The organism is Catalinimonas locisalis, from assembly GCF_038039535.1.
GTDB lineage: Bacteria > Bacteroidota > Bacteroidia > Cytophagales > Cyclobacteriaceae > Catalinimonas.
Map to the genome: position 1 here is coordinate 1 of NZ_JBBPHP010000030.1, position 57,671 is coordinate 57,671.

At 38.7% G+C, this 57,671-nt stretch carries 52 protein-coding genes and 1 pseudogene (1 of these 53 running past the window's edge); 33 read left to right on the forward strand and 20 right to left on the reverse strand.

Annotation, left to right across the window (positions count from 1 at the left end):
* The first annotated feature begins 196 nt into the window (after positions 1-196).
* Positions 197-1,477: an ABC transporter permease gene (locus WJR50_RS24785; RefSeq protein ID WP_341295995.1), complete on the forward strand. Its 1,281-nt coding sequence runs from the start codon at positions 197-199 to the stop codon at positions 1,475-1,477.
* Positions 1,478-1,726: 249 nt separating this feature from the next.
* Entirely contained in the window at positions 1,727-2,347 is a 621-nt protein-coding gene (locus WJR50_RS24790; RefSeq protein ID WP_341295996.1) for a hypothetical protein, read from the forward strand.
* A 51-nt stretch (positions 2,348-2,398) separates the two neighbouring features.
* Here WJR50_RS24790 and WJR50_RS24795 read toward each other — a convergent pair whose 3' ends face one another.
* The 3 genes from WJR50_RS24795 to WJR50_RS24805 all read right to left on the reverse strand — a co-directional run bounded on the left by WJR50_RS24795 (position 2,399) and on the right by WJR50_RS24805 (position 4,797).
* Positions 2,399-3,178, reverse strand: coding sequence for a universal stress protein (locus WJR50_RS24795; RefSeq protein WP_341295997.1), 780 nt, complete (start codon positions 3,176-3,178; stop codon positions 2,399-2,401).
* A 124-nt stretch (positions 3,179-3,302) separates the two neighbouring features.
* Positions 3,303-4,265, reverse strand: a complete 963-nt coding sequence (locus WJR50_RS24800) for a DnaJ C-terminal domain-containing protein (protein WP_341295998.1) — start codon at positions 4,263-4,265, stop codon at positions 3,303-3,305.
* 88 nt (positions 4,266-4,353) lie between these two features.
* Positions 4,354-4,797, reverse strand: coding sequence for an Hsp20/alpha crystallin family protein (locus WJR50_RS24805; RefSeq protein ID WP_341295999.1), 444 nt, complete (start codon positions 4,795-4,797; stop codon positions 4,354-4,356).
* 238 nt (positions 4,798-5,035) lie between these two features.
* Between WJR50_RS24805 and WJR50_RS24810 the strand changes: the two genes are divergently transcribed.
* The gene (locus WJR50_RS24810; protein ID WP_341296000.1) at positions 5,036-7,246 is read left to right on the forward strand and encodes an APC family permease; all 2,211 of its coding nucleotides are present in this window, start codon (positions 5,036-5,038) and stop codon (positions 7,244-7,246) included.
* 191 nt (positions 7,247-7,437) lie between these two features.
* On the opposite strand, the gene WJR50_RS24815 is transcribed toward WJR50_RS24810, so the two are convergent.
* The 5 genes from WJR50_RS24815 to WJR50_RS24835 all read right to left on the reverse strand — a co-directional run bounded on the left by WJR50_RS24815 (position 7,438) and on the right by WJR50_RS24835 (position 12,077).
* A complete protein-coding gene (locus tag WJR50_RS24815; protein ID WP_341296001.1) occupies positions 7,438-7,686 on the reverse strand; it encodes a hypothetical protein in 249 nt (82 codons plus the stop codon).
* Positions 7,687-7,820: 134 nt separating this feature from the next.
* Positions 7,821-9,704 (reverse strand): NAD(+) synthase, encoded by a 1,884-nt coding sequence (gene nadE / locus WJR50_RS24820; protein ID WP_341296002.1) that lies wholly within the window; start codon positions 9,702-9,704, stop codon positions 7,821-7,823.
* 37 nt (positions 9,705-9,741) lie between these two features.
* Positions 9,742-10,518: a ribonuclease III gene (gene rnc / locus WJR50_RS24825; RefSeq protein ID WP_341296003.1), complete on the reverse strand. Its 777-nt coding sequence runs from the start codon at positions 10,516-10,518 to the stop codon at positions 9,742-9,744.
* 41 nt (positions 10,519-10,559) lie between these two features.
* On the reverse strand, positions 10,560-11,813 hold the full coding sequence (fabF, locus tag WJR50_RS24830) for a beta-ketoacyl-ACP synthase II (RefSeq protein ID WP_341296004.1): 1,254 nt from the start codon (positions 11,811-11,813) through the stop codon (positions 10,560-10,562).
* 24 nt (positions 11,814-11,837) lie between these two features.
* On the reverse strand, positions 11,838-12,077 hold the full coding sequence (locus WJR50_RS24835) for an acyl carrier protein (RefSeq protein WP_277479172.1): 240 nt from the start codon (positions 12,075-12,077) through the stop codon (positions 11,838-11,840).
* A gap of 154 nt (positions 12,078-12,231) precedes the next feature.
* On the opposite strand from WJR50_RS24835, the gene WJR50_RS24840 reads away from it, so the two are divergent.
* The 5 genes from WJR50_RS24840 (at position 12,232) to WJR50_RS24860 (ending at position 17,020) form a co-directional block, all read left to right on the forward strand.
* Positions 12,232-12,657 carry an IPExxxVDY family protein gene (locus WJR50_RS24840; RefSeq protein WP_341296005.1) on the forward strand — a complete coding sequence of 142 codons (426 nt, stop codon included), beginning with the start codon at positions 12,232-12,234 and terminating at the stop codon, positions 12,655-12,657.
* 1 nt (position 12,658) lies between these two features.
* The gene (pyk, locus tag WJR50_RS24845; protein ID WP_341296006.1) at positions 12,659-14,098 is read left to right on the forward strand and encodes a pyruvate kinase; all 1,440 of its coding nucleotides are present in this window, start codon (positions 12,659-12,661) and stop codon (positions 14,096-14,098) included.
* A gap of 68 nt (positions 14,099-14,166) precedes the next feature.
* The gene (locus WJR50_RS24850; RefSeq protein WP_341296007.1) at positions 14,167-15,684 is read left to right on the forward strand and encodes a nicotinate phosphoribosyltransferase; all 1,518 of its coding nucleotides are present in this window, start codon (positions 14,167-14,169) and stop codon (positions 15,682-15,684) included.
* 161 nt (positions 15,685-15,845) lie between these two features.
* The gene (locus WJR50_RS24855; protein WP_341296008.1) at positions 15,846-16,733 is read left to right on the forward strand and encodes a Cbp1 family collagen-binding glycoprotein adhesin; all 888 of its coding nucleotides are present in this window, start codon (positions 15,846-15,848) and stop codon (positions 16,731-16,733) included.
* Positions 16,734-16,828: 95 nt separating this feature from the next.
* The gene (locus WJR50_RS24860) at positions 16,829-17,020 is read left to right on the forward strand and encodes a hypothetical protein (protein WP_341296009.1); all 192 of its coding nucleotides are present in this window, start codon (positions 16,829-16,831) and stop codon (positions 17,018-17,020) included.
* 42 nt (positions 17,021-17,062) lie between these two features.
* Here the strand turns inward: WJR50_RS24860 and WJR50_RS24865 are convergent, their stop codons facing one another.
* Both WJR50_RS24865 and bcp read right to left on the reverse strand, forming a co-directional pair.
* On the reverse strand, positions 17,063-18,448 hold the full coding sequence (locus tag WJR50_RS24865) for a vWA domain-containing protein (protein ID WP_341296010.1): 1,386 nt from the start codon (positions 18,446-18,448) through the stop codon (positions 17,063-17,065).
* 113 nt (positions 18,449-18,561) lie between these two features.
* Positions 18,562-19,011: a thioredoxin-dependent thiol peroxidase gene (bcp, locus tag WJR50_RS24870; protein ID WP_341296011.1), complete on the reverse strand. Its 450-nt coding sequence runs from the start codon at positions 19,009-19,011 to the stop codon at positions 18,562-18,564.
* Between the two features lie 174 nt (positions 19,012-19,185).
* On the opposite strand from bcp, the gene WJR50_RS24875 reads away from it, so the two are divergent.
* The 7 genes and pseudogenes from WJR50_RS24875 (at position 19,186) to WJR50_RS24905 (ending at position 26,818) form a co-directional block, all read left to right on the forward strand.
* On the forward strand, positions 19,186-19,818 hold the full coding sequence (locus tag WJR50_RS24875) for a NeuD/PglB/VioB family sugar acetyltransferase (RefSeq protein ID WP_341296063.1): 633 nt from the start codon (positions 19,186-19,188) through the stop codon (positions 19,816-19,818).
* Between the two features lie 4 nt (positions 19,819-19,822).
* Positions 19,823-20,695: a nucleoside phosphorylase gene (locus tag WJR50_RS24880; RefSeq protein ID WP_341296012.1), complete on the forward strand. Its 873-nt coding sequence runs from the start codon at positions 19,823-19,825 to the stop codon at positions 20,693-20,695.
* A gap of 111 nt (positions 20,696-20,806) precedes the next feature.
* Positions 20,807-21,133: a thioredoxin gene (gene trxA, locus WJR50_RS24885; RefSeq protein ID WP_341296013.1), complete on the forward strand. Its 327-nt coding sequence runs from the start codon at positions 20,807-20,809 to the stop codon at positions 21,131-21,133.
* 343 nt (positions 21,134-21,476) lie between these two features.
* Positions 21,477-23,603: a ferredoxin-like domain-containing protein gene (locus WJR50_RS24890; protein ID WP_341296014.1), complete on the forward strand. Its 2,127-nt coding sequence runs from the start codon at positions 21,477-21,479 to the stop codon at positions 23,601-23,603.
* Positions 23,596-24,387: a uroporphyrinogen-III C-methyltransferase gene (gene cobA / locus WJR50_RS24895; protein ID WP_341296015.1), complete on the forward strand. Its 792-nt coding sequence runs from the start codon at positions 23,596-23,598 to the stop codon at positions 24,385-24,387. The genes WJR50_RS24890 and cobA overlap by 8 nt, the downstream gene beginning before the upstream one ends.
* Before the next feature lie 128 nt (positions 24,388-24,515).
* Positions 24,516-25,217, forward strand: a complete 702-nt coding sequence (locus WJR50_RS24900) for a phosphoadenylyl-sulfate reductase (protein WP_341296016.1) — start codon at positions 24,516-24,518, stop codon at positions 25,215-25,217.
* Positions 25,218-25,376: 159 nt separating this feature from the next.
* Positions 25,377-26,818: pseudogene (locus WJR50_RS24905) on the forward strand (IS1182 family transposase).
* Positions 26,819-27,046: 228 nt separating this feature from the next.
* Here the strand turns inward: WJR50_RS24905 and WJR50_RS24910 are convergent.
* Together WJR50_RS24910 and WJR50_RS24915 are read right to left on the reverse strand one after the other, a co-directional pair.
* The gene (locus WJR50_RS24910) at positions 27,047-28,234 is read right to left on the reverse strand and encodes an O-succinylhomoserine sulfhydrylase (RefSeq protein ID WP_341296017.1); all 1,188 of its coding nucleotides are present in this window, start codon (positions 28,232-28,234) and stop codon (positions 27,047-27,049) included.
* A gap of 15 nt (positions 28,235-28,249) precedes the next feature.
* Positions 28,250-28,666 carry an OsmC family protein gene (locus WJR50_RS24915; RefSeq protein ID WP_341296018.1) on the reverse strand — a complete coding sequence of 139 codons (417 nt, stop codon included), beginning with the start codon at positions 28,664-28,666 and terminating at the stop codon, positions 28,250-28,252.
* An 88-nt stretch (positions 28,667-28,754) separates the two neighbouring features.
* Here WJR50_RS24915 and WJR50_RS24920 point away from each other — a divergent pair, with 88 nt between their 5' ends.
* Positions 28,755-29,057, forward strand: a complete 303-nt coding sequence (locus tag WJR50_RS24920; RefSeq protein WP_341296019.1) for a rhodanese-like domain-containing protein — start codon at positions 28,755-28,757, stop codon at positions 29,055-29,057.
* A gap of 10 nt (positions 29,058-29,067) precedes the next feature.
* Here the strand turns inward: WJR50_RS24920 and WJR50_RS24925 are convergent, their stop codons facing one another.
* On the reverse strand, positions 29,068-33,642 hold the full coding sequence (locus WJR50_RS24925) for a translocation/assembly module TamB domain-containing protein (RefSeq protein WP_341296020.1): 4,575 nt from the start codon (positions 33,640-33,642) through the stop codon (positions 29,068-29,070).
* Between the two features lie 89 nt (positions 33,643-33,731).
* Between WJR50_RS24925 and tsaD the strand changes: the two genes are divergently transcribed.
* Positions 33,732-34,778, forward strand: coding sequence for a tRNA (adenosine(37)-N6)-threonylcarbamoyltransferase complex transferase subunit TsaD (gene tsaD / locus WJR50_RS24930; protein WP_341296021.1), 1,047 nt, complete (start codon positions 33,732-33,734; stop codon positions 34,776-34,778).
* On the opposite strand, the gene WJR50_RS24935 is transcribed toward tsaD, so the two are convergent.
* Positions 34,765-36,072 carry a DUF533 domain-containing protein gene (locus tag WJR50_RS24935; RefSeq protein WP_341296022.1) on the reverse strand — a complete coding sequence of 436 codons (1,308 nt, stop codon included), beginning with the start codon at positions 36,070-36,072 and terminating at the stop codon, positions 34,765-34,767. The genes tsaD and WJR50_RS24935 overlap by 14 nt on opposite strands.
* A gap of 215 nt (positions 36,073-36,287) precedes the next feature.
* Between WJR50_RS24935 and smpB the strand changes: the two genes are divergently transcribed.
* The 3 genes from smpB to WJR50_RS24950 all read left to right on the forward strand — a co-directional run bounded on the left by smpB (position 36,288) and on the right by WJR50_RS24950 (position 38,336).
* Entirely contained in the window at positions 36,288-36,758 is a 471-nt protein-coding gene (smpB, locus tag WJR50_RS24940) for an SsrA-binding protein SmpB (protein ID WP_341296023.1), read from the forward strand.
* 80 nt (positions 36,759-36,838) lie between these two features.
* Positions 36,839-37,342, forward strand: a complete 504-nt coding sequence (locus WJR50_RS24945; RefSeq protein ID WP_341296024.1) for an HNH endonuclease — start codon at positions 36,839-36,841, stop codon at positions 37,340-37,342.
* Positions 37,343-37,478: 136 nt separating this feature from the next.
* Positions 37,479-38,336 (forward strand): hypothetical protein, encoded by an 858-nt coding sequence (locus WJR50_RS24950; protein ID WP_341296025.1) that lies wholly within the window; start codon positions 37,479-37,481, stop codon positions 38,334-38,336.
* Between the two features lie 74 nt (positions 38,337-38,410).
* On the opposite strand, the gene sucC is transcribed toward WJR50_RS24950, so the two are convergent.
* Positions 38,411-39,625 (reverse strand): ADP-forming succinate--CoA ligase subunit beta, encoded by a 1,215-nt coding sequence (gene sucC, locus WJR50_RS24955; RefSeq protein ID WP_341296026.1) that lies wholly within the window; start codon positions 39,623-39,625, stop codon positions 38,411-38,413.
* A 163-nt stretch (positions 39,626-39,788) separates the two neighbouring features.
* Here sucC and WJR50_RS24960 point away from each other — a divergent pair, with 163 nt between their 5' ends.
* The 7 genes from WJR50_RS24960 to WJR50_RS24990 all read left to right on the forward strand — a co-directional run bounded on the left by WJR50_RS24960 (position 39,789) and on the right by WJR50_RS24990 (position 48,675).
* Positions 39,789-40,448, forward strand: coding sequence for an ABC transporter ATP-binding protein (locus tag WJR50_RS24960; RefSeq protein WP_341296027.1), 660 nt, complete (start codon positions 39,789-39,791; stop codon positions 40,446-40,448).
* A gap of 585 nt (positions 40,449-41,033) precedes the next feature.
* A complete protein-coding gene (locus WJR50_RS24965) occupies positions 41,034-42,443 on the forward strand; it encodes a sigma-54-dependent transcriptional regulator (RefSeq protein WP_341296028.1) in 1,410 nt (469 codons plus the stop codon).
* A gap of 158 nt (positions 42,444-42,601) precedes the next feature.
* Positions 42,602-44,515, forward strand: coding sequence for a sensor histidine kinase (locus WJR50_RS24970; RefSeq protein ID WP_341296029.1), 1,914 nt, complete (start codon positions 42,602-42,604; stop codon positions 44,513-44,515).
* A gap of 132 nt (positions 44,516-44,647) precedes the next feature.
* Positions 44,648-45,529: a DMT family transporter gene (locus WJR50_RS24975; protein WP_341296030.1), complete on the forward strand. Its 882-nt coding sequence runs from the start codon at positions 44,648-44,650 to the stop codon at positions 45,527-45,529.
* Between the two features lie 9 nt (positions 45,530-45,538).
* On the forward strand, positions 45,539-46,669 hold the full coding sequence (gene tgt / locus WJR50_RS24980; RefSeq protein ID WP_341296031.1) for a tRNA guanosine(34) transglycosylase Tgt: 1,131 nt from the start codon (positions 45,539-45,541) through the stop codon (positions 46,667-46,669).
* Positions 46,670-46,684: 15 nt separating this feature from the next.
* Positions 46,685-47,758: an LptF/LptG family permease gene (locus WJR50_RS24985; protein ID WP_341296032.1), complete on the forward strand. Its 1,074-nt coding sequence runs from the start codon at positions 46,685-46,687 to the stop codon at positions 47,756-47,758.
* Complete coding sequence (locus WJR50_RS24990; RefSeq protein ID WP_341296033.1) at positions 47,758-48,675, forward strand: DMT family transporter; 918 nt, start codon at positions 47,758-47,760, stop codon at positions 48,673-48,675. Before WJR50_RS24985 ends, WJR50_RS24990 begins: the two co-directional genes overlap by 1 nt.
* A 2-nt stretch (positions 48,676-48,677) precedes the next feature.
* Here WJR50_RS24990 and WJR50_RS24995 read toward each other — a convergent pair whose 3' ends face one another.
* Both WJR50_RS24995 and topA read right to left on the reverse strand, forming a co-directional pair.
* Positions 48,678-49,397, reverse strand: coding sequence for a GIN domain-containing protein (locus WJR50_RS24995; protein WP_341296034.1), 720 nt, complete (start codon positions 49,395-49,397; stop codon positions 48,678-48,680).
* A 93-nt stretch (positions 49,398-49,490) separates the two neighbouring features.
* Positions 49,491-51,839 (reverse strand): type I DNA topoisomerase, encoded by a 2,349-nt coding sequence (topA, locus tag WJR50_RS25000; RefSeq protein WP_341296035.1) that lies wholly within the window; start codon positions 51,837-51,839, stop codon positions 49,491-49,493.
* Between the two features lie 158 nt (positions 51,840-51,997).
* Here topA and WJR50_RS25005 point away from each other — a divergent pair, with 158 nt between their 5' ends.
* The 4 genes from WJR50_RS25005 (at position 51,998) to WJR50_RS25020 (ending at position 54,238) form a co-directional block, all read left to right on the forward strand.
* Entirely contained in the window at positions 51,998-52,498 is a 501-nt protein-coding gene (locus WJR50_RS25005) for a SixA phosphatase family protein (protein WP_341296036.1), read from the forward strand.
* An 11-nt stretch (positions 52,499-52,509) separates the two neighbouring features.
* Positions 52,510-52,839, forward strand: coding sequence for a phage holin family protein (locus WJR50_RS25010; protein WP_341296037.1), 330 nt, complete (start codon positions 52,510-52,512; stop codon positions 52,837-52,839).
* A gap of 6 nt (positions 52,840-52,845) precedes the next feature.
* Positions 52,846-53,415, forward strand: a complete 570-nt coding sequence (locus tag WJR50_RS25015; protein ID WP_341296038.1) for a YqaA family protein — start codon at positions 52,846-52,848, stop codon at positions 53,413-53,415.
* 253 nt (positions 53,416-53,668) lie between these two features.
* Positions 53,669-54,238 (forward strand): DUF4136 domain-containing protein, encoded by a 570-nt coding sequence (locus WJR50_RS25020; RefSeq protein ID WP_341296039.1) that lies wholly within the window; start codon positions 53,669-53,671, stop codon positions 54,236-54,238.
* A gap of 218 nt (positions 54,239-54,456) precedes the next feature.
* On the opposite strand, the gene WJR50_RS25025 is transcribed toward WJR50_RS25020, so the two are convergent.
* Positions 54,457-55,380: a DUF8428 domain-containing protein gene (locus WJR50_RS25025; protein ID WP_341296040.1), complete on the reverse strand. Its 924-nt coding sequence runs from the start codon at positions 55,378-55,380 to the stop codon at positions 54,457-54,459.
* Positions 55,381-55,441: 61 nt separating this feature from the next.
* Between WJR50_RS25025 and WJR50_RS25030 the strand changes: the two genes are divergently transcribed.
* Positions 55,442-56,035 (forward strand): methyltransferase domain-containing protein, encoded by a 594-nt coding sequence (locus WJR50_RS25030; RefSeq protein WP_341296041.1) that lies wholly within the window; start codon positions 55,442-55,444, stop codon positions 56,033-56,035.
* On the opposite strand, the gene WJR50_RS25035 is transcribed toward WJR50_RS25030, so the two are convergent.
* The gene (locus WJR50_RS25035) at positions 56,025-56,645 is read right to left on the reverse strand and encodes an O-methyltransferase (RefSeq protein ID WP_341296042.1); all 621 of its coding nucleotides are present in this window, start codon (positions 56,643-56,645) and stop codon (positions 56,025-56,027) included. The two genes, WJR50_RS25030 and WJR50_RS25035, sit on opposite strands and share 11 nt — an antisense overlap.
* A 165-nt stretch (positions 56,646-56,810) precedes the next feature.
* Positions 56,811-57,197 (reverse strand): Co2+/Mg2+ efflux facilitator ApaG/CorD, encoded by a 387-nt coding sequence (apaG, locus tag WJR50_RS25040; protein WP_341296043.1) that lies wholly within the window; start codon positions 57,195-57,197, stop codon positions 56,811-56,813.
* 82 nt (positions 57,198-57,279) lie between these two features.
* Between apaG and ung the strand changes: the two genes are divergently transcribed.
* Positions 57,280-57,671 carry the 5' portion of a uracil-DNA glycosylase gene (gene ung, locus WJR50_RS25045; RefSeq protein ID WP_341296044.1) on the forward strand. The gene runs 271 nt beyond the window's last position, so only the first 392 of its 663 coding nucleotides appear in the window; it begins with the start codon at positions 57,280-57,282; its stop codon lies beyond the right edge, outside the window.

Genomic DNA, 57,671 nt, shown 5'->3' on the forward strand with positions numbered 1-57,671 from the left:
TTAAAACTGCCTTTGCCTATTTGAATGATATAAAGCAAGGATTAGGTATCAGCTTAGTTGCGTAACTTCAGTTATTATTCAATTTTTGACAGATGCTGTTCTGCTTAGTTGCTTGGCCTTCATTTTTTCAATCCTACTGAATCTTGTTCTCTTTCCTTTCTTCAATCAGATAGCCGGAAAAACGATCAGTGACCATATGTTTGAGCATTATCAGCTTTTGGTTTTTATGGGAGGTATAGCCATTCTTTTAGGATTAGCTTCAGGAATTTACCCAGCATTATTTTTGGCAGGCTTTCATCCTTTGGGCAATTTGAATGGTCACTTTTCATCACCATTAAAGGGGCTCCTGCTGAGAAAGGTACTGGTAATCTGTCAATTTGCCATTGCAATGATATTGATGATTGCCACCCTTGTGCTTTATCTACAGGTGAATTTTATGCAAAATCAGGCCCTGGGATTCAAAAAGGAGCAACAACTGGTAGTAGGTTTTCAATTTGATGAGAGGGTACTCAATCAGCAGGCTACGATTAAACAAACTTTACAATCAGTAGCCGGTGTGGATAATGTGAGCTTTTCTTCCTGTATTCCGGGTAGAGTATATCATACATATCCGACTCAGCTGGAAAATGCGCAGAAAGTCATGCAGGATTTTCAGGCTAATGTTTACTTTGTAGATGAAGAATTTTTATCTCAGTATGAAATAAAGGTCATTGTGGGAAGAGACTTTTCACCACAAATAGCGAGTGATATGAAACAGGCAATTCTCATCAACGAGGCTGCTGCATTTCAGCTCGGATTTCTGACCTTATCTGATGCGCTTGGCAAAAAATTTAACCAACTGGGTTTCAAAGGAAATATTATTGGAGTAGTAAAAGACTTTCATTACCATTCTTACGAAAGCAAAATACAACCACTGATTTTAAGAATGGCACCTGGTTTTTTTACTTTCATGAGTATTAAAGTTTCTTCTCAAAGTATGCAGCAAGTCATTGAGGAAGTCAAGGAAAAATGGGGCCAACTCTTACCGGAGATTCCACTCGTTTATTTCTTTGCAGATGAAGCCTACGATGCACAGTATAAGGCTGAAGAACGTTTTGGAAGCCTGTTTGTCTATCTTACTATTATGGCAATCTTAGTCTCCTGCCTGGGTTTGTTTGGTTTATCTGTGATGAATACTTCCGGGCGAGTTAAAGAAATCGGTGTCAGGAAAATACTCGGTGCTTCAGGCAGTAATTTGTACGTTTTGCTTTCAAAAGAAAATATCAAGCTCATAGTAATCTCTATGCTCATAGCCATACCAATCGCCAATTATTTTACATCTGAATGGCTGAATAAGTTTGCCTATCGTATTACTATTCCTTACTGGGCTTTCATAATTCCTGCTATCATGTTGTTTAGTATCTCTCTACTAACCATCGGTAGTCAAACTGTAAAAACTATAAGAAAAAATCCGGTAGATAGCCTTAGGCATGAATGAAGCTAGTTAAAGTTGGTACATGCATAATCTTAGGAAAAAAGAGTTTATGCTTATATAATTATGAGTATATTTTAACCTATGCAGTAGGTAAATTTTATTGATTAGTGATTTCTCAGAACTTTTTCAGGTAAGTTGTAGTCAATAATGTAAGAAAAGCAGATGCCACAGACTTTTACAAATTAATATCTGTAATTTTTTAAATAGTTGAGTGGCTGGTAATATTTTTTAGACTTCAATTTTTTTTGACTTATGAGAAAATCAAGCGTTTTTTTCCTAATACTCATATGCCTGGGTTATTATGTTTCTGCAACTGGCCTACCCAAAAAAGATTGGGATAATGGAAAAATTTATTTGAACGAAGGAAAAATGCTGGAAGGCGAAATCCAGCCTAATTTTGAGCAAAATGTTGTTTTACTAAAGACTGATGGGGTAGTCAAAGCATTCAGCGTGTACAATGTCAATTTGTTCAAAATTTTGGATGAGGAGCGGGGGATGATACGAAGTTTTTATAGCATGCCTTATGAACAGCAAAACGGACAGCAAAGGCTAATGTTCTTTGAACTTGTCTTTGAAGATGTCTTTGCACTTTTCAGCAGAGAATCGAGCGTGGCAAAGAAGCATGCTAAGCTCAAAAAAGTACCCTATATACAGGAAGGTAACAACGATAGAAGTATGGTGAAAATCAGCAGCTACTATTTATTAACTTCTGATGGAAATTTTCAGAAAATCCAGTCTGACGTAGGTGATATTGTGGAAACCTTATCTTTAAATAAAGAAGAAAAAAGAGAAATGCGTCAGTTCATCATGCACAATGATCTTAACCTTAAAGATCGTTCTGATTTTATCAGAGTAATCTATGAAATGGTGTGAAGCCTTAGAAAAAACAACCTGCAGATAGACCCTGCAGGTTTATAGCATGAATTAAAAGTAGATATAAACCGGAATTTTAGTATCCAATGCCAGTTTACGAGCCAAGTTGCCCACAAATATTTTCTCAAAAATAGCCTGTGTATTCGGTAAAAAGATCATTTGAATTTTGTGCTTTTCTACATGTTCAGAGACCTGACTGATTAACTCTTTATAAGTCTCAAATGTGGATTGCTCAGTTTGCTCTGGCTTAAGATCACCCATCACTGAGGAAGTATCATCAGATGAAGGAACTTTAGCATGTTGATAGTTTGCCTGAAGAAGATAAGCTTTTGCGTCAATTTTTTGTAAAAGTTTTGCCAGGTGCTTGAAAGCAGGCTCATCCGTACGTGCATCTGTGAAGTCATTTACTATCAGAATATTTTTTATAGGCTGATAGCTGTTATTCTCAGGAATAAGAATAGAAGAGGCCTTCCCTTTTTGCGCTATTTTAGTAGAAATACTACCCACATTAAAATCCAGTTTGTCATCATCATGGGTAAGCATACTAATCAGGTCATATTTATCGTCCTTTAGCATTTTGTTAAAGCCTTCCATCACGGGACCTGTTTCAGATCTAGACTCAATGGTAAGCTCACCGGCAGAGTTATGTTTACTTTTGATGTCTTCAAGAGCGCTTTTAAGCCCGGTATTTGCCTTTTCTACTTCTTCTTCTTTAATGGCGTCATTAAAAAGAATTAATTTTGCCTTGTCCTGGAGGCCCAGATCAATTGCATATTGCAATGCCAGTTCTGAATTTGCTGAAAAGTCGGTAGGCACTAAAATTTTTTCCATGTTTAGGTTTGGGTTCTTAGCGTTAAATGGCACTAATATAACAAGCCAGAGGCATTTATGTAAGCCCTACTTTATTTTGTTGATGATAACAAGCGGAATAATCTCCAGGAAAGCCTGGAAAGGGCTAAGCGAAAGTTGCTTTGCCCTCTCTGACTTGTTTTAGTTTGTGGAAGAGTTCTTTTTCTTCTTTGCTTAAGTTTTTAGGGAGACTTACCTGTACTTTAGCATACAAGTTACCTCTCTTTTGAGGCTGTTCGTAATGTGGCATGCCCAGACCCTTAAGCCTTAGTACTTTTCCATTTTCAGTGCCCGCTTCAATCGGTACGTTTATTTTTCCTTTTAGCGTGTCTACCTGAACTTTGCCACCTAATATAGCAGTGTAGAGATCTACCGCAAGGTCTGCGTAAAGGTCATCACCTTTTCTATCAAATCTATTATTAGTCTCTACATTTATATGCAAATACAAGTCTCCTGCCGGACCTCCATTGGGGCTGGGAGCACCTTTTCCTTTAATTCTTAAAGTTTTGCCATCTTCCAGACCAGGTTTCAGTTTGATTCTTATTTTTTGCCCATTGACATGGATCAGGTGAGTAGCACCATTGTAAGCCTCTTCAAGGCTAATGCTGATCTTAGCTTCCAGATCCTGTCCTTTTACAGCCTGTTGATAACCATAACTTCTGCCTTGATTACTGCCTCGTCCTGCACCGTTGAAACCACCAAAGCTTCCAAAGAAGCTCTCAAAAAAATCAGAGAAACCACTATTTCCAAAGAGGTCGTTCAGATCACCTTCAAACTGAACTCTTGAACCCTGGGGTCTGCCCCCATAATTGGCCCATCCCTGCTCGGGTCCGTGCTGCTGATAGTACTTCCAGTTAGCGCCCAGTTCATCATAACGCTTACGTTTTTCCGGATCCTTAAGCACTTCATAGGCTTCAGCAACGTCCTTAAACTTATCTTCCGCAGATTTATCATCCGGGTTTTTGTCGGGGTGATACTTTACAGCCAACTTACGATACGCTTTTTTAATAGCATCTTGCGTGGCACTTTTGTCAACCCCCAGTATTTTATAATAATCTTTATAATCCATGTCTAGCTATTAAATTTATTGAAAAAGCGTTACGATCCTATTTTAATTACTGCAAAAAAAAGGCGGGAAAAGATCCCGCCTCATATCATTAAGCAATTTCAATCATTCGGGCTGGCTTTTCTTTCGCTTCTTCCCGCTTGGGTACATTCAGATAAAGAACGCCGTTTTCGTACTTAGCAGCGATTTTATCTCCGTCTACCTGATGCTTGGGCAAGCGGAAACTGCGTTGGAATGAATGGTAGTGAAACTCCCTGCGGGTATAGTTTCCTTCTTTATCTTTTTCATCCTTTTTATCTTCCTGTTTTGCAGAAATTGTCAGTACATCATTGTTGATCTCAACTTTGAAGTCATCTTTTTTCAAACCTGGTACGGCAACTTCAAGTTCAAATCCATCTTTGCTTTCTTTTACATTAACGGCAGGAACAGTTCCTTTCATGCTAGCACCTTCATTGCCAAACCATTGATCAAGTTCTTTAGTAAAGTTGTCATCAAAGAATCTTGGAAACCAATTGTTATATCTTACAAGTGTCATCGTGTTAATATTTTTAGTGATTATTTTAATGATTACACTCATATTTATACAAACAGAATACCAAAGCCTTAAAAACAATTATTTTGAAAGTTATACGACATAATGTCATACTTTTCAACATCACAATCTATTTTACATGCCAAAATGACCGTATTTGATTTTTATATCCCATATAAAGCTTGTATTATTGGCAGTTCTAAAAAGGATAACCCGAAGTAATACACCTTAGCTATAGCTTATGAATTTGAAGTCCTGGGTAAAAAAGAGTTTTTCCGGCAGGGGGGAAGATAACAATGGTAAACTAGGCACCTTTGGGGGGGTATTTGTTCCTTCCTTGCTTACCATTCTGGGCGTAATAATGTATCTCCGCTTCGGCTGGGTAGTAGGTAATGTAGGATTGTTTGGTACCCTCATTATCGTAACGCTATCTACCAGTATTACCTTTCTTACTTCTTTATCTATAGCTGCAATTTCTACTGACCAGGTAGTGAAGACAGGAGGTGCATATTATATGATCAGCCGCTCCTTGGGAATAGAGACTGGAGGTGCAGTAGGCATACCACTGTTTCTTGCTCAGGCTTTGTCAGTGGCTTTATACGTGATTGGTTTTGCAGAAAGCTTAATAGAAGTTTTTCCGGCATTAGATATCAAAGTAGTAGGCATTGGAGTGACTGTATTGATAGCGCTCCTGGCGCTTTATTCTATTCAGGCAACCATTAAGACTCAGTACTTAATCCTGGCGGCCATTGCATTATCACTGATTTCTCTGCTCTTGGGCAAGCCTCTGGAAGACACCCATATAGAAATGTGGGGAGCGCCTGCTCATCGTAGTGAAAGTTTTTGGGTGGTTTTTGCCGTATTTTTTCCAGCCGTAACCGGTATTATGGCGGGAGTTAATTTGTCTGGTGACCTTAAAAACCCCTCCAAGTCTATACCTAAAGGTACCTTTTTAGCCGTAGGGGTTGGATATATAATTTACATGTTGCTACCCATCATTTTAGCAGGTAGAGCTGATGCCACAACACTTCTTAATGAACCCTTGATCATGAGGCGTATTGCCTGGTGGGGAGATGCGATTCTGCTGGGTGTTTGGGGAGCTACGCTTTCCAGTGCAGTTGGAAGCTTACTGGGAGCACCCCGTATTCTGCAGGCTCTGGCCAGTGACCGGGTATTACCTCATTATATGCAGTGGCTGGGAAAAGGAAGTGGCAAAGCCAATATTCCCCGTGCAGGCACTATTCTTACCATGGTGCTCGCCATAATAGCAGTCTATCTGGGAAACCTGGACATCATAGCACCAGTACTAAGTATGTTTTTTCTTACTACTTATGGCGTACTTAATATTGCGGCGGGGATTGAAAACCTGTTGGGGAGTCCTTCCTTCAGGCCGAGTTTCAGAGTGCATTGGTTTTTCTCATTCCTTGGGGCTGCTGGGTGTTTGGCAGTAATGTTTTTAATAAATGCTACCGCCACAGTGGTAGCCGCATTTTTTGTTTCTGTGGTATTTATCTGGTTAAAAAGGAGAGGAATACAAACTGCTTTTGGAGATGTACGCCGGGGAGTCTGGCTTGCGATCGCCCGATCTGCTTTGTTAAGAGTCAATAAGGTTGCGGATCCTAAAAACTGGAGACCTAATATTCTTATCCTTTCCGGGGCACCTACCAAACGCTGGCATTTGATAACTTTGGGGGCTGATTTCACCGGGGGACAGGCACTGATGACAGTTTCTACAGTGATCAAAGCTCCTGATGTTTCTTTTGAGCGACTTCAGAAGATGGAAGATAACATTCGTGAGTTCTTACAAAATCGTAGAATACAGGCATTGGTAAGAGTGGTCAATGCCGAAGATCCCTTTGTAGGAGGTGAACGTCTGGTAAGTATGTATGGAATTGGTGGCTTGGTTCCCAATACTGTAATGCTGGGGGATACGCAGGAAATGACGCATCACAAGCCTTATTGTGATATGATCAGACACTTTTATCAGGCTCGTAGAAATGTAATTATTGTTAGAGCAGAAGAAGATGCTGGTTTTGGAGAGCGGAAGAGGATTGACTTATGGTGGGGAGGTTTAAATAAGAATGGAGGATTGATGCTGCTTATGGCTTATTTGCTACAAAATAGTCTTAATTGGCAGCATGCTGATGTAGTAGTCAAGATGGTGGTATCCGATGAAAGTGCAGTTGAGAAAACACGTAAAAATATAGATGACATTATTCAAAATATGCGGGTAAAATTTGAGAGGCAAATCATCGTATCACATGGCAGGTCTTTTTGGGAAATATTAAAACAAGAGTCTGAGCAGGCTGACTTAGTGATGTTAGGCTTAGCAGAACCTAATGAAGAGTTCTTGAATTACTACGAGAATCTCAGTGATAAGACTGCTAATCTTCCACCCACAGTGTTTGTATTAGCAGCACAAGAGCTGGATTTTAAGGAGGTATTGCTTTAAAACAAAGAAGTAAGTCTCAGTGAGGGTGCAAGTAAGATAAGAGACAGAAGTTTATCTTAATTTTTTGCTTTTGAGATTGGTGCGCTGAAGCACTAATGAAACCGTGATTACGGATATTTTTGTAAGGAAAAAGTAAGAATAGCGTATGGAAGGAATTAGCTGAAGTATTGCAGTAAAAACCATAGGCAACGTCAGTAAAGATTATCCAAATGGATAAAATCAGAATAATTTTCAAATAATTCTTTTTCTTCATGAGCCAGTACTTCACATATCTGATTGATACGTACATCGTACCAGACTTCTGCATAAAATTTTTCAAGCTGAAATAAACCTACCAGATAGGGAAAGGATTGTCTTCTCATGATCAATTGTCCATGTTCAAAAGCAAACCTCTCTTTATAGTTGAGTGCCAGTAAGTTAAATTCCTGAATGCTTAACATGTATAGCCAAACTGTTTGTATTTGTAGACTACAAATTAATGGCTAAAGCACTAGACTATTTTTGTTTTTAGGAGATAAATGTGCCTGAGGTAATAAAAAAGGATAATTAATAAATATGATACAATTCTAATTGGTTACAGCTTGTCTAATGCATCCAACTCATCTTCAAATCCACCGGAGAGGATAGGAAATCTGCACCAAGTTTTGGGGTCTACGTTAAAATCATCTATGTGAAATGCAGGGGCTACACGCTCACGCTTCCATTGGTTTCTGGACCAAAGCCTAAAAAACTTCCTGATATGGCTCTTCAGAAGTTCATCATCTTCAAGGTTTAATGCCTTTAGATTTAGATAAACCTGAGAAGGGGGTAACCAGTATCTTATGGCCTGTCGCTCAATTTCCATCAGTACTTTATAAGGCATAAGGTCACTCTCATCAGTTTGTGTCTGTTCAAGTGGTCTAAGTTCAGCTGTGGGGTTGAGCTGGTTTACTGGGGCTAAACCAGGGTAATTTAATTTTTCTTCAGCCCATTTAAGCCAGTGAAGGATAAAAAACTTATCCACCGCAGCAATCGGGGCAATACTACCACTGGTATCACCATCCATGGTGGTGTAACCGACGTCAGCTTCACTCCGATTATTTGTCGCGATCAGCAAGGCACTTTTAATATTGGCCAACATCCAAATCCCCGGTATCCTTACTCTGGCTTGAATGTTTTGTAAAGTAATATCATCCTCTTCCCAGGTAAGTGTTCTGGAAAGGCATTTTTCAATTTTCTGACGGTAAGAAGCTACATCTTCATCTACTTTCCATGAATAAAAGGTTGCGCCAACAGATTCTGCAAGTGTTTTGGCTGCATTGAAAGTATCTTCAGAGGAATTTTGCGTGCCCTGGTAAGCTGAATACAGTAATTTACTGCTTATTTTTTTAGTTATGTTTTCTTCATCCTTTATACTTTGAAGGTCAAGCTCATCAATCAACTGGGGGAGACCAAGCTTATGTAAAAACGTTTCAAAACCTAATTCATTCACTCCTCTTCTGATCATTTCTGCTACCAAGACTGTACAACTGGATGAGTCAGCACCCCCGCTCAGAGAGATAACGAAGCCTTTGGAACGACTTTTACGCAGGTAATCAAAGAGTCCCAGTGTTTCAGCTAGCGTAAATTCAATTTCTTTTTCCTTACTGTCGGAACTTGGAGAATATTCTGAGTCTTCTGGTTGTTCAAAGTCAATTAGGGAAGATGTTAGGTTAACATTCTCCAGGGAAAACCTTTGGTTTTTTTTCAATAGTTTACCTTGCTGAGCAATAAGAATTTCACCATCAAAGATTATCCTCCCCGACTCATTTCCCAGCATATTGGCAAAAACGTAACTACAATTAAATTGATCAGTGATGGGTACTACCAATGTCTCACGGAAAGCTGATTTACCAAAAGAAAAATGACTCGCACTAGGATTAAGAATCAGTTTTACTCCTTTTTTTGCATGTCGGTAAGCAGGACGCTGCTCTTTACGCCAGGCATCTTCACAAATTTCAAAGCCGATTTTGATTCCGTGCAAATGATAGATGACATCACCGAAATGATAATCTTTTTCATCAATTTTGATTTTTTCCAAACGGTTAGCTGGCCAAGGGGTAAACCAGCGGGGCTCATAATGTACCCCGTCTTCAGCCAAAAATTGCTTAGCGGTAAAACCAACAATTTCACAGTTATGGATCAGGCATGCAACATTGTAATTCCTTCCCTCAAATTTCATAGGCAAGCCTACTGCCACGGTGATGTTGCTACATTTCTCTTTTATTTTTAATAGCTGTTTTAAAGATTGCTCATAGAGCCAATCGCTCAAAAACAGGTCTTCGCACCCATAGCCACAAATGGTAAGCTCAGGAAGGCAAAGCACATTTACCTGCTCTTGCTTTGCAAGTTCAATGGCATGGATAATATTTGTGAAATTGTTTTTCCAGTCAATAGGAACCTGATTAAGGGTGGCTCCGGCTACTCTTAATTTTGTCATGAGAAAAAGGTTTGAAAAGCGGGCTTAAGTAAGCAAACTAATCGTCTTCAGAATCAGTATCAAGGATTTCCAGGGCTTTTTGTGAAGCACTCTGTTCAGCCTTCTTTTTACTTAAACCACTACCGGTGCAGATAGGATTCCCGTCAATGAAAATTTGTGCGATAAATTCTTTGAACTGTGTGTCACCTTTGGTGTCAATAATCTCAAACCGAATATCTCTATTGGATTTTTGCGCCCATTCTATGATTGTACTTTTAAAATTGGGGTTGGTATTAATAATTAAATCAAGATCAAAGTGGGGGAGTAGGAGCCTTTTAATGATGAAGTTTTTACAATAGGCAAAACCTTTATCGAGGTAAACCGCACCTACTAAAGCCTCCAATGTATCGCCATCTATTGACTTATGACTCAGCTTACTCTTTCCATTTAGAGGTATGTTAGCCTGATCATAAACAATAATGTTGCTTACACCAATTTTTTTGGCTACAGCATTAAGAGATTCACGATTGACGATTCTGGAACGAATATCAGTAAGGAAGCCTTCGTCCTTGTAGGGGTATTTTTTGAAGAGATATTCAGCTACTACTGTACTTAGTACAGCATCACCTAAATATTCCAATCTTTCATTTGATTCCTTAAGGCCAAACATATTCTTTTTTGCCACAGAAATGTGTTTGGTAGCCAGTCTGTAAAGCTCCAGATTGAAAGGGTAGCTACCCACAATCCTTTTGACAGCTTCAATCAGCCTTTTATCCTCCGCAGGGTAAGCTCGTGCAAACTTTAGTACCCTAATGGGTAGTATTGTTAATAGCAATGTTGAGAGAATTTGTTTGAACCTGCGAAAGACAGGAGCCACTAAGCTTCAAATTTTCTGAATACTACTGATGTATTATGCCCACCAAATCCGAAAGTATTACTGATAGCAGTATTGACCTTTCTTTCCTGAGCCTTATTGAATGTAAGGTTCAATTTAGAATCAATATTTTCATCATCAGTAAAATGATTAATTGTCGGAGGTACAAGGTTATTTTGAATAGCCAGAATAGTGGCAATGGATTCTATTGCCCCTGCTGCACCCAACAAGTGACCTGTCATTGATTTTGTTGAGCTGATATTCAATTGGTAAGCGTGATCTCCGAAAACATCTTTGATGGCGTTGACTTCACTGATATCACCTAATGAAGTTGAAGTACCATGAACGTTGATATAATCTACCTCTTCTGCATTGATTCCAGCATCCTGTAGAGCAAGTAACATCACCTGCTTAACGCCAATGCCTTCCGGATGAGGGGCTGTAATGTGATAAGCATCTCCGGTCATGCCATTGCCTATAATTTCAGCATAAATTTTGGCACCGCGAGCTTTGGCGTGTTCATAATCTTCCAAAATAAGAGCTCCAGCACCCTCTCCTAAAACGAAGCCATCACGATCCTTATCAAAAGGTCTGGATGCAGTTTCAGGCGAGTCATTTCTTTCTGAAAGGGCTTTCATAGCTCCAAAACCACCCACTCCAGCTTCACAAACTGCTGCTTCAGATCCGCCGGTAACGATCATATCCGCCTTACCTAATTTTATATAAGTGTAAGAATCAATGATAGCATGAGTAGCAGAGGCACAGGCAGAAACTGTGGCGAAATTAGGCCCTCTGAAGCCGTATTTGATAGATATATGACCGGGTGTGATATCCACGATCATCTTAGGAATAAAGAAAGGATTAAAACGTGGAGTGCCATCCCCCTGAGAGAAATAGGAAACTTCTTCCTGAAATGTTTTAAGTCCACCGATTCCAGAGCCCCAGATAACACCAACTCGGTCAGAGTCAAGCTTATCAACATCAACTCCTGAATCATGAATGGCCTCATCAGCAGCAACCATTCCGTACTGCGTACAAGGGTCCATCTTGCGGGCCTCTTTTCTATCAAAAAAGTTATTTGCGTCAAAGTTCTTGAGTTCACAGGCAAATTTGGTCCTGAATTTCTCAGCATCAAATCTCGTGATGAGAGCAGACCCACTTACTCCTTCGGAAAGACCCTGCCAATATTCCTGCACAGTGTTTCCAACTGGGGTAAGTGCGCCTAGTCCTGTAACTACAACTCTCCTTGAATTCATAAAAAGGGGATAGCTTCTATAAAATTATTTTTTAACGTTCTCTTCCAGGTAAGATATAGCCTGACCTACTGTTGCAATGTTTTCAGCCTGATCGTCAGGAATAGAAATGTTAAATTCCTTTTCAAATTCCATGATCAGTTCAACAGTGTCCAGAGAGTCGGCACCCAGATCGTTAGTGAAGCTTGCCTCGGGAGTCACCTCTGACTCTTCTACTCCAAGCTTGTCAATAATAATACCTTTTACTTTTTGCGCTATTTCAGACATTTTTTTAGGATTTTTGAGTTAACGGCGCAAAGTAAAGAAATTTAGGTTAATAAAGTCAAACTTATTTTTTTGATTCTTTATTTTATCCCAAGCGCCAAAAATAATTAAATTGCCCTCAGTTTTTTAGAATTACGTATTTGAATTTGAATAATACATGTCCACAAGCCGTGAAATACAAATAAATATACCCTGTAATTTTGATTTATTAGGTATAGTGTCTTCGGCAAGGGAATATAAACTGGCCTGGTCATTAAACAAAAGCCTTGGGCTTAAGTTAGCAAAATCTCAGGATTTAGTCATTAATTTTGTGAATGATCATAGTATAATCATTTCAAACTTTATTTTTACAACCAGCCATTGCACTTTTAGACTCCTAAAAAATTGCGCACTTACAGAAAGTGAAGCGGATTTTTTGCTTCCTGAGTTAAAGAATCTAGACTATTTTCTACTGATTAAGAATGAAAGTGATACCTTTGAACTCGATAGCTATGTAAAGCGTCTGCCAGAAATTGATGCTGTGCAGTCATTTACAACTATCAATGTTGATAACCTAGATAACAAAGAAAACCTTATCTTTTAGTATGGATAGTAACATCGTATTCAATAAAACCAAAATAGTTGCCACTGTCGGTCCTGCCTGTAATACCAAAGACAAGCTCATTGAATTAGTGAGATCAGGGGTAGACGTATTCCGACTAAATTTTTCACACGGTACCCATGAAGTTCATAAAAAAGTGATACACTTTATCCGGGAGATCAATGAAGAATTAGGTACTAATGTGTGTATTCTTCAGGATCTTCAAGGCCCTAAAATTCGTGTGAATATGGTGGAGAATGATGAAGTGCAGATTGAAGCAGGGCAGGAGCTTATCATTACTTGTAAAGAAGATATAGTGGGTAATAGTAAGAGAGTAAGTACCTCTTATGAAAGCCTTTCATCAGATGTTAGTATTGGAGATAGCATTCTGATTGATGATGGTAAACTTGAGCTCAAAGTCAGCAAAGTAGAAGGGCATGACGTATATGCTACAGTAATTTACGGTGGTCCGCTTAAATCCAGAAAGGGAATTAATCTTCCCGATACCAATGTTTCTGCTCCTTCTCTTACGGAAAAAGACAAAAGAGACCTGGAATTTGGTTTAGAAAATGATGTTGACTGGATTGCGCTTTCTTTTGTACGAAGAGCCGATGATATCTACAATCTCAAGGATATGATCCAGGCCAAAGGTAAAAGAATCAGGGTGATTTCTAAGATAGAAAAACCTGAGGCAATCCGTAATATTGATGAAATTATTGCTGCTACTGATGGACTTATGGTAGCCCGTGGTGATCTGGGTGTGGAAATAGCAATGGAAGATGTGCCAATGGTGCAAAAGATGTTGGTAAACAAATGTAATATGGCTTCAAAGCCGGTGATCATTGCTACCCAGATGATGGAAAGCATGATTGAAAATCCTCGTCCTACCCGCGCTGAGACCAATGATGTAGCTAACGGGGTGATGGATGGTGCTGATGCTATTATGCTTTCGGCTGAGACTGCGTCAGGGAAATATCCTGTGCAAGCCGTGAAAAGCATGGTGAAAACTATTTTAGCTGTTGAAAACAGTTCAGAGCTGGTTTATGACAAGCTCTCACATATTGATACGAGTTCCCCTACTTTTTACAATGACCACCTGGTACTTACTGCCTGTAAGTTAAGTAAGCAGGTGAATGCCAGAGCCATTATCGGGATGACTAAATCCGGATATACTGGTTTCAGACTCTCTGGTCACCGCCCTAAGGCTGATATTTTTATCTTCACTGCAAATCGTGAGCTTTTGAATGAGATCAACCTTTATTGGGGATTAAGAGGTTTTTATTATGATAAAATGAGTTCCACTGACGAAACCTTTGATGATCTTGAGCATTTACTGAAAGAAAAAGGTCATTTACATCAGGGAGATGTAGTGGTAAATACCGCCAGCATGCCGCTTCATTGGGAGGATAGAACCAACATGCTGAAGATTCAAATTGTAAAATAATAGCCCCGGGTTTCCGGGTAGCAAAGTTTATTTAATACCCGGTCCTGCTTTTATCTCCTTCGTCTAACATGAAAATCACTTCGGAATTGTATAGCAGTTCTTTGGCTTTGTTTACTGATTTCTATCAGTTGACAATGGCCTACGGGTACTGGAAATCTGGTATTGCTGAAAAGGAAGCAGTTTTTAATCTATTCTTTAGAAAGAATCCCTTTAATGGCGGTTTTACCATTAATTGTGGCCTGGAGTATGTGATTGATTATGTTAAAAATTTTCAGTTTACCCAGGAAGATCTTTCCTATCTGGCAACAATTAACGGGACAGAAGGTAAACTATTATTTGAAGAGGATTTCCTCAAGTATTTAAGGGAGTTGAAAATTGAGGTTGATATTGATGCTATCCCTGAAGGAAAAGCGGTATTCCCTCATGAACCTATAATTCGTGTAAAAGGACCTATCTTACAGTGTCAGCTCCTGGAATCTCCTTTATTGAATATTATTAATTTTCAGACGCTGATTGCTACCAAAGCAGCTCGCATATACAATGTTGCCAAAGGGGATCCTGTATTGGAGTTCGGTTTACGTCGTGCTCATGGAATAGATGGTGCTCTCGCAGCAAGCAGGGCATCCTACATCGGGGGGTGCTCATCTACTTCTAACGTGCTGGCTGGTAAACTTTTCGGTATTCCGGTAAGCGGAACGCATGCCCACAGTTGGGTAATGGCTTTTGACGACGAACCTACTGCATTTAAGGCTTATGCTGAGGCTATGCCTGACAACTGTATACTTCTGGTAGATACTTATAATACAATTGAAGGTATCAGGCATGCGATCAAGGTTGGAAATATGTTGGACAAAAAAGGAAAGAAGCTTAGTGGAATACGAATAGATTCGGGAGACTTGGCTTACTTCAGTATACAGGCAAGACAAATGCTGGATGAAGCCGGGTTCAAAGAGACATCTATTGTTGCCAGTAACGACCTGGACGAAAACATTATCAGCAGTTTACGGACACAGGACGCAAAAATTGGAGTGTGGGGTATTGGTACAAAGTTAGTTACCGCCTATGACCAGCCTGCATTGGGTGCAGTGTATAAACTTTCCGCCATTAAAAACGAGAAGAACCAGTGGGATTATAAGATTAAATTATCAGAGCAGGCAATTAAAGTGAATAATCCTGGAATTCAGCAGGTAAGAAGGTTTTATAATGGAGGAGAAAAGGGACAACAAAAAGTACCTATGGCTGATATGTTGTATGACATAAATACCCCTCTTAAGGATAAGCTCAAAATAATTGACCCTATGGACCTTACCCGCCGTAAAATTATTAAGGCGGAAGGTTTAGAATATGATGAACTGCTGCTACCAGTGTTTGAAAATGGTGAGCAGGTATATCAGTCACCTGACATACATACAATCAGGCAGCAAACTATTGATACTTTAAACGAACTTCCTTCGGGAGTAAAAAGACTAGTAAATCCCCATAGCTATCCGGTTGGATTGGAAGAAAAATTATATAATCTGAAAACCGATCTGATCCTCCAACTCAGAAATCTTAATGATGATGAAGGTGATAACGAAGATACTTAGTAGAATTAATCTTTAAAAAATTATATTTTTTCAACAAAACGTGGAGTAGATTGGGTATTAATTCCCCGTTATTTTTTTCATAAATACCTTTTTGAAGCCTCATGAAGGGTTGGCATACATTTTTTATAAGATTTGGTGTTAAACGTCAAATCTATAAGTTTATGAAAGCCCAATTCAAAAGTTTAGCCATCATATCAGCCTTAAGTATTGGAATATTTTCTTGCGAGAATAAAGAAATGCAGGAAAAAATAACCCAATTGTCAAACGAGAACCAACAGCTTGAACAGAGATATGCCAGTAAGGATTCTTCACTTACTTCTTTTATAGAATCTTTTGCGGAGATTGAAAGTAACCTGAGTGATATCAGGGAAAGAGAAATGAACATTCAGCTCAATAGAGAGAAAAATCTTTCTACTGAAGACTTAAAGCAGAGAATCAGGGAAGATGTAGAAGAAATAAACCGCTTGTTAATAGAAAACAGAGAAAAAATAGGTTCACTGAGTGCCCAACTTAAGTACTCGGGAAGTCAAAACGCCAAACTTAAAGCTTCTCTGGAAGAACTTCAGGATAACCTTACTGCCAAAATAGAAGAGAAAGAGGCTGAGATAGGTACTTTAAGTGAAGAACTTGCCAGCATGAAAATTAAGGTAGATGAGTTAAATACAAACTTGGCAAGTCTTAAGGATGCAAATGCTGAGAAAGAGCAAACCATACAATCTAAAGTTGAGCAATTAAATACTGCCTATTATGTAAGTGGTACTTTTAAGCAACTGAGAGATGTTGAAGTACTGAGCAAAGAAGGAGGATTTTTAGGCCTGGGAAGAACAGAAGTACTGAAAGATAATTTTAATAAGCAGCAGTTTAATCAAATTGATATTCGCCAGACACTTTCTTTCCCTATTGAAGGTGAAGACATAGAGTTAGTAACTACTCACCCATCTGATTCTTATCGTCTGGAAAAAAATGATGAAGCGAAATTAAATCTTGTGGTTTCCGATCCTGATAAGTTTTGGGAATCTTCAAAATACCTGGTAATGGTAGTTAAGTAAATATCTAAAAACCAGCTGATTAAGTCGTCTCGAATTGCGAGGCGGCTTTCTTCAAATTTTTTTAAAGTTAGGACTAACTGTAATTTTTTAAACGTATGAACACAATCTTGATCACCCCTAGAAATGTAGCCGAATTGAATATGCTTATGGAAGTTATTCAAAAGATGGAAATTGAAAGTTGTTCCCTATCAGAAGATGAAAAAGAAGATATTACAACTGCACTAATGATGCGGGAGGCTGAGCGGGAAGAAGGAATGGCTATTGCCGAAAAATTGCAAATGAAATAAACTACCTAAATATAGATGAGCCGGTCCTGAGACCGGCTTTTTTTAAGGGCCAAAGAATTTCACACTAACAGTAGCTCCGCTTTCTACTGAAAACTCTTTGACTTCGGTATACTTACTGCCAAAGGATCGCTCAGCCCTGAATACCATTTTATATCGCCCTGGCTGCAATGCCATGGTAAATCTTGTTTCGTCTGCATTGAGATCATATATCCACTCCTGAAAGCCATTATCATGCACTTTGTAGATACTCCCGTAGCCTTTGGTAACAATGTTAGCATTCAGAACTCCCGGTCCGGGTATCGTAAGGTTGGTAGCCTTACCATATTCAATTTTGACATCTTTATAATAAGTTTTAGGTAAAGTAAGCACTTCTATGTCATATGTTCCTACCAAATATTTTTCAGCAGTAGCTACACTTTGTACATTCAATATTTCCTGTTTACCATTTTGCCTGATCAGGGCATTTACCCCTTTTGCATATTCTGTATGTCCTCGCTGAGATAGTTGTAGCGTACCCTGAGGTGATTTTATAGGAAGTATGTTATGTTTTCCGCCTTCAAATGTAACATTCCTTTTGACTACCGGAGGTATGGTATTTACTACCACATCATAGGAAAGTACAGCATCTAAAACCACAGAGTCAGGTCTGCCTTGTGCATCACGATAATGTACAAAGTCATAAATAGGGGCCTTGGTGAAATTATTGTAAAAAGTAACATTTACATTGGTCTCTGTAGGTTGGTTATCAATTCCTAATAGCTCAACGCTTACCGTTGTGGTTTCCAATGACTGTTTTAAGATGTCGTCTAACACTAGCCGAAAATCATTTACATTACGGGCATCAAAGTATTGCCCCACACAGGCAAATTCATCTCTGTAATCTTTATCCATACCCAGGCCTATGACAAATGGCTTAAGAAAAATATTCTTTTCCTGTAAGGCCAAGGATACAGCACAGGGGTCGCCCCCACATGATTCTATACCATCAGTGATAATAATCACCACATTACGATATTCAGGATCATTGGTAAAATCATTGGCTGCCTGTTCTAATGAATATGCAATGGGTGTGACTCCGGAAGGCTGAATCTGTTTGAGTTTAGCTATGAGCCGGTCATGATTAGCTGGGCCAAATGGTACTTCCAGTTTACTATCCTGACAATTTTTATAGCGAAGGTTATATTGATGTCCGTATACTCTCAGTGCCAGTTCCAGGTCTTTATCTACTTTCAGGGAGTCAACCAGTTCCACCAGCATTGCTTTGGCAACATCCATACGCACGCTATTTTCCCACTTGGCAAACATACTTCCTGAAGCATCAAGCAGCAATAGCATTCGCGTTTTTTCCGGTGGTCTTTGAATCTGAACTTGTGCCTCAGCAAGGCTAAACCATGCCAACAAGATCAAAAGCAGCGTAAGTTTTTTCACAATAATATTTTTCAGTAGATCACAATTTTTGAGATAATATGGTAAAAACCAGTGATTAAGTAACGGACATCAGGTATAAGTTCTTTTAGCTTAGGCTAAGCTTTTTCAGCAAATCATTGTAGAATTTGAGCGGTATGGTCTTTGGTTTTTACTTTTTCTATGATGTTTTCAATTTTGCCCTCCTCATCAATCAAAAAAGTGGTTCTTGCCGTACCCATATACTTTTTGCCATACATTGACTTTTCTTTCCACACGCCATAGGCCTGATTAATTTTGGTATCTTCGTCAGCAATTAAAGTGAATGGTAATTCCTGCTTTTCGGCAAATTTCTGGTGAGACTTCACGCCATCTTTGCTCACGCCAATGACTTCATAGCCAGCGTTTTGAAGGTCTGTATAATTATCTCTCAGATTACAAGCCTGTGCAGTACAGCCGGAAGTATTATCCTTAGGGTAGAAGTACAATACCACCTTTTTACCTCTGAAATCAGATAATTTCACCGTCTCATCTTTTTGGTTTTTAGCTTCAAAATCGGGGGCCTGGTCGCCTACATTTAGTGACATGTTTCTATTTGTTTAGGTGATAAATGAATTTGATCGCAATTTAGAAAGATTAGAGAAAAGTAAACATATAATGAATGCTTGAAACCTACCCTTGGTACAAAACGTTTTTTTTGCAAGTTTTGAAACCTATTAAAGGGAAGCTTTTCTTTACTTTTTAACATTAGAATGCAAATGATGGACAATCCGGTAATCATATTTGGTGCAGGGGGCTTGGGAAAAGCTGCTCTGGAAATATTTCAGGAAAACGAAGTAGTGGTGTATGGTTTTTTGGATGATGATAAGCGCCTGCATGGACAGGAAATTGGTGAAATTGGGATTCTAGGAAGCATGGATGATCATGGATATACAAAATTTATAGGGAAGAAGTGTGATGCTTTTGTGGCACTGGACGACCGTAAACTTCGTAAAGGTACATTCAAGATGCTTAATGATCGCCGAAAGGTCATGCCGATCAATGCAGTTCATCCTAAAGCAATAATCTCTGGTAACGCCTATATTTCTTACGGTCTCTTTGCCAATGCCGGAGCGGTCATTGGAAGTTTCGCCAAAGTAGGGATTGGGTGCATACTCCATAGCAATTCTGTAGTAGATTATGAAGCGCAATTGGGGGATCATGTTCAGCTCGGGGCAGGCAGTGTGGTTCATGCCGGGGCCAAAATTGAAGATAATGTATTTATAGGTGCAGGAGTAACAATAGCTGCTCCTCTGGAAGTAGGTAAGGGGGCTCGTATTGGTGCTGGTTCAGTTGTAGTAGAAAATGTAAAAGCCGGCACCACAGTATTTGGCAACCCGGCAAAAGAAGTATAGCATCTTGAAAAATTTTTCTCCCTCTTCCGAAATCATCCTTAATCCCGATGGAAGCATTTACCATTTGGGTTTGCTTCCTGAGCATCTAACCGATATTGTGCTGACTGTCGGAGATCCCGAACGTGTGTCTGAAGTAAGTCAATATTTTGATAGTGTTGAGTTCATACTCAAGAAGCGTGAATTTGTTTCTCACATCGGAAGGCTAGGAAAGCAGCCCATTATGGCGATTAGCAGTGGTATGGGAACTGATAATGTGGAAATTTTACTGACAGAATTAGATATTCTGGCTAATGTAGATCTTAGTACACTGACCCCGAAAGCTTCGCATCGTGCTTTAAAAATTATCCGGATAGGGACTTCCGGTGCTTTGCGGAAAGATATTGCCCTGGATTCCCTATTATTGAGTGATTACGCATTTGGTCTGGATACCCTGATGCACTTTTATGGAAATAAAAAAAATACTGTCTACAAAGAATATGGTAAACAATTGCAGCAGCATCTGTCGCTCTCATTTGAGCCATACTGTGAACGAGCAGATGAATCCTTAAAATCTTTGTTTACACAAGAATTATTAGTTGGAAATACCCTGACCTGTCCGGGATTTTATGCGCCTCAGGGCAGAAAAATAAGGTTACCTTTACAATTTGAGCAATTGCATGACAGACTTAACTCTTTCAACTTTGAAGGAGGAAAGTTGACCAACTTTGAGATGGAAACTGCTGGTTATTACGCCCTCGGCAAAGCTTTGGGACATCAGGTATTGAGTACCAATGCTATCGTAGCCAATCGTGAAACGCAGCGCTTTTCAGTACAATCTGCCAAAACCATTGACAAACTGATACGTACAGTAATGAGTAAAATCTCAAGTTTGGATTAATTTCCCATGACATCTAACTTTGTAATCAGTCTTGTGGGAATATATCCTTCCTGAGCATTTGCCGTTAAATAAACAGTAATCAATTTAGAAACATTTAAAATAATATTTGATATGAGCAAACCCGTTGAACTTACCGATTCTAATTTTGACGAAATGATCAACGCAGGCGATAAGCCGGTTTTGGTTGATTTTTGGGCAGAATGGTGCGGACCTTGTAAAATGATCGCTCCCGTAGTAAACGAATTAGCTGAAGACTACGATGGAAAAGCGGTGATCGGTAAGGTAGATGTAGATGCTAACCCAAGCATTTCTGCAAAATATGGTATCCGTAGTATACCTACCTTATTGGTTTTTAAAAATGGAGAAATTGTTGACAAGCAGGTAGGAGCAGTTAATAAGGGCGTTTTAGCGCAAAAGCTTGATGCTCAGCTTGCATAAGTCTAACTAAATTTAAACGTTGTTTTCTAAAACCTTATTTGATTCTTCAAAATTCTATTGTAATTTTGAATATTAATCAAGTAAATACTATTTTTATTATATGATTGGCAGCCTTTCAAAGACAAACAGCAAACTTGTAGCAGCACAGCGTCGTGCATGCTGGTTTTGGTGTTGTATGTTGTCTTTCAACATGGAAGGCTTTCTATATATTACCAATAGTACTTTAGACAATAAACCTTAGTAATCAAATTACAAAGGTTCTAAGATATAGAATATAAGCCTTCCCAATCTTTTTTAAAGGGAAGGCTTTTTTTATGATTAAGCAATTTCAAAATTAAAATCCATGCAAAGTTTCCGAACAGAAATTGAAAATCCAGTTGTCGAGAAAGACATCATTGAGCTGGAAAAAAAGATTAGATTATTCCGTGAAGGGAATATTGATGAGGATCGCTTTCGTAGCCTGCGCTTAGCCAGGGGTGTGTATGGGCAGCGTCAGCAGGGGGTACAAATGGTTCGGATCAAAATTCCTTTTGGTAGACTTACTGTCCCTCAGATTCGCCGGGTAGCCGATATTGCAGATGAATATGCGAATAAGAATATTCACCTTACCACGCGTCAGGATATCCAGATACACTTCGTAAGCCTGGACAGAACACCAGAGTTATGGTCTGAGCTTGAAAAAGATAAGCTAACTTTAAGAGAAGCCTGCGGAAATACAGTACGTAACGTAACTGCTTCAGCTAAGGCTGGGATTGATCCCCATGAGCCTTTTGATGTATCACCTTACGCACAGGCTATTTTTGAGTACTTCCTCCGCAATCCTATTTGTCAGGAGATGGGACGTAAGTTTAAAATTGCGCTATCTTCAAGCCAGGAGGACTCAGCGTTTACCTTTATCCATGATATTGGCTTAATCCCAAAAATCAAGGAGGTGAATGGAAAAGAGGTGAGAGGTTTTAAAGTACTCATTGGCGGTGGTCTGGGGGCACAACCCCACATGGCTGAGGTCGCTTCTGAATTTATGGAAGAGGATAAGGTAATCCCTTTTACCGAATCAGTGCTTAGAGTATTTGATCGCCACGGTGAACGTAATAAGCGTGGAAGAGCAAGGATGAAATTTCTGATGAAAAGTATAGGTGCAGAAGAACTTATCAGACTTGCGGGTGAAGAGCAAAAAAGCCTGAGAGCTCAGTCAGTTTTAGTAGACAGAGAAAAGATTCCTGAACAGGTACTTCCTAAAAATAAAGACTTTGGTCCTGCAACTTTGGTGGATGAAAGCAAATATGCACTCTGGAAAGCCACCAATGTATTTTCACAGAAGCAGGAGGGCTACTATGGAGTTCACATCAAGCTTCCACTTGGAAATATTCTTTCAGATAAGGCACGTAAATTTGCAGATATTGTAGAAAAGTATGCTGCCGATGATGTGAGAATCACTGTGAATCAAGGCTTTTTATTGAAGTTTTTGACTGAAGATGCGCTTCCTCATTTGTTTAATGCTCTTAATGAAATTGAACTGGCTGAACCAGGCTTTGACAGTACAGCTGATGTAACCGCCTGCCCCGGAACCGATACCTGTAATCTTGGTATTTCAAACAGTACTGGTGCTTCAAACCGTATTGAACAACTGATTCGTAATGAGTATCCTGAAATGGTCAAGAACAACGATATCAAAATTAAAATCAGTGGCTGCCCTAACTCTTGCGGACAACATGGTATTGCCAGTATTGGCTTTCATGGTAGTTCTATGAAAGACAAAGATAAAAATGTATTACCTGCGCTACAGGTACTCTTAGGTGGTGGAGTTGACGGCAATGGAGAGGGACGTATCGCTGAAAAAATCACCAAAGTTCCCAGTAAAAAGGTTGATGAAACCATGCGGGTTTTATTAGATGATTATGAAGAAAATGCTAATGAAGGTGAGTACTATGCTGATTACTACCTTCGTCAGGGCAAAATGTATTTTTATCATCTTCTAAAGCCACTAACTGATTTAGAAAACCTGAGTCCTGAAGATTATAAAGACTGGAAGCATGAACATGATGAGGAGGCTTTCAAGGTAGAAGCAGGAGTAGGCGAATGTGCGGGAGTTGTAATTGACCTAATTCAGACACTCATCGTAGAGGCTGAAGAAAAGCTGGAGAATGCTTTGGAAAACTATAAAGAAGGAAGCTATGCTGACGCCATCTATAACGCCTATAGTGGTTTTGTAATCAGTGCTAAAAGTCTTTTGCTTTCTGATGATATCAATCCTAACAATCAGATGAATATTATCAAAGAATTTGATAAGCAATATGTAGAAAGTGGAAAGGTTAAGCTAGAGTCCAGTTTTGAGGAATTAGTACTTCAAATGAGAGACTATGAGCCTACCGAAACTTTTGCAAAAAGCTATATTGCTACTTCTGAGGCTTTCTTAAGCCTGGTGAAAAAGATGCGTGAGAATCAGTTAAACGGAAAAGTACATGCTTGATGCAGAAAGAGTGAAACCACGTTTGTCATTGGTTGGTGCCGGCCCCGGAGACCCTGAGCTTATCACGCTCAAAGGTATTCGGGCCTTAGAAACAGCTGATGTAGTGCTGTACGATGCGCTAGCCAATGATGAACTCCTGAATTACGTTCCTGCTGATGTGCCTCGTATCTACGTAGGAAAGCGAGCCGGAAGCCATAGAATTGCACAGGAAGATATTAATAAACTAATTGTCAGCTGTGCAAGACAATATGGACATGTTGTTCGCCTAAAAGGCGGTGATCCATATATCTTTGGCAGGGGACATGAGGAGCAGATGTATGCTGAGCAAGCAGGCATAGCAGTTACACTTGTGCCAGGTATCAGCAGTGTGAGTGCTGTACCAGCCCTACAATCCATCCCTCTTACACGTAGGGGACTGAGCGAAAGTTTTTGGGTAATTACCGGTACCACGCGTAAAGGTTCAGTTTCAGAAGATGTGAAATTAGCCGCGCAATCTTCTGCTACGGTGGTCATCCTGATGGGCATGGCACGTATTGCAGAGATTCAGCAAACCTTTATGAGCTATGGCAAGGGAGAAACACCAGTCGCTATTATTCAGAATGGTTCTATGCCTGATGAGAAGGTAGGAGTTTCCAGTGTCAGGGATATGTGTGATATGGTAACTGTGTCTGGACTAGCCTCTCCGGCAGTGATTGTTATCGGAGAAGTTGCATCCTTACATCCTGCACATGTAGCGAAGGCAGTAAAAGAGGAACTTGCCTTGAAAGCGGACATGCATCTCTAATTATCAATTCGCAATAATTTATTTCTAAAATTAACAGTGCTCTTTAGCACTTGAACAACTATGTGTTTTTTTGTTAGAGAAAAAACTAAGCAAAAAAATGCTGTGCTGAATTAATAAACCCAAAACCCATGGTAAGCTGGGAAAACAATCAATTTGATCTCAAAAATCAGGAAAATATAGAGCGCCTGAATGCTATTTTTCAATCTATGTCTCCCGAAGAAAGGATACGTGCATTGTACAGTAACAAGTCATTAAATGAAAAAAATATCATCCTTACTTCCTCATTCGGGACCACAGCAGTTTACTTGCTACATCTCTATTATAAGATGAATATTCGCCAGGAGGTATATTTTCTAGATACTTCTTTTCATTTTGATGAAACATTGATGTACAAGCATAAGCTTACCCAAATGTTTGCTCTGAAGGTGAAAGAGCTTCATCCTGAAGATTGGAAAAATGCATTTACGAGAGAAAACGAGGTATGGAGGACAGATCCTGATCTTTGCTGCTCAGTGAACAAAGTGGAACCTATGTTGCAGATCAAGCAGGTAGCAGATATCTGGGTATCAGGTTTAATGGGCTGGCAAAACGAACAGCGAAAAAATCTGGATATCTTTCAGTGGAAGGACGGAACACTCAAGTTTTACCCTATTGTAGACGTAAAAGAAAATGAGGTAAAGGATTATTTAGCCAAATGGTCATTGCCAACCCATCCATTGAAACCTCTTGGGTACGAATCTGTTGGTTGTAAGCACTGTACCTTTAAAGGAAAGGGTAGGGCAGGTCGCTGGTTGGGAAATGCAAAAACCGAATGTGGATTGCATCAATAGTTCAGATTGATTATGGAAAAAAAGGTGAGCCACAATAAGAGGCCACTGAAAAAGTGTCTTCACTAAAATCAGGATTATATTAGGGTGTAAACGAGCAGAAAAACTAGTGGTTTCTGCTCGTTTTTTTGTATGTTTTATGCATCCTGATCACCCATCATGATGCTAGCCTTCCAACAAAAAATCCAGTTCAGTGCATTACAGGCCTATACGACCTGATCGTTCCAAAAGACAACCTTCTGGGTAGCATTAACGATCTGATTGATTTCAGTTTCATTTATGACGAGCTATTGGAGAAGTATTGTCAAAACAATGGACGTACTGCTGAGAGTCCAATCCGCATGTTCAAGTACCTGCTGCTCAAGACCATCTATACCCTATCGGATGTGGATGTTGTTGAAAGGTCCCGTTACGACATGTCCTTCAAATATTTTCTGGAGATGTGCCCTGAAGAAGAGGTGATCCACCCAGCTCATTGACCAAGTTCCGTAAGCTGCGCATGAAGGATACCGATCTGTTGAACCTGCTGATTAATAAAACCGTTTCAGTTGCTTTGGAAAAGGGTATTATCCGTTCCAAATCCATCATCGTGGATGCAACACATTCTCATTCCCGTTCCAATCCCTATTCTGCTTTAGAAGTTCTTAGGGAACGCTCCAAACATCTTCGCAAAGCCGTTTATGCCATTGATGAGGAAAAAAGCAAACAAATGCCGCGCAAGAATGACACAAATGATCTGGAAAAAGAACTCATCTACTGTAAAGCACTGGAAAAAGTCATAGAGTCGGATCAGGTGCTTCAGAAGATCCCTTCGGTGAAGGAGAAGCTAAACCTTTTGAAAGAGACGGTTGAGGATACCATGGAACATTATACCCTCTCCAAAGACCGGACATAAATCTGCCGATAGTTCGTTTTTTGGCTACAGGACCCATCTTGCGATGAGCCAGAAGCGTATCATTACCGCAGCAGTAGTGACATCGGGTGAAAAGGGGAATGGACCCGAACTGCCAAAGCTTGTGGAGATAAGTCAGGCTAACGGTATTGAGCTAGAGGCTATCATTGGCGATGCGGCATACTCAGGAAAGGAAAACCTGTCGCTGCAGAACAAACAGGGAGAGCGAATAAAAGTAGTTTCCAGACTGAACCCCTCAATAACTCAGGGCTTTAGAAAGGATGAGATCAGCTTTGACGATAACAAAGATGCGGATATGTTTGTCTGCCCGGCAGGACATCTGGCTATCCGAAAAGCACGTCAGGAAAAAAAAGGGATCGGAACTAAGCAGACTGAAACCTATTATTTTGACATTGAAAAATGCAAAGTGTGCCTATTGAAGGAAAACTGTTATAAGCCGGGAGCAAAGACCAAAAGCTACTCGGTATCCATAAAGTCAGACCTGCTCCAGGAGCAAATGGAGTTCCAGAAAACAGAATATTACAGGCAAAAGTCAAAACTCAGGTATATGATTGAGGCAAAGAATAGTGAGTTAAAGAATGTCCATGGTTATGGGCGGGCAATCTCCTATGGTATTCGGAACATGGAAATGCAGGGCGCTTTAGCGATATTTGCGGTAAACCTAAAAAGAATACTTACCCTGGTTAAATAAAACCAGATTTTAGCTTCAAATTATTATTGTTTGTCCCGGTTTCCAACCCACGGCTGGATAATCTTTGTAGCTGACGATAAATTATTATTGATGACAAAAAGCGTCCAGCTAGATCAACTGGACGCTTTTTTAATAAGAGCTATCTCTTAAATCAAGACCTTTTTCTTAAATCAAGACCTTTTTCAGTGGCCTCCCACAATAACTCGCCTTTTATTTTGAAAAATAACTTTAATGAATAGCAGACTTTAAAATGGCCTGCATAAGATCTGCTTTAATATCATCAGTGTGTTCTAAGCCAACAGATAAACGAATCAGGCCGGGAGTAATACCTACCACCGCTCTTTCTTCATCTGAAAGTTTAGAGTGAGTAGTAGAAGCGGGATGGGTACAGATAGTCCGAGTATCTCCAAGATTGGCAGTAAAAGAAAGCATTTCTAATGCATCCAGAAATCTTTTACCTCTTTCCAAACCTCCCTTTAGCTCAAAGGTGAGAATACCTCCTCCCAATCGCATTTGTTTCTTAGCCAGTATATGCTGGGGATGAGATGGAAGAAATGGATATTTGACACTGGCTACATCTTCCTGCTTTTCCAACCATTGCGCTAATTCCAGTGCGTTTGCACAATGTTTTTCCATACGCACCGCAAGAGTTTCTAAACTTTTGGACAGTATCCAGCCGTTAAAAGGGGACATAGCAGGACCAGTATGTCTTGCCATAAATTTTACTTCCTTAATAAGCTCTTTACTTCCAAGTACAGCTCCACCAATTGTTCGTCCCTGGCCATCAATAAATTTTGTGACTGAATGCGTAACGATATGGGCGCCCCATTCTAGTGGGTTTTGCAGGTAGGGAGTAGCAAAACAATTATCTACATTAAGCAGGAGATTATGCTTTTTAGCTAGATTACCCAACCATTCCAGGTCTAATAAATCCAGACCAGGATTAGAAGGCGTTTCTACAAAAATCATTTTGGTGTTTTCCTTGATCTGCTCTTCCCATTCTTCCGGGTGGTGAATATCCACGTAAGTATGTGTTATTCCCCAGCGAGGAAGTAGTTGAGTTAAGATTTGATGAGTAGATCCAAATAGAGAGCGTGATGCCAATACATGATCCCCGGTTTTCAGAAAAGATGCGATGCTGATGAACATAGCAGCCATACCAGATGCGGTAGCTATGCCTGCTTCGGCACCTTCCAAAGCACACAGTTTCTCTATAAATTCATCATTATTTGGATTAGAGAAACGTGTATAAATATTGCCTTGAATCTCATCAGCGAACATAGCACGTGCCTGTTCAGCATCATTAAAAACAAAGCTGGAAGTAGCATATATAGGAACACTATGCTCACGGTGTTGTGAACGTTCAGTCTGCGTTCTTATGGCGTCTGTCTCAAAATGACGTCTTTTGTCTGCCATAGTAAAGTATTGTGGTTATGGATTTACCTGAAAGCTGTACGATATTTCGGCAGTCTTTTCCAATATTTTGGCTACAGAACAGTATTTATCAAGTGATAGATCAATTGCTCTTTTTACCTTACTTTCATCCAAATCTCCATGAAGAATATATTCAAGATGAATGGTTTTAAAGAGTGAAGGTGTTTCCCCCTCATAGCGGGTAGCCTTTACATTCACATCTATGTCTTTAACCGGCTGGCGCTGCTTTTTGAGAATATCCAGTATGTCAATAGTACTGCATCCTCCAATACCAGAAAGTAATAGCTGCATTGGACGCATGCCTTTATTTTGTCCTCCTACATCAGGACTTGAATCCATATGAATGCTGATACCATCTTCATTAGTGGCTTCCATATGAAAAGCATCGTTAAGCCTTTTAATTTTTATCTGCATTGCAACAAAAATTTAACTTACTTTGAAGGTGTTCGTAAATTGTAAGTAGGCAAATTAATCCTAAACTAAGCAATAACAAAATTCAGCTATGAAAGAAATTACTGTACAAGAATTAAAACAGATGCAGGATAGCAAAGAGAGTTTTCAGTTTATAGATGTAAGAGAACCTTATGAGTACGAAGAAGCTAACCTGGGAGCGGAACTGATACCATTAGGTGAAGTTCCTGACAGTGTGGATAAGTTTAAAAAAGACCAGAAAGTGGTGGTGCATTGCAGAAGTGGCAAACGTAGCGCCAACGCTATTAAGTTTCTGGAAGATAATTATCAATACGATAATTTATACAATCTTAAAGGAGGGATTCTTGCCTATCAGCAGGAAATAGAAGACTAGGCTGATTGCTTTATTCAGGGATCAGTTCTTTACCCTTCGGTAAGTTTGGCAAGGGAATATTGCCTGTAGGTTCAAGTTGAGTACTATCCTGAACCTGCTGGTCAGGTATTCCCTTACCATCAATTGCTTTTTTGCGAGCATCAACGAAGAGTTCTCTTACCTTATCAAAGCTCTCAACGTGCATAAGGCTGATTCCCTGGTTGGTATAATTGGTTGCTCCTACGCCGCTTAGCAAACTGTTAAAATTATTTTTACTGTATACTTTTACCCTGTATTTTCCATTCTGGGTCAGTAAATATTCTACAGTTACGTCTCCAATCACACTGGCTGCATCAGCTTCATTATTTACATTGGTAAATCCACCATCACGAGTTACTCTAAGCCGACCATCAAAGAATGTATAAGATAGTCTCAGCTGAAACGTGTTAAATCTGTCTTCATCAAATGAGCCTAAATCAACATCAATTTCCAGATTTTCATCTACCTGACTGAGCCAGTAACTAAACTGGTTAGATAAGAATTCGCTAACACTACTGCTGACGAGGTTACCACTTCCTTCAAATGAACCTAGCTCAGAAAAGCGTCTGAGTACGATGAGACTGAATACCTGCCGTTTGATTTCTTCCTTTCCGTAGAGCGCACTGTTTTTTATTGTTTCTACTGCTGCTTGTAGGTAAATATTATTTTCCGGATAGTTTTGAACATCTATTGAAAAGTCAATATCCGGTGACATGAGGTCACCAGTTAAATCCATATTTACAATAGCATCGTATCTGCGTCTTATCTCATCAGAATTACTTAGTTCTTCGTCACTTACATTGATAAGAGGCTCAAGAGAAGCCAACTGCTGATAGGTAGCCGTGATGTCCACTACTCCTCCATATGGATCTCCCAGCCAGGAAATGGTACTTCCGGGTTGAATCTTAAATTCCTTGTTGATAATATTATAAAGCGTAAAATTGTAGCCCCCTTCCAGAAAAGTGATATCACCAAACATACTAAATTCACCGGCAGATGAAAGGAGTAGTTGCATCTGTCCGTTACCTCTTCCACGAATGATATCACCTGTTTTAATGTCAAATATGAGCTCTCCGTAAGCATCGGGAGTAATATCAATTTCAAGATCTAAGTTGACTCCAGTAGGGTTGATTTTGTCAATACCAGAATCTGTTTTTACACTATCCTTAAAATTCACAAAGCTGATAAAATCTGATTGCTGAACATCCTCAATACTTTCCATAGGGATAAAAATCTTAGTCCCCTTTTCAGTGGTAACCCTGGCGGTTATGTTCATATTCTCAATTGCTCCCAAAAGAGTAACTTCCCCGGTGGCATAGCCTTTCCCATAGAAAAGGTCGTTGTCTTTGAGTCCTGTGTTGAGTACAGCAACATTATCAAGATCGCCGGTAAGGTCAATGACAAAGTTGGTAAATCCATCATGGAAAAACCCACCGTTGAATACAGCTTTGTTGTTTCTCTGATCAAACAATTCCAGGTCTTTTACCCCAATAGTATTTTCATCAAAAAAGATCCCTCCATCAAAAGTGTAATTAGTATTCAGATAGTTAATTTTAATATTTCCATTCTGGATATTTCCTTTACCCATAAGGATAGGATATTGTAAGCTACCTGAAATATTGAACTCACCATCAGCGGTACCTCCGAACTCAGAGAAGAATTCATCAAAATAAGGTTCAAGAATATTAATGTTGGCATTCTGAAAAGTAGCCTTCATACTGAGAGGATCATTTTCAAGACTGGGTTGGTAACCACCATTTAGCGATATGATACGCTCACCATCCCGGTTAACCATCAAATTCAGTTGAAGCTCCTGATTGACATTATCCCAATTTGCTAAACTGATGATATTACCCACTGCAAAATTGTTGATACTAAAACCCTGAACAGAAAACTCACTGTCCAGAACCAACTGTCGTGTACTGTCATTTTCAGATTTGAACACATTTTGAATATCCATAAATCCATTAACTTCACCCTGGTAATTTCTTTTAAGGAGAGGATTAAGGTTATCCACCTGAAAATTGTCAACTTTCAAAGTCAGAAGTTTTTCAGTATCTTCTGATAATGAGCCAAACAGAGCAATTTCCTGTAGCCCTTCATCATTTGACTCATTAAAAAGCGAAAAGTTATTGAAAATGAATTCTTGGTCAGTATAAACTACTTTGTTACTATCAGAAAAGTACCAACGGTGATCAAGAACAAGTAGGTCCGAGGGGTTAAATACTACTTCGGTGGTATCATCCAGAAAACGCAACTCTCCTGATAGGGCTGCGTGGTTATTGGTATTTTGCTGGGCTATATTTTGCTGAAAACCTATATGATCGTCATCCCAGATTGCTTCAAAAACAAAGTTTTCAGTACTTAAGTCTAATTCATCCTTATCAATTTCCTGTCTTTCAGATTCCAGATATACCATTGCCAGGATCTCTGTGCTATCAGCAATTTTTGAAGTTGAAATATCTATAGTATTGTCTAAAAAGAGACTATTAGAATACTTAACTGTATCAATTTCACTGTTTAGGGTGATGATATTAGTATATCCTCCTATAAACTTTCCATTTAAACGAGTATCATAAGATACACTTACCTTGGGATCAAACAATTGTAAAACTGGATTGATATTTTCCAGATAGACATCGTAAGTGAGTTCATACTTGTCATCCCGGTAAGATTCTATTGACTTTACTTTTTTGTTGCGATAGAATGCCTCCAAAGTTTCAGCGTTATTGGTAAATATCAACCGATACTCTTTTACCAGTTCTTCAACATCCTTTATGAGATAGGAAAAATCATAGTTGCCACTTAGATTGGCATTAAACCTATCCGAATACAGACGAAAGGTTCTTTCTTCCTGATCTTTGATAGAGGTGAATGATAGGGTATCAATGGCTAAATTTCTACCTTTGTAACTTACAAACATATCACTGAAAGCTGCATTACCCACCAGATCATCTACTTTAAAACCTTTAGTATCAGTAGATAACTTTGTGCTAACAAAAATTTCTTGTTCAGTTAAATTCAGTGGTTTGAGAAATGCGGTATCAAGTTCAGCATTTAATACTATATCCTCATTTCCATTTCTTAGATCTACCGTGCCATTGAGCGAAAACTTAAGATTAGGATCACGAATGTCTAGTTTACCCTCAAAAAATGATTTGGCAAAGTGTGCATTGGTAGATATATTTTTGTATCTGTAATGATTTACTCCCAGGTACTTAAAATTGGCATCCAACTGAAAGTCAGCATCATCAATGCTTAAGCCATTACCATTGATAGTGCCTTTAAAGGTTGTCTTTTGAAAAAGGCCTGGTTCAGGACTAAATGCACTCAGGTTAAAATCAGTAAGCGCAAGGCTTCCTGAATAGACAGGCAGGTCAGCAAGTTTTAAATTAATATCAGAAGCGATAGCACCCAAAGCTGTTTCAGCGCTTCCATTGGCTACAAAGTCATTTGGAAAACCCAGAAATTCTCCCCTGAAATAAATGTCACCAAATTTGCGAACACTCGCATAAGTTTCCTGATCATTGATATATTGCTCAAGATCGCGGGTATCAATTATGGCATCAGAAAGCTCCAGATTAATAAAGGTTTCTTTGAAATCAGGTAGACCACTAAAACTGGCATCGCCCGCAAGATGGCTTCTTGCGCCATAGTCCAGGATAAATTCTCTGGCAGTAAAATTACTTACCTCACCATCAAACTTACCGCTGAGGGTATAAAATTCGTCAAAACGGTGCATATAAGGTGCAAAGAGTGCCAGATCACGGGAGTAGATTTCAGATTGTTTGATATTGGCATTGATGGTTACGCTATCGTTAAAAAAACTCAGGTCTTCTTTGCCATCGTAATTGAACACAACCGAATCTCTGATGGTGCTGTTACCAGCATAAAGGTCAAAGTTCTGGAAAGTCATGGACTGATTGGTGTAGCGATAAAAACCAATAAAGTCATGGACTGAAAAATCATTAACCGGCTCATAACAGCGTAAAGTGTTAATCATGAGTTCCAGCGTATCGGCTACTACCCGAAAGTCTTCTACATCGCCGTTAATATTTTCAAGCTTAAAGTGATTGTAGTCAAAAGCATCAGTGATGGGAGGTCTTTCCAGGTCTGAGTAGCTAAACTTTAAATTCCTGAGGTGTACATCAGAAATTGTAAAAACAGGAGGGGTTGAGGATCTTTTCTTTCCTCTTTTTCTAAAAATGCTTCTCACATTGTCTATGAAGCGCGTCATGTTAAGACTACTATCTACCGGGCTTTTGATCAGATTAACCTGTCCACCCTGCAAATGAGCTTCACTTAAATAGATGTTCTGCCCATCGGTAAATGTCCGTATATCAAAGTCAATAGCAATCTCATCCACGTAAATCATAGGGATTTTATCATCATCCACCACCACGATGCTATCAAGCACAATGGTATCAAACCATTTGATATTTACGTTTTTTATATATGTTTGGAAGCCGGTTCGCTCCGTGATGATTTTTGCGAGCTTATGTACAATTCTAGTTTGGAAATAGGGTATCTGTACGGTAGCTACAAGTAAAGCTAACGCTACGAACAAACTGGCACAAAACCATAAAATAGTCTTAACAGCTTTTCGTTGAGTTGTACTCTTATTTATTGTTTCTTTACCCAAATTTTCCAGTAACTATGAATGAATCTCTACAAGACCTCAAAGAACCTGATACAGTGAATATATTAGCAGTTGAGTCATCGTGTGATGATACTTCAGCTGCTGTCATACAAAACGGAAAGATATTAAGCAACATTGTAGCTTCTCAATCAGTTCATGAAAAATATGGTGGAGTAGTACCTGAATTAGCCTCCAGAGCCCATCAACAACATATTGTACCTGTAGTTCACCAAGCGCTTTCTAGCGCAAATATAACAAAAAGTATGCTTAAAGGTGTAGCTTTTACCCAGGGACCAGGCTTATTAGGATCCCTCCTGGTTGGTGCTTCATTTATTAAGTCTTTGGCCTATGCCTTGGATATTCCGCTTTTGGCTGTAGATCATATGCAGGCACACATTCTGGCACATTTCATTGACGATCCTAAGCCAAAATTTCCTTTCCTATGCCTGACAGTGAGCGGTGGGCATACCCAAATAGTGCAAGTGGACAATTATCTGGACATGAAAATTCTTGGAGAAACGCAAGATGATGCTGTAGGAGAGGCCTTTGATAAGTGTGCGAAGCTAATGGGGCTGCCTTATCCGGGAGGCCCTTACATAGACCAACTGGCTCAAAATGGGAATCCTAATGCTTTTAAATTCCCTTTTACCAATATGCCTGGCTTGCAGTATTCCTTTAGCGGAATAAAAACAGCTTTCCTTAACTTCCTTAAAAAGAACGAAAAAAAGGAAGGTAACTTTATTGAAAATCATAAAGCTGACATCGCAGCCAGCATTCAGTCTACCTTGATTGCTATGCTTTTGGAAAAATTGGAAAATGCAGCAGAGCAAACAGGTATCAGAGAAATAGCGATTGCCGGTGGGGTCTCTGCCAATCGGGGGCTAAGGGATACTCTTAATAATATTTCTCAGAAAAAAGGATGGAATGTTTACTTACCCAAACTGGAATACTGCACAGATAATGCAGCGATGATTGCTATCACGGCACATTATCAGTTTCTTGCCGGAAATAAAGCTTCATTAAGAGTTGATCCTGATGCCCGTTTACATTTTATGCATCATTGATACTTGTTTCTGGCAGTATGTTCTCAGGTAAAACCTGCATTAGGTTAGGAAAAGTTAGATAAGCTTTAGGCAAAGCTATTGCAGAAAAATAAGGTAGCTTATTGAAGATCTCAAATAAACCTTTTCTGATTTTATTCCGATCTTCAGTGCTTATTTTTTCCTGTTGGTTTTTTATCAAGAGCTTTATCAGTTGAGGTTGATGACTTAACTCTTCTTTTAAAATTTCTTTTTGTTCTTTGAGCATTAATGCAATTCTGTTAAGAAGATGTGTGCCTAATTCTTTAATCATTTCTTCTTCCTGCATTTGTATCTGTTGCCAGTACTCTACGATAAAGCTTTCCACTGCGATCATACTGCTTTGAAAAGTCATATTGTCCAGTTTCAACTTTTTCTGCAACTCTTCAAGAAAGCCCTGTTCTTCCTGATTGATATTTTTGTCTGCACAAACAGTTAGTATTGCTAATTCTAGCAGATGCTTTTTCAGCACTACTGATTTGGCAGAAGTAAAATCAATAGCTGTAATGCTTAAACCTTGCTCTATTAATTCTAATGTCTTTTTGTGTGTTTCTTCATCAAATTGGGCTATTTCAAGATAATTCTGAATAAGCTGTTTCTCTTCTACCTCTAATGTTTTGTTGGCATATGCAGCCGCTAGTATGGTTTTAAAAATAAGTAAGCGATCTTTTTGATGATTTTGAATCAGCTTTTCGGCAGCTTCATCAGTTTTATAAGCATGTAGCCATTGACCAAAATAGAGTACATCCAAAAAAAGCAGGCTACTCTTGAAAAACTGACCCCAGAAATTTTTTTGGCCAGTTTCATCTTCAACCCGCATACTAATAAGGTTTTCAGATAACTCTAATCCTTTTTTATCTCTACGAAAGAACCCTGAAGTATTTGTATTAAATAAATTTGGGTAAACAGACTGGTAAAATCTACCAATAAAAATAGCTGATTCAAGTAAGGCATCCGCAACATCTAAACGCTGACTGATTTGATGATAACGTGGAGAAATGAGTCCACTATGAAGAAAACTTTCTGTTAAGATTATTTTGGTCTTATCCTGCATGGGCATTTTTTCTGTGCGTAGTGCCCTGAGAAAAGATTTATAGTTGATGGGTATATTGGCAGGATGTCCGTAAAGAAAACCAGTAGGCTGCAGGAGTTCGTAAAGAATAGTTTCTGGTTCACGGGTATTTTCCAGTTCCATGAGCCTGTCATATTCTTTTTTAAGCGTGTAATTATTTCTCAGGTAGAGATATTGCTTCAACCAGCCTTTTTTGCGAAAATCCATAACATTTTTTTATACAATATATGTTATTATTTCAGCACATGAGGTTTTGTCTACTTGTGTGAGGTCTCGTTCTATGTAAGCTGAAACTCATATCATGATCAATACATGTGAATCTATGAATAAAGTCTTAGCTTAGAAGGATTGTTTGAATCTAATGTAATTCAAATTTATTTTAGTAAAGATATTATTATATTAAAAGATTGATAAGATAGTGTATGGCAAATAATGATAAACAGCGATTTTCTAATAAGATAAATATCAATAATCGCAAAGCACGGTACGAGTATCATTTTCTAGATAAATATGTAGCTGGAATACAGTTGACTGGTACAGAAATAAAATCTATTCGTGAAGGAAAGGTAAATCTACAGGAAGGCTATTGCTACATGAGAAAAGGAGAGCTTTTCGTAAAACAGATGCATATTTCTCCTTATAAGCAAGGTACGCATTATAACCACGAATCAGATAGAGAAAGAAAGCTACTCCTCAAAAAAAAGGAGTTGGATAAAATAGAATCCAAGACTAATGAAAAAGGGCTTACTCTGGTCCCTACACGTCTTTTTATTAATGACAGGGGGCTTGCAAAACTGGAAATTGCATTGGCTAAGGGTAAGAAACTCTACGATAAGAGAGATGATATTAAGAAAAAAGATGTAAAACGTGAGTTAGACCGGATGAAGATTTAGAGAAAAATTTGCTGAAGGAATAAAGGTCATAACCATAATTCTCAAGAATTTATATAGCTATTTAAACAAAACTGAGTTCAATGAATCGTACAGTGTTACTCCTGAATCAGGATTATAGCCCACTAGCCATTTGCTCAATGGAAAGAGCCTTTATTCTTGTTTTCTTAAATAAAGCAGAACTTTTAACCGAGGTAGAAAACAGTGTATTACATACAGTGGATAATTCCTTTCCTATGCCTGCTGTTATACGCTTGTATAGATATGTCCGTATTCCTTATCGGGGAGTAGTGCTTACCAGGCAGAATATTTTTAGAAGGGATCGTTTCAGTTGTCAGTACTGTGGAACATCCAAAAATCTAACGCTAGATCATGTTGTTCCCCGTTCTAAGGGAGGAAAAACAAGTTGGATTAATCTGGTAACTGCCTGCCGTAGATGCAACACAAATAAGGGGGATCGTTCACCTGAAGCTGCCGGACTAAAATTGCTGAAGAAGCCTCATAAGCCTACCTATCTGATGTTTCTCCGTGACTATTCAGGAGCTATGCGTAAAGAGTGGCAGCCTTTCCTGAATTATGCTTCCTGATATTTGTATCAGAAAATTTAGATAATAATTCAATCATAAATACGGTATTATTTTTGGTACTATTCAAACATGCAATGAGAATATTTTTGCTTAAGGCATATTCTAATTGATAGTATCCATTTTAATATCAAGGTATATGAGAATTAATCTTAGTGTATTCAGTACTTCAGGCCGCATCAGTATTATGTCAATGGCAATGTTGTTTTCTATATTTTCTTGTAGCGAAGAAGATCCGGTTTCCGAAAATGATGACATGCAGTCAGAACAAATAGTCTATGATGAAGCAATGGCTGATGATTTGTTTGAAGATATGGATGAAATTAGCATGGAAGCTGCTACCTACTCGGAGAATGGAAGGGTTAAAAGCAGTTTACTATCATCTTTAGCTTGTCTAAGCAGAACAGTAGCGCGTGATAATTCAAACTTATCTCAACTTGTAACCCTCACTTTTGGAGAGGGGTGTAAAGATTCAAATGGAAGAATCAGAAGTGGGAAGATTGTTGTGACTCGTTCAATAGATGTACAAACGGCTAGCTATACGCTGAAAACTACCTTTGAAGATTTTTATGTGAATGAATATAAAATTGAGGGGACTCGTACAATCGTATATACTGCCAACGCTGACCAGAAAATCACAGCAACAATTACGCTGGAAAATGGTAAAATAAGCCTTCCTGATGGTAGTGTAATCACAAGAAGTGCATCTTATACCAAACAGATAGATCGTGAAGCGGGAGAAATTAGTCTCACTGGTAGTGCTCAGGGCATAAATCGTAATGGAGTGAGCTATGTGGCTACCACAACTTCTCCTATGATCTATAAAACCAATTGTGCTTTAGAAGGTATTTTTATGGCAAGTAGTGGCCAAAAAATGATAACTAGGTCTGGGAAAAAAACTTTAAAAGTGGATTATGGGAATGGGACTTGTGATCGTACTTTAAGCCTAAATGTTGATGGTGTTGAACGAACTTTAGAGCTAAATTTCAGCGAATAACTCCAAAAAAGTAAATAAAAAAACCTCTGAACTATAAATTCAGAGGTTTTTATTATCAATGAATTCCAAGATGACTAGCTAAGTACTTCTTTAACTTTGTCAGCTGCATCCTTGAGCAAGATAGCTGATTTTACTTTCAACCCAGATTCTTCAATAATTTTTGCTCCTTCTTCCGCATTGGTACCTTGCAGACGCACAATGATAGGCACATCAATATTTCCAATATTTTTGTAGGCTTCTACCACACCATTGGCCACCCGGTCACAGCGAACAATGCCGCCGAATATATTGATTAGGATAGCTTTTACATTGGGGTCTTTCAGAATGATGCGGAAACCAGCTTCAACGGTTTGGGCATTTGCTCCACCTCCAACATCCAGGAAGTTAGCAGGCTCGCCACCAGAGAGCTTAATAATATCCATAGTAGCCATGGCCAGTCCTGCACCATTTACCATACAACCAACGTTACCATCAAGCTTAATATAGTTTAGCCCGGATTTGCTGGCTTCTACTTCTAGCTCATCTTCTTCTGAGATATCTCTAAGTTCGGCAAGATCAGGATGACGGTAAAGCGCATTGTCATCAAGATTTACTTTGGCATCAACTGCCAATATTTTGTCATCAGAAGTCTTCAAGACCGGGTTGATCTCAAACATAGAAGCATCCATGCCCATATAAGCCTTATAGAGGGCATTGATAAACTTCACCATTTCTTTGAGAGCCTTACCTTCCAAACCAAGTGCAAAGGCTACTTTTCTAGCCTGGAAAGGCTGCAAACCAATTGCAGGGTCAATCCATTCTTTGATGATAGCATCAGGGTTTTTCTCTGCAACTTCTTCTATTTCAACACCACCCTCGGTAGAAGCAATTATAACATTACTGCCCTTTGCACGGTCAAGCGTTATGCTGAGGTAATATTCTTTAATATTAGGATCGTCTGGAGACGGATAGTAAACATCCTGGGCCACCAATACTTTGTTAACTTTTTTACCAGCCGGGCCAGTTTGAATAGTTTCTAAGGTACCACCAAGGATATTTTTCACATTTTCTTCAACACCATCCAACTTACTCACTACCACACCCTTGGAACCGGTTTCTTTAACGGCCCCCTTGCCACGCCCGCCAGCGTGAATTTGTGCTTTTACAACAAAAAAATTAGTGCCTGTTTCTTCCTGCAATCGCTTTGCAGCATCTTTAGTTTGCTCCAACTTGTCTACTACAATGCCTTCTTGCACTTGCACCCCATACTGCTTAAGTATGTTTTTGGCTTGATATTCGTGTATATTCATGCTTAGAAATTTTTCACGAATCTATCAAATTTTAGGTTTATACTCAAAATAAAATAGAGTGGTGGCAATTCTTTAAGCTAAAAACCGAATTTTGGGTATTGTATTGATAAATAGTTTAATTTCCCATTTTGTAATCTATTTCATTGTAAAAGCTTGACTTAATATGCTTAAGGCAGAACACATTGTAAAAACTTACGGCAAACTCAGAGTTTTAAAATCCATAGATTTAGTCATTGAGCAGGGGAAAATAGTATCCATTGTTGGGGCATCTGGTGCTGGTAAAAGCACATTGCTACACATTCTGGGTACCCTGGATAAACCAGATGAAGGTAAGGTTTGGTTAGGAGATATAGAGTTATCAAAGTTAAAAGGGAATGATCTTGCTCTCTATAGAAATCAGAATATTGGCTTTATTTTTCAGTTTCATAATCTGATGCCTGAATTTACTGCTCTGGAAAATGTATGCATACCTGGATATCTTGCTGGTAAAAAAAGTGACCGTGAGATTGTAAATAGAGGAAAAGAACTTTTAGAGCTTTTAGGTCTTAAAGATAGGCTAGAGCATAAGCCCAATGAAATGTCGGGTGGTGAGCAACAGAGGACAGCAGTTGCACGAGCATTGATGAATAATCCTGCAGTAGTATTTGCTGATGAGCCCAGTGGAAATCTGGATTCGCACACTGCTGACGATCTGCACAAACTTTTCTTTCGCTTAAGAGACGAAATAGGGCAAACTTTTGTAATCGTTACCCATAATGAAGAACTCGCTGATATGGCTGATGAGAAGTTTGAAATAAAAGATGGCGTAATTTTTACTGGTTAAGTTTTATCTCTCTACTTTTTTTAGCTGTATAATTTTTATACTCTTTTCTCATTAAGCTTTATTCTACAAGTAATTGATAGGCTTTAGTTTTTCAATCCAGAATGATCAAAACAACTGCTTAATGCTTGTTAGTTAGTTGCGCTAATAAGTCTCACTGAAGAAGGAGACCTCCCTCGTATTTTGTACAGTATTTAGATGTGGTTTCCAGGCTTGATTAAAAGTGTAAAATGATCAAGAAAGTCACATGCTGTCTAAAACTGTGTTCATAAATGCGTGATCTCAAAAGTATTAAATGCCGACCTTTCATCTCTAATCATGTCTGAGTATAAGTAATGAGAGATTCAAAGTAGAAAGCACTAAGTCTGAACAAGTGGGATCAACAACTAAATAAGTGGTTAATTATATTATTCTAATAAATAATATAATTCAAATAAAGCTTGATTACTTGCTAAAAACCAATAAAATCTATGTAAATCACCACATTACACTCTAAATAAATAAAAATATGCAATTATATTGTATATCATTTTTCAAAGATATATTAAGGTGTAAATTTGGGGCGGAAAAATACTTAATTTACGACTTATGGATACAGCAGGAAAGTCAATTTTAGTAGTTGAAGATGAAGAGAATTTAAGGGGGTTACTTTCTAAAATTTTAAGTCTTGAAGGTTTTAAAATATATGAAGCTGGTGATGTTACTTCAGCCAAAGATATTTTGATGAGTGAAACAATTCAACTAGTCGTAACTGACGTAATGTTGCCAGATATCAATGGTATTGAGTTTACAAAATTTATTAAAAAAGAATATCCATTAACCGAAGTGGTTGTGCTTACTGCTTTCGGTAATGTTAAAGATGGCGTTAAAGCCATGAAATTAGGAGCCTTTGATTATCTCACCAAAGGTGATGGTGACGATATGTTACCGCTTATTGCAAAAAAAGCAGTAGAGAAATCAGTGCTTCACCGCCAGGTACAAGAAATGGATTTCAAAACTGACTCACGCTCCAGCTTCAAAAAAATCATCGGTAAATCGCGACCGCTCAAAAAAATGATTGAGCTGGCAAAAAAAGTAGCAGTCACAGATACCACTGTGCTTCTGTTGGGTGAAACCGGTACCGGAAAGGAGTTGCTCGCCGAAGCCATACATCTGTCCAGCAGGAGGCGTAAAGGTCCGTTTGTGACCATTAATTGTGCGGCCATCCCTAAAGATTTACAAGAATCAGAATTATTCGGTCATAAAAAAGGTGCTTTTACCGGTGCCACTATGGACAAGAAAGGTTACTTTGAAGTAGCTGATCGCGGCACCATTTTCCTGGATGAATTAGGCGAAATGAGTCAGGAACTACAGGCTAAGCTGCTTAGAGCTTTGGAAAACCGAACATTCAACAGGGTAGGAGATACCAGCCCCATTCCGGTAGATATCAGGATAATAGCAGCCACCAATAGAGATTTGTTGGATGAAGACAATAGCGAATTTCGTAGAGATCTATATTATCGCCTCAGTACTTTTGCCATTGAGCTGCCACCTCTGAGGCAACGTCCTGACGATTTGGAAATGATTGCGTTCCATTTTCTGAAATCATATGCTGAGCAGGTGGGCAAGGAAATTCTGAGAATAGAGCCTGAATTTATGTATTATCTTAGGAAATACAACTGGCCGGGGAATATCAGAGAACTGAAAAATGTCATTGAGAGGGCAGTAATTCTTTCTGATGGACGTGAACTTACAGTAGATACATTGCCTAATGAGGTCTTAGCAGCTTCTCACCGTGAGGTTCAGAGCCCCAGAAATGAGGTGATGCAGGAAGAAAACGTATACTCTAATTCAACTATGGAGTCTTCCGAGGATAACATTGATCTGAAGACGGTTGAGCAGGAACATATTTTACGTGTACTTACCATGGTCAATGGTAATAAATCAGAAGCAGCTAAGCGTTTGGATATTGGTTTAGCTACCTTATACCGGAAGCTCAAAGAGTACAATGTAGGATAATGATATTTCATAATGAGGATTTTTTTTCATTATGACAAGCTCGCTTTAGGCTATATATACTTTTTTCTACAATTTTATTAATTCGTCTAATTATTGTGAGATCTTCTGAAAAAAGCACTTTGCAAAAAATCGTTGCGCTGACTTCGTTTTATCAGAAGATGAAAATAAGAACCCAAATTTTCTCAGGATTTCTGCTTGTACTCTTTTTGACGTTGATTCTAGCAGTAGTAACCATCTATTATCTGGGGAATTTGGGTACCGCCTCTACAAAAATTCTTGAAGATAATTACCGCTCTGTAAAATCGTCTGAGCAGATAATCATCTCATTGTCTAAAATGGATCAGATCTTGGCGAAGGTTTGTCTTGGTCAAAATTATAATGACTCCTCCCTGATCTCTATTTTGGATAAGGAAAAGCAAATCCTTAGTAACAATCTGGCTATTTGCCGACAAAATGCTTCTAATCAAAAGGAGGTAATGTTGGTAAGTCAGATGGAGGATGAGTATGCGAGTTATATTCATCATATTAACGAATTTAAAACTACCATTGATAGAGATGGCCTCTATTTTACTGTGCTACAGAGGCTAAATGAGGTAATCAGACAAAACTGTGTAGAATTAGTCACACTAAATCATAAAGATTTAAGTGCAAAAGATGAATATGCACAGGCTCTTTACTTCAGGTCAAAAATCTATGTTTTTCTGATTATGGTATTGGTGCTCATGATTGTGGGTTGGACGGTCTACAAAGTTCCCCATGAAATTGTAAAACCGCTTACTAAGATCACTGAAAAGATAAAGCGCATATCGCAGGGAGAATATCAGCAGGAGATCAAAGTGGATTCCAGCAGTGAGTTAGGAGATCTTGCTCAGGCATTTAATGATATGTCTTTAAGATTACAGGAATTTGAAAAGCTCAATATTGAAGAGGTTCAGGCTCAGAAAAGTAGGATGGAATCAATCATCCGAAGTATGAATGACGGCTTGATAATTCTTGATGAGCAGGAAGAAATCATACTGGTTAATGAGACCACAGCCAGTCTTATAGATATTGAAGAAAGTGAACTGATTGGTAAAAAGCTTTGGGAGTTAGCCGAAGAGAATGAAGTGCTGCATGAACTGGAAGCTTCCTTAAGCAAAAAAGATTATAAGCCTGCATCCATACAGGAAACACACAGCTTCATAAAGATTCATAGAGAAGACGGAAAGAATGCTTTCTTTACCAAAGAAATATTTAAAGTATATAGCAAAGACAGCTCAGCAAGGAAGTTTCTGGGACATATCATTACGCTAAAAGATATTACTTCTTTTAAAGAATCAGATGAAGCCAAATCCAACTTTATCGCTGTAGTCTCACACGAGCTTAAGACTCCACTTTCAGCACTAAATATGAGCTTGATGCTCCTTAGCAATACTCGTTTTGGTTCTCTCAATGAAGAGCAAAGTAAAACGGTAAATTCCATGAAAAGAGAAGTCCAGCGGCTGGTCAATATGGTTACTGAGCTTCTGGACCTTTCAAAAGTAGAAAATGGTAGAATTTCCTTAGAAAAAGAATTAATCAAACCTTCCATATTAATGGAATATGCCATAGCACCAGTTGAAGTGAAATTCAAGCAGAAAGATGTACTCATTGTTAAGAAAATAGATGAGAATCTGCCCGATATTTTCATAGATCCTGAAAAAATTTCCTGGGTGCTCATTAACCTGATGACCAATGCACTTCGGTATTCTTCTGAAGGAGGTAAAATAATTCTTGAGGCCAGAAAAGTGAATAAAATGGTGGAATTTTCAGTAAAAGACTTCGGCCCGGGAATTTCAAAAGATAATCTTAAAAGAGTTTTTAATAAGTTTGTACAACTCAACACCAACGGAAAGAAGAATAAGCATGGTTTAGGGCTTGGGCTTGCTATTTCAAAAGAAGTAGTAGATGCTCATGAAGGGCAAATTTATGTTGAAAGTGAACTTGGTGCCTGGAGTAGGTTTTATTTTCAAGTACCAATTGAAGCAGTTCAGGATGATAAAGGGCAGTTATTTAAACAACCCCTGCAACAAAAGACTATCCATATCAGCTAAATCTTCAATTCTTACGTATTTGAATTTAAGTAAACAGTTTCATGTTCTTATACGGTTTTCTAAAGACGCTAAATTCATAGTGTCTTTTTTTATTATAGCTCGGGTGAGCATTGAGCAGCAATTATTAATAAAATGCAATTAAGCAAAGGGGTTAAGTATATGTTACTTGCTACTTTCCTATTCGCTTGTATGAATGTGTTGGTTAAATGGGTAACACACATACCAGCAGTAGAAGTAGTTTTTTTTCGGTCTGTCATTTCACTTTTATTGAGTTTTACTATCCTCAAAGCCCAAGGGATTCATATTTGGGGAAATAACAAACTACTCTTGATTGCTAGAGGAGCATCTGGCGCAGTAGGGTTGATATTGTATTTTATGATCATCCAACAGATACCTCTTGCCACTGCAGTAACGCTTCAGTTTCTGGCGCCCATAGTTACTGCAATTTTAGGTTTACTCCTGTTAGGTGAAAGGTTTAAGATCTTGCAGGGAGTATTCTTTGTGCTATCTTTCTGCGGTATACTCATCGTAAACGGATTTGATGCCAGGGTTGAACCTATGCATCTCCTGATGGGAATATTGGCTGCCTTAGGTGCCGGAATGGCATATACGATCATTCGTAAGCTTAAGAAGAGTGAACATCCGCTCGTCATTGTAATGTATTTTCCTTTGGTAACGGTGCCAATTACAGGCGCTTATTCGGCCTGGCATTGGGTGATGCCCCAGGGCATTCAGTGGCTTATACTTTTAGGAATTGGCCTACTCACACAATTTGCCCAGTATTTTCTTACCAAATCATTTCAGGAAGAGGAAATCAATAAGGTAGCCAGCCTCAAGTATTTAAATATTATTTATGCTTTATTCTTTGGCTATATTTTCTTTGGCGAAACTTTTAACCTGTACACTTATATTGGAATGCTTCTCGTGGTAGGTGGAGTAATTCTTAATATTTGGTATAAACAGAGAATCAACAAAGCTGAGGAAAATGTGGCTCAGCTAAAACATACAGCTTAGTAAGAACATATGAAATTTGAATTGCAAGCTACTGATCAGAAGTCCAAAGCCCGGGCTGGTGAGTTTTACACTGATCATGGATTAATCCAGACACCTATTTTTATGCCTGTAGGAACTGCTGGAACTGTCAAAGCGGTACATCAGAGAGAACTAAAGGAAGACATTAAGGCTGAAATCATTCTTGGAAATACTTATCACTTATACCTGAGGCCTGGTCTTCCTTTACTGGAAAAGGTAGGAGGTTTGCATAATTTTAATGGATGGGATGGTCCAATCTTAACTGATAGTGGTGGGTATCAGGTATATTCTCTAGCAGAAAACCGTAAGATTGAGGAAAAAGGCGTCACTTTTCAGTCACATATTGACGGATCAAGACACGTTTTTACACCTGAACGTGCCATGGATATACAGCGTAGCATTGGTGCTGACATCATTATGGCTTTTGACGAATGTACTCCTTATCCCTGCGATTATGATTATGCAAAATCTTCCTTAGCCATGACACACCGTTGGCTTAAGCGCTGTTGTGAAAGGTTTGATTCTACTGAGCCAAAATATGGATATGCTCAAACGCTTTTTCCAATTGTTCAGGGGAGTGTTTATAAAGATCTTCGTACCGAGTCAGCAGAATTTATTGCGCAATGTGAAAGGGACGGTAATGCAATCGGAGGTTTGGCAGTAGGTGAACCCGCTGAAATGATGTACGAGATGACAGAATTGGTTTGTGATATTCTACCTCAGGATAAGCCACGTTATCTTATGGGAGTAGGAACACCAGCCAATATTCTGGAGTCTATAGCACTGGGTGTGGATATGTTTGACTGCGTTATGCCTACCCGTAATGCACGAAATGGTATGTTGTTTACTACTCAGGGAATTATTAATATCAGGAACGAAAAATGGAAAGATGAGATTTCTCCTATAGATGAAGCTTTAGGTGGTTACGTAAGTACACAGTATTCTAAGGCATATTTAAGACATCTTATTCATTCCAAAGAGATTTTGGGGGCTCAGATTGCCAGCATTCATAATCTTACCTTTTATCTCTGGTTGGTGAAACAGGCAAGAGAGCACATACTGGCAGGCGATTTTGCTACTTGGAAAAATAGTATGGTAAACAAACTAATGACTAGACTTTAACGTGCTTATAAGTACATGAAGATACTAGACATATATATTATCAAGAAGTTCCTGGGGACATTCTTCTTTGTAGTGCTGCTTCTGGTGGCAGTGGTAAGTGTAATTGATTATACTGAGAAGAATGACGACTTTATGGAGCATCAGTTAAATGGGATACAAATTTTGGCTTACTACGTAGATTTTATACCCTACGTAGCCAGCCTGATTACACCTATTACTGTATTTATTGCTGTGGTCTTCGTTACTTCCAAGCTTGCAGGAAACACAGAAGTCATTGCGATTTTAAGTAGCGGGGTAAGTTTCCGTCGCATGTTGGTTCCTTATATGATAGGTGCGCTCTTCATTGCAGCTATAAGTTTCTGGCTTAATGGCTGGGTAATACCTAATGCAAATAAAGACAGAATTGCCTTTGAGCTGAAATATGTAAAAAGCCCATTTGATTACAATGAACGCAATATTCATATGAAAATATCTCCGGAGGCTTATGCCTATATGGAGAGTTATAATAATAATGCTGATGTTGGCTACCGCTTTACTTTAGAGAAGATAGAAGGGAACCAGATGTTGGAAAAAATTACTGCCCGACGCATAGAGTGGGACTCCGCAACCGCTAAGTGGAGGTTAAGGCAATGGAAGAAGCATACATTTGACGGAATGGATGAATCCATCAACACCGGAGATGAGATGGATACTACGCTTAATATTCATCCTAAGGATTTTGGGAGTACGTATGGTATGTACGAGACCTTAACATTACCTGAGCTTGATCGGCACATAGAACTGCTAAAGGAAAGAGGAGCGAATGATATTCCTTTATACCGGGTAGAAAAATATATCCGCTATATGTCACCATTTACCGCTATCATTCTCACGTTTATTGGGGTTATCATGTCTGCCAAGAAATCCAGAGGTGGGTCAGGTGTTCAAATTGCCGCTGGTTTTGCCATTGCATTCCTATTTATCATTTTCTTTATTTTTTCACGAAGTATCGCTGAAGCGAACTCTATGAATCCAATCATAGCTGTGTGGATTCCTAACATAATTTTTACGGGGGTAGGCCTGATACTTTATAAATTTGTACCTCGCTAATGGCAGGGCAAGCCAGACATTATCTCCATCTACATTTTGTAGTATTAGTATGGGGTTTTACCGCTATCCTGGGCTTGTTTATCTCTATCCCTGCAGTGGAGATAGTACTTTACCGCACCCTTATTGCTACTATATCATTAGGTGCCTTGCTATTGATTTGGAAAAAGCCATGGCGAATAGGAGGTAGAGCTTTTTTCCAGATTTTATTTACCGGCTTTTTGATTGGGGCGCATTGGATACTTTTTTTTGGAGCAGCCAGAGTCTCTACAGCATCCGTATGTCTGGCAGGGATGGCAACAAGTTCTTTGTGGACAAGTTTCATTGAACCCTTTTTTTACAGGAAGAAAATTAAATTATACGAAGTGGGTCTTGGCATATTGGCCATAGTCGGGCTTTATCTCATCTTCAGTTTTGAGTTTGATCATGCTCTGGGGCTGATCATGGCAGTAGCATCTGCTTTCCTCGCTTCTCTCTTTACAGTGATCAACAGTAAGTTTACCAAAGTGTATTATCATTACACTATCACTTTTTACGAAATGGGAGGTGCTTTTTTGTTTACTCTCCTATTTATACCGATTTACGCAGCCTATATAAGTGAAGGAGGAATCATTTACTGGCAGCCAACATCCATGGATTGGGTGTATCTGACGATTCTTGCACTGGTATGCACCGTTTATGCATATTCTGCATCAGTAGAACTTATGAAAAATATTTCTGCATATGCTGTTAATCTTACCACTAATATGGAACCCGTTTACGGAATATTGCTGGCGTTAATTTTTTTAGGAGAAAAAGAACAAATGACGCCTGGTTTCTACGCAGGGACAGCTATCATTCTGGCTTCAGTGATTGCTTATCCTATCATCAGAAGGTACCAAAGAAAAAAAGCGGCTAAAGCAGAACTCAGCCATGGTTGATTTTACTGATAAATTCTGAGGTTTAGTTCCCCCAAAATCAGTTTTTTATCAACCCAGGGATTTCCCTGGCAATTAATGTTGGAATCCCCAAAAGACGTCAAAAAGAGTTGATCATTGATATGTAGATCAAATTCATTATCACCAAAAGCGTGTACTTTACCTGTTGAACAAGAAAGGTTAGGTAAAGAAACAGTTTGGTCTCCAAAAGTTTTCACTTTGATACGATCCACTTCTCCACTTTCAATCTTCAAATTATTATCCCCGTACATGCTGGTTTTGAATTTTTGCGCATGGAGCGACTCAAAGTTGATTTGATTATCCCCATATGATTTTAATGTGAACTTTTCTATGTTAAGCTCGCCGGTGTGGTCCACTTCATTATCGCCCATCACCACTAGCTTTTCCAATTCTTTATAAGTAAGCATCATCTGTACCTTAGGATTAGTGTATTGATTGTTTTTACAACCTTTTTTGCAGCCTTTCAGGTAAATTTTCAGCTTTTTGCCTTTTACTTCCACGATTATATCTTCTGGATTTACATTAATGTAGTCAATTTCTATCTGCTGGCTACTCCCCTGGTAAAGTTGCATGTTTATGCCATCAGATATGATGACCTTTGAAAAAGGTTCTTTAATCTCCTGTTTCAGGCTACGAGCTTCGGATGAGCAAAATGTACCTAGCAGTAATGCAAAGGATAAGAAAGTGTGATAAAAGGTTAGCATAGTTCATATAGTTTTAGAAGAGATGCTAATAGTAGTCAGGAGGTTGCATTCTCTATCAAAAAAAAATCCCGACAAATGTGTCGGGATCAAAGGTTACTTTTTCTTGGAACGCCCTCTTCCTTTTTTCTCCGGTGCTTTTTCAGCAAGTTCCAGACATTCCTCCAGGGTGAGTTCTGAAGGCTCTTTATCTTTAGGAATTTTTACATTCTTTTTGCCCACTTTAATGTAAGGACCGTAGCGTCCTTTGAGTACCTGTACATCTTCGTTTTCATCAAAAACCTTAATGTATTTTTCTGCATCTGCTTTTCTCTTGGCTTCTATCAGTTCTATCGCTCTGTCAATATCAATGGCCAGCGGATCTTCATCCTTGGGAATAGAGGCAAAGAGGTTTTTGTGGCGTACATATGGGCCAAAACGACCAATATTAGCAGTCACTGTTTCTCCTTCAAATTCACCAATTTCACGGGGTAATTTGAAAAGTTCAAGAGCTTCTTCCAGCGTGATAGTCTCAATAAATTGTCCTTTTCTTAAGCTGGCAAACTTAGGTTTCTCTTCAGCATCCATTTCACCCAACTGTACCATAGGGCCAAACTTGCCTAAACGGGCGATTACCGGCAGCCCGGTTTTGGGGTCTTCTCCTAGTAGGCGGTCATTTTTGACCTGTGATCTGTCAATCTGCTCAGAACTTTCTACTTTGGAATGAAAACGCTGATAAAATTCCTCAAGCATTTGTACCCATTCTTTTTTCCCCTGGGCAATCTCATCAAATTCTTTTTCTACCCTTGCGGTAAAAGAGTAATCAATCACATTATCAAAATACTCTACCAGAAAATCATTGACCACCATAGCAATATCAGTCGGAAATAGCTTTTTCTTTTCTGTTCCGGTAATTTCAGTCAGAGTCTTTTGATCAATTTTGTTGTCTTTTTTGAAGAGTGTAAGTTCTTTGTACTCTCTTTCTGTTCCGACACGGTCTTCTTTCAGAATGTATCCACGTTTTTGAACAGTGGAAATGGTAGGGGCATAGGTAGAGGGTCTGCCAATACTCATATCTTCCAGTTTCTTTACCAGGCTAGCTTCCGTATAACGAGGAGGGTGACGTGTAAAGCCCTGTCTTGCTTTCATGAAGTCAAGAGAAAGTTTCTGCCCTTCAGAAAGAGGGGGTAGCATTCCTTTGCGGTCTTCATCGTTTTCCTCATCGTCGGTAGATTCAATGTAGACTTTCAAGAAACCATCAAATTTGATTATTTCACCGGTTGCAGTAAGATAATCAGGTAAGTCTTTAGTGGCTGATGAGTTTTTAAAATCAATAGCTATTGTAACCAGGGTTCGTTCTATCTCTGCTTCAGCCATTTGTGAGGCAATCGCTCTTTTCCAGATCAACTCATAAAGCCTCTGTTCGTTACGTTCCTTACCTGCTTCATTTACAGAGAAGTCAGTAGGACGTATGGCTTCGTGAGCCTCCTGTGCAGATTCTGACTTGGTTTTGAAAGTACGGGTGTGCAAATAGTTATCGCCAAAGTTTCCTTTAATTTCCTTGGCTGCTCCTTCCCTTGCTTCTTCCGAAAGGTTGGTAGAGTCAGTACGCATATAACTGATTTTACCAGCCTCATAAAGGCGTTGTGCCAGCGTCATGGTTTGAGATACTGAAAAACCAAGTTTACGAGCAGCTTCCTGCTGAAGTGTAGAAGTAGTAAAAGGGGGTGATGGAGATTTTTTTACCGGTTTCTTCTCAAGTTTTTTGATATGAAAGTCAGCATCACGGCATGCTACCAGGAAAGCTAATGCCTCCTCTTCAGTGTCAAACTTTTTAGGAAGCTCAGCCTTGAGTATGCTTGTTTTATCTACCAAAAATTCTGCACTGATCTTATAAGAGGATTTAGACTCAAATTCTGTGATTTCCCTTTCGCGCTCTACTACCAATCTTACAGCCACGGACTGCACGCGCCCGGCAGAGAGGCCTCTTTTAATTTTTTTCCATAGCACAGGGGAAAGCTCAAATCCTACCAGACGATCCAGTATTCGTCTTGCCTGCTGTGCATTTACAAGATCCAGGTCTATCCCTCGGGGAGATTGTATCGCATTAAGTATTGCGTTTTTGGTGATCTCTCTAAAAACAATGCGACGAGTTTTATCATCCTTAAGTTTGAGTTCTTCTTTCAAGTGCCAGGAAATGGCCTCACCTTCACGGTCATCATCACTGGCCAGAAAGATTAAATCAGAATCCTTTACCAGTTTTTTTAAATTAGAGATAACTTCTTTCTTATCAGAAGAAACAGCATAGGTGGGTTTAAAACCATTTTTGATATCAATAGCTTTATCATCTTTTGGCAGATCTCGTATATGTCCGTAGCTTGAGGCGACAACATAATCTTTACCTAAATATCCTTCTATGGTTTTCGCTTTGGCTGGTGATTCTACGATTACTAAGTTTTTGGGCATCTTACGCTTACTTTATAAGTCGGTTTTGAAATAAGTACGAACAAGGGTACTGATTGATTGTTGAGTTAAACTACATTTTAACAACTTTTTAAACAATAGATTGTAATATTCGCTGCAAATAAAAGGAATAGTTTTTTCATTAACATATACTTCAACAAATGGTTAAAAAATTGTTTTTAGGGCGTCATGCTGAATCTGCGGAAGCAGTTGCAGGTATCAAAGATATAGAAAGAGATCTTACTGCCAAAGGTTATCGGGATGCTCCTAGGGTTGGTAAATATCTTTTTGAACAAAATTTACTGCCAGATGCAGTGATCAGCAGTAATGCCCAACGTGCAAAAGCAACAGCCGAACTTATGGCTGAACAGCTTAAATACGAATTACATAAAATTGATTTTTCTGAGGATTTATATAATGCTTCAGTGAGAACGTTACTGCGTATTATTAATGAAGCTCAAAATACCTGGAGCAGTTTGATTTTGGTAGCTCATAATCCCGCCATTTCTTATCTGGCTGAGTATTTATCTCGAGAAAATATCGGCAGCATTGTACCGGGTGGTATGGTGATACTAAGTTTTGAAATAGTCAATTGGGAAGAAGTATCTGAAGCAAATGGGAAACTGGATTTATATATACAACCCGATCAGATTATTTTTTAACCCATAAAATTATGATTCTAAAATTACTGGTAAACGCTGTAGCAGTTTTCTTTGCCGCGTATTTACTTCAGGGAGTTGAAGTGAAAAACTTCTGGAGTGCTATCCTTACTGCAATTCTATTAGCCATTGTAAATGCAGTATTGAGGCCCATTATGGTTTTTCTGACCATTCCAGTGACTATCCTCACACTGGGTTTATTTCTTCTGGTGATCAATGCTCTCTTGCTTATGTTGGTAGACGCAATACTCCCTGGCTTGAAGATCAAAAACTTCTGGTGGGCACTCATTTTCGGAGTAGTTTTATCCATCATCAATGGAATACTTTCATGGTTAATCTTATAGACAGCTTTGGATAGTGATAAGGTAATTTTTCTCGCTAGAAACTTAGCAAGAGGTCTAATTTGGCTAACTGTATTAATCGGAGGCTTTTATCTTTTTAAAAAATATGTAGATATAGATTATCTTGTATGGCTCAAACCTGTGTATGACGAGCCTTACCTGGTTTATTTGATTTACTCCGTTTCTGAAATACTATTTGGTATCATTCCTCCGGAAATTTTCATGATGTGGGGACTCAGAAGTGGCCGTCTTGAAGATTATATTTATATCGTGCTTATTTTAGCAATCATTTCCTTTTTTGCAGGGGTGATTGGTTTTTTGATCGGTAGATATCTTGAACATACTCAGTTCTTTAAGCTTTTCAAAAACAAAATTTTTGGTAAATATGAAAAGTATCTATATTACTATGGCGCATTTATCATAATAGTGGCGGCTCTTACGCCTCTTCCTTTTTCAGGAGTAAGTATGTTGGTAGGAAGTGCAGAATTTCCTATGCGTAAGTACCTGATATTTGCTCAGGCGCGTTTTATTAGGTTTTTTGTCTATGCATATCTTATCTGGGAAGTAAATATGCTCTAGTATAAACTTTCTTACTTTACCATAGTTGTAAAAGCGTTCAGAATAATTTTGTGAATCTACCTAGTGAGTACCCTGCTAAGCAACCTGATGAGTAAACTCTTTGTATAGTACTGAGAGATAAATAATTAAGTATTTGTCAGGGAGACTACCAACTGATTATAAATTCCAGAGATATTTGTGTAATATCGATGTAGTAGGATAATAATAAATTACTATATTTAAATAACTGCGAATAATCTACATCAATTAAACTATGAAGGCTACTTTCTCTATTGCGATTCTCTCTTTGCTCTTTTTAGCAAGTTGTATGGGCTATAAAGAGTTTCCTGTTGAATCAGACTACAGTTATGAAGGAGATTTTAAAAGGTACAAGACTTTTAACTTTCTCGATACCAGAAGCTCAGGTCCAGATTCCAGTATTCAAAATCAAATCATAGAAGAATCTATCAAAGCCAGGATGGAATTACAGGGTTATGATTTCTCAGAAGAAGATCCCCGTTTACTGGTTTCTTACAAAATCTTTTATGATAGTCTGTTCTTTACTGGCTACGAACAGCCTGACCTTGAAATGTTTATTGAGTACGAAGAATCCATTGACAAGGATATGGATCCAGTGAAGTATAACCTTCGCCAGGGTACGCTTCTGGTACTGATTTATGATCGTGAGCGCAAAAAATCAATCTGGCAGGGGTATGCATCAGGCGTTTTTGGTAATCAGTATTTTAATGATAAACGATACCTACAGGGAGCAGTCCGGTCAATTTTTGATCAGTATAAAGTTTTTGCTGAAGGCTTTGTGGTAGAAAGGAAAAAGCTCCGGTAACACTGCTACATATCAAATTATCAGCCGGACCAAATTATTTTGGTCCGGTTTTTTTATGCTTAAACCTATCGTAAAACTTTATTAGTACCGCTGAATATTTCAGGTAAACTCAAATCAAGGATTGAATTAATTTTGCTGAAAAGTTGAGCAAAATAAAAAAAGCCGCATTTTATGCGGCCTCAATAATTATAATACCAACCTACTCCATTCATATACCCTCATCGTATCTCAAAATTTGTTCTCCCGATGATGTAATCGTCCGTATAAATTTCAATAGTATGGCGCCCTTCAGCATAATCACTCCCTTTTTCATACAAAAAGGTAAGTTCCTGCTGGGTATTATCAAATAATATTTCTTGCTTTTGGGTGAAGAAAACCTCTTTGCCATCCTTCATAAAAGTACCGGCACCTTTTGCCACATCAAATATTACATTTCCATCAGGATCAATCACGCGGACCATAATATCTTTTCCCTCTACGGGAGCTACGTCATTTTTTGCAAGATTAAACTTAAGCTGTAATTGTTCAATCTGATTATTACGGTAGCGATCTCTTTCTTTGGCATTACCTCTACCATTGATACCCATCACACTAATGTTTTCAGCTTTTAGCCTGGAGGCAACCTCTACCTTTTCTGAAAGTTGCTCGTTGTTGGTTTTAACTTCACTGATGGTTTTATTAAGTACCCTCTGGTCTTCTTTGAGCTCGGTATTCTCGGCATATAAGGCTTCATTAAGCTGTTTTAACTCTGCAATTTCAGCATCTTTTTTTATCAGTAGTTCTCTATATCCTTCTACGCGGTTTCTGATCTGGTCATAACGTTTTTGTGCTAACTGACCTTCATTTTGCAACTGCTCTTTTTCCTGCTCAAGGGTTTCTCTGATCAACCGTAGTTCTTCTACATCTTCACCTAATTTTTGCAGTTCTTCAATTTTTAGATTGAGCTCGTTGCTCATAGATTCAAGCTTGTTGTACGTCTCTTCCAGTTCTTCCTTGCTACTCTGTAGTTCAGTACCCATTTCCTGGTTATTTTGGTAATAAAGGAAAAGCGTAACTACATTTACCAGAAGCAACAAGCCAATAACAGTGATGAGAATAGTTCTATTTTTGGATCGTTGTTGCTCAGTCTGATTCGTTGACATAAATTGATATAGTTATTAGTTCTTCAATGTGTAAAAATAGTAAAATATTTCTTTCATACTTATGGTAGACAAGCTAGATGAAAATTACTGGTCTCAGCGTTACCTGAATGAGCAAACCGGCTGGGACATTGGACAGGCATCTCCACCCATTCGTCATTATGTTGACCAAATTAATCAAAAAAGCCTATCAATATTGATACCTGGAAGTGGCAATGCTTACGAAGCAAGTTATCTTTATAAAAAAGGCTTTTCCAAAACCTTTATTTTAGATATTTCAAAATTGCCCCTCAACAGATTTAAAGCACAAAATCCTGATTTTCCTGAGAATCAGATACTTCACCATGACTTTTTTACTTTAAATGGATCTTTTGATCTGATCATAGAACAGACATTCTTTTGCGCACTAAATCCTGAATTAAGACCTCAATATGTAGAAAAAATGCTCAATTTGCTAAAACCAGGAGGTAAACTGGTAGGTTTGCTTTTTGACGACCCTTTGTATCAAGATCATCCTCCCTTTGGTGGAAACAAACAAGAGTACCTATCTCTTTTTCAGTCCCGTTTTATTGTTAAAACTTTTGAAAAGTGTTACAATTCCATTGCTCCTCGTCAGGGCAGGGAGTTTTTTATGATCCTACAAAAACCTAAAAAGTGAGTAGATAATGTTGCTTTTTTTGGAGTGATTCAAAGAATAGCAAACCCGCATCAAACAAATCTATGCTGAGGCTAATCTCCTTTTTTTGGTAAATTTCATTCCAGGCTTTTTGCATTTCAGTTGACCAGTAAATGTCATCCAGAACAAAAATGCTTTGCTCATGCGATTTCTCCCTTAGGCATTCATAATAGTTGAGGGTAGGTTGATATTTATGGTTAGCGTCTAAATATGCAAAATCTACGTGCTGGCAATCGGACAAAACTTGCGGAAGCTTATCATCAATATTACCTTCTACCAGATGAATGTTTTTGAATTCCCATTTTTCAAACAACTGACGAGCTAAGCGGGCAGTCTCGGGGCAACCTTCAAAAGTATATATGTTAGCCTCAGGATGGGCGGCAGATAAGTATAAAGTCGTGATCCCCAAACTGCTACCTAACTCAATTATCGTTTTTGGTTTTTGATAAGATACCAGCCGAGACAGAAAACGACAAAATTTGGACCTGCTCAAACTGTGAGCTGCGATATTGCTTATTTTTCTGCTGTTTTGGGTAGACACCTGTGATTTGGCTCCCGGAGAGTTAGTGTTAATGGTACTATTATTTTTCAAATAACAGCTACGATAAAGCTCAATTTGATTGAATACTTGTTCAGGTTTATCCTGTAAGACAAGCTTCGTATAAAAATCATATACAAAGGGAGCATGCAGAGAATGCCTGTTTACTGCATAAAGCCAATGATACAAATACCCTTTAAGTAAAGAAATTCGGCTCAATTAATTAGATCTGTAGGGAGCAAGCATGCTAAAAGCAGGGATTGCAGCAAGAAAATTTTTGCCATCTACTACTCTTTCCATGAGGTAGGTACCGTGCATTTTACCGATACCTGATTTTAGATTGCATCCGGAGACATACTGGTGGGTATCTCCAGGTTCTAGTACAGGTTGTTTACCCACTACACCTTCACCATCTACTTCACGGGTAGGAAAACCGGCATCAGCAATAAACCAATGCCTTCTTAGTAACTTTACAGTATATTCACTGTTGTTCTCTATGGTAATGTGGTAAGTGAAAACATAGTGGTTTTGGGCAGGACTTGAATAGTCCGGCTGATATTCAGTAACTACAGTTACTTTGACACCATCTGTTACTTCGGTTACCATTTGTTCAATTTCTTTCTTTTTTACGGCTAAATATAGCTAATAGTTTAAAATAACCTAAAATGCAGATTTAATTCTTTATTTGATGGATGTAAAAATTGCCCCTTCATGGAAAAAGCACCTCAATGGTGAGTTTACCAAACCTTATTTTATAAGTTTGGTAGAGTTTGTTAAGGATGAGTATAGTAAGCATACTGTGTACCCCCCGGGAAAAGAGATATTCAGGGCCTTTGATCTTACAGGTTTTGACAATGTTAAAGTGGTTATTCTTGGTCAGGACCCTTATCACGGCCCAAAGCAGGCTAATGGGCTAGCATTTTCGGTTAGGGATGGATTGCAAATGCCACCGTCATTGGTCAATATTTTCAAAGAGATCAAACAGGAGTATGGAAAAGAGTTTCCGCCTTCAGGAAATCTGGAAAGATGGGCAAAGCAGGGGGTACTACTATTAAATGCTACCCTTACAGTAAGAGCAAA

Excerpts from the sequence above, each read along its gene's own strand:
- WJR50_RS24970 (WP_341296029.1), top strand. The coding sequence starts at position 42,602 with ATGAAAATAAGAACCCAAATTTTCTCAGGATTTCTGCTTGTACTCTTT.
- nadE (WP_341296002.1), bottom strand. The coding sequence starts at position 9,704 with ATGACAAAATTAAGAGTAGCCGGAGCCACCCTTAATCAGGTTCCTATT.
- WJR50_RS24785 (WP_341295995.1), top strand. The coding sequence starts at position 197 with ATGTTTGAGCATTATCAGCTTTTGGTTTTTATGGGAGGTATAGCCATT.
- WJR50_RS25020 (WP_341296039.1), top strand. The coding sequence starts at position 53,669 with ATGAAGGCTACTTTCTCTATTGCGATTCTCTCTTTGCTCTTTTTAGCA.
- tgt (WP_341296031.1), top strand. The coding sequence starts at position 45,539 with ATGAAATTTGAATTGCAAGCTACTGATCAGAAGTCCAAAGCCCGGGCT.
- bcp (WP_341296011.1), bottom strand. The coding sequence starts at position 19,011 with ATGTCACTAAATGTAGGCGACCAGGCCCCCGATTTTGAAGCTAAAAAC.
- WJR50_RS24965 (WP_341296028.1), top strand. The coding sequence starts at position 41,034 with ATGGATACAGCAGGAAAGTCAATTTTAGTAGTTGAAGATGAAGAGAAT.
- tsaD (WP_341296021.1), top strand. The coding sequence starts at position 33,732 with ATGAATGAATCTCTACAAGACCTCAAAGAACCTGATACAGTGAATATA.
- WJR50_RS24815 (WP_341296001.1), bottom strand. The coding sequence starts at position 7,686 with ATGTTAAGCATTCAGGAATTTAACTTACTGGCACTCAACTATAAAGAG.
- WJR50_RS25025 (WP_341296040.1), bottom strand. The coding sequence starts at position 55,380 with ATGTCAACGAATCAGACTGAGCAACAACGATCCAAAAATAGAACTATT.
- WJR50_RS24795 (WP_341295997.1), bottom strand. The coding sequence starts at position 3,178 with ATGGAAAAAATTTTAGTGCCTACCGACTTTTCAGCAAATTCAGAACTG.
- cobA (WP_341296015.1), top strand. The coding sequence starts at position 23,596 with ATGCTTGATGCAGAAAGAGTGAAACCACGTTTGTCATTGGTTGGTGCC.
- WJR50_RS24960 (WP_341296027.1), top strand. The coding sequence starts at position 39,789 with ATGCTTAAGGCAGAACACATTGTAAAAACTTACGGCAAACTCAGAGTT.
- WJR50_RS24910 (WP_341296017.1), bottom strand. The coding sequence starts at position 28,234 with ATGGCAGACAAAAGACGTCATTTTGAGACAGACGCCATAAGAACGCAG.
- apaG (WP_341296043.1), bottom strand. The coding sequence starts at position 57,197 with ATGGTAACCGAAGTAACAGATGGTGTCAAAGTAACTGTAGTTACTGAA.
- WJR50_RS24810 (WP_341296000.1), top strand. The coding sequence starts at position 5,036 with ATGAATTTGAAGTCCTGGGTAAAAAAGAGTTTTTCCGGCAGGGGGGAA.
- WJR50_RS24945 (WP_341296024.1), top strand. The coding sequence starts at position 36,839 with ATGAATCGTACAGTGTTACTCCTGAATCAGGATTATAGCCCACTAGCC.
- WJR50_RS24985 (WP_341296032.1), top strand. The coding sequence starts at position 46,685 with ATGAAGATACTAGACATATATATTATCAAGAAGTTCCTGGGGACATTC.
- WJR50_RS24935 (WP_341296022.1), bottom strand. The coding sequence starts at position 36,072 with ATGGATTTTCGCAAAAAAGGCTGGTTGAAGCAATATCTCTACCTGAGA.
- WJR50_RS25005 (WP_341296036.1), top strand. The coding sequence starts at position 51,998 with ATGGTTAAAAAATTGTTTTTAGGGCGTCATGCTGAATCTGCGGAAGCA.
- WJR50_RS24920 (WP_341296019.1), top strand. The coding sequence starts at position 28,755 with ATGAAAGAAATTACTGTACAAGAATTAAAACAGATGCAGGATAGCAAA.
- WJR50_RS25010 (WP_341296037.1), top strand. The coding sequence starts at position 52,510 with ATGATTCTAAAATTACTGGTAAACGCTGTAGCAGTTTTCTTTGCCGCG.
- WJR50_RS24890 (WP_341296014.1), top strand. The coding sequence starts at position 21,477 with ATGCAAAGTTTCCGAACAGAAATTGAAAATCCAGTTGTCGAGAAAGAC.
- WJR50_RS24850 (WP_341296007.1), top strand. The coding sequence starts at position 14,167 with ATGAAAATCACTTCGGAATTGTATAGCAGTTCTTTGGCTTTGTTTACT.
- pyk (WP_341296006.1), top strand. The coding sequence starts at position 12,659 with ATGGATAGTAACATCGTATTCAATAAAACCAAAATAGTTGCCACTGTC.
- WJR50_RS24860 (WP_341296009.1), top strand. The coding sequence starts at position 16,829 with ATGAACACAATCTTGATCACCCCTAGAAATGTAGCCGAATTGAATATG.
- WJR50_RS24995 (WP_341296034.1), bottom strand. The coding sequence starts at position 49,397 with ATGCTAACCTTTTATCACACTTTCTTATCCTTTGCATTACTGCTAGGT.
- WJR50_RS24875 (WP_341296063.1), top strand. The coding sequence starts at position 19,186 with ATGGACAATCCGGTAATCATATTTGGTGCAGGGGGCTTGGGAAAAGCT.
- WJR50_RS24950 (WP_341296025.1), top strand. The coding sequence starts at position 37,479 with ATGAGAATTAATCTTAGTGTATTCAGTACTTCAGGCCGCATCAGTATT.
- smpB (WP_341296023.1), top strand. The coding sequence starts at position 36,288 with ATGGCAAATAATGATAAACAGCGATTTTCTAATAAGATAAATATCAAT.
- WJR50_RS24835 (WP_277479172.1), bottom strand. The coding sequence starts at position 12,077 with ATGTCTGAAATAGCGCAAAAAGTAAAAGGTATTATTATTGACAAGCTT.
- WJR50_RS24900 (WP_341296016.1), top strand. The coding sequence starts at position 24,516 with ATGGTAAGCTGGGAAAACAATCAATTTGATCTCAAAAATCAGGAAAAT.
- trxA (WP_341296013.1), top strand. The coding sequence starts at position 20,807 with ATGAGCAAACCCGTTGAACTTACCGATTCTAATTTTGACGAAATGATC.
- WJR50_RS25030 (WP_341296041.1), top strand. The coding sequence starts at position 55,442 with ATGGTAGACAAGCTAGATGAAAATTACTGGTCTCAGCGTTACCTGAAT.
- WJR50_RS24805 (WP_341295999.1), bottom strand. The coding sequence starts at position 4,797 with ATGACACTTGTAAGATATAACAATTGGTTTCCAAGATTCTTTGATGAC.
- WJR50_RS24800 (WP_341295998.1), bottom strand. The coding sequence starts at position 4,265 with ATGGATTATAAAGATTATTATAAAATACTGGGGGTTGACAAAAGTGCC.
- WJR50_RS24855 (WP_341296008.1), top strand. The coding sequence starts at position 15,846 with ATGAAAGCCCAATTCAAAAGTTTAGCCATCATATCAGCCTTAAGTATT.
- WJR50_RS24915 (WP_341296018.1), bottom strand. The coding sequence starts at position 28,666 with ATGCAGATAAAAATTAAAAGGCTTAACGATGCTTTTCATATGGAAGCC.
- WJR50_RS24990 (WP_341296033.1), top strand. The coding sequence starts at position 47,758 with ATGGCAGGGCAAGCCAGACATTATCTCCATCTACATTTTGTAGTATTA.
- WJR50_RS24790 (WP_341295996.1), top strand. The coding sequence starts at position 1,727 with ATGAGAAAATCAAGCGTTTTTTTCCTAATACTCATATGCCTGGGTTAT.
- topA (WP_341296035.1), bottom strand. The coding sequence starts at position 51,839 with ATGCCCAAAAACTTAGTAATCGTAGAATCACCAGCCAAAGCGAAAACC.
- fabF (WP_341296004.1), bottom strand. The coding sequence starts at position 11,813 with ATGAATTCAAGGAGAGTTGTAGTTACAGGACTAGGCGCACTTACCCCA.
- WJR50_RS24975 (WP_341296030.1), top strand. The coding sequence starts at position 44,648 with ATGCAATTAAGCAAAGGGGTTAAGTATATGTTACTTGCTACTTTCCTA.
- sucC (WP_341296026.1), bottom strand. The coding sequence starts at position 39,625 with ATGAATATACACGAATATCAAGCCAAAAACATACTTAAGCAGTATGGG.
- WJR50_RS24840 (WP_341296005.1), top strand. The coding sequence starts at position 12,232 with ATGTCCACAAGCCGTGAAATACAAATAAATATACCCTGTAATTTTGAT.